The sequence below is a fragment of the Pseudomonas sp. 50_B genome (genome assembly GCF_017491625.1).
Taxonomy (GTDB): domain Bacteria; phylum Pseudomonadota; class Gammaproteobacteria; order Pseudomonadales; family Pseudomonadaceae; genus Aquipseudomonas; species Aquipseudomonas danubii.
Genome location: NZ_JAFGYX010000008.1, coordinates 224080 through 277734, shown reverse-complemented (window position 1 = coordinate 277734; position 53655 = coordinate 224080). Strand labels below are relative to the sequence as shown.

Genomic DNA, 53655 nt, shown 5'->3' with positions numbered 1-53655 from the left:
TTTCAATGTCCCGCGAGTAAAGTGCCGCGCCCGGGAAATGAATCCCGGACGCTTTTTCCATGGAGTTACGTCGTGAAGCACATCAGCAAAGTCGTTGCCTCTGCCTGCCTCGGTCTGGTTCTTGCGGGCTGCACCGGCACCCCGATGAAAACCCAGCAGTTGGACAGCAGCCAGTACACCGTGATCGGTCACAGTGAAGCGACCGCCACCGGCATCATGTTGTTCGGGGTGATCCCGATCCAGCAGAACAGCCGTTTCGTCCGCGCGCAGACTGCGGCGATCAAGGCCAAGGGCGGCGACGCCCTGATCAACACCCAGGTCCAGGAAAACTGGTTCTGGGCCTGGGTCCTGAGCGGCTACACCACCAAGGTCTCCGGTGATGTGGTCAAGCTGAAGAACCCTCAGTAAGCCTCGCCCGGATAGACAAACGGCACCTGATTCAGGTGCCGTTTTCGTTGGCGGGTCAGTGGCCCGGTGCGAGGCTGACGAAGTGGTAGGCCTGGCGGCTGACCATGAGGGTCTTGAGGATCTGCAATGGCGGCTTGGGCGTCTGGTCGCCGCCGATGACGGCGACATGCTGCGGCGACTCGGCGAGAAAGGCCAGCAACTGCGCCTCGGTCTGCAGGTCCTTGAGCAGGCTCTGGGTGTAGAACACGCTAGCGCCGGCGATGCGTTCGTTGGCCTGATACAGCGCCAACTGATGCCCGCTGGCCTGCAGCGCCATGATCTGGTCGGTCACCGGGACGAAGGACAGTTCACGGTCGGCCCGGGGCGCGGCCCATTGGGCGTTGGCCAGGTAGGCACCGATCATCAGGCTCATGACGGCGATGGCCAGGGCCCGCCGCCGGCGTCCCACGGCACTCCAAAAACCGCTGCCCGCTGCCCGCTGCGCGAGGCGCTGGTACAGCACCGCGCCGTACTCGGCCGCCAGCACCGCCGCCGCCGGGGTCAGGGACATCAGGTACACCGTGCGTTTGCTGGAGGCCAGGCACAGCAGAGTGAACTGCGCCAGCAACCAGAGGCTGAAGAACAGCAGGTAGCGGTTCTGCACCAGGGTCTTGCGAAAGTGCCACAGGCCCAGGTAGACCAGGATGTTCCACGGCAGGAAGGCCTGGGGCAGCTTGGCCAGGTAGTAATAGAAGGGCTCGTAGTGCCCGGCCTCGACAAAGGAGCCGTCGAAGCGCCCGACGCTGTTGGTCCACAGCACTTCGCCCAGGGCTTGCAGGCCGCCGCGCTGATAGAGCATGTACAGCCAGATCATCAGCGGCACCAGGCCCAGCAGGGTCAGCAATCCGGGGCGTAGCCACTGGCTGAAGCTGAAGCGCTTTTCGATCAGGCTGTCGGCCAGCAGGTAGGCGAAGATCACCACCCCCGGCATGGCCAGGCCCAGTACCCCCTTGCTCAGGGTGGCGATGGCGATGCCGACGGCGAACGCCAGCCAGGCCAGCCGCGCCGGTTGCTGTTCGGCCTGACGGCGCTGGGCCTGAAAGAACGCCAGCAGGGCCAGAGTCACCCCGAGGCTGAGCAGGGCATCCTCACCCACGCCGCGCACGTTGCTCCAGTAACTGGCCATGGTCGCCAGCATCAAGCCGGCGACTGCCGCCAGGGTGGCCGGCCGGCCAAAACGGCGCAGCATGGCGTACAGCAGCATCACGCTGAACAGCCCGGCAAAGGCCGAGGCCAGGCGCACCGCCAGGGGCGTGCCGCCGAAGGCGCGGATGGCACTGGCGTCGAGCCACAGGCTCAGGGGCGGTTTTTCCAGGAACGGCGTGCCGAACAGGCGCGGCGTGACCCAGTCGTCATCCAGGTGCATTTCCATGGCGATCCCGGCCACCCGGGCCTCGGTGGAGCCTTGCAGCTGGTGATTGCCCAAGGCGAAGAAGAACAGCAGGCAGGCCAGCAGGAACAACAGCGGAGCGGGTCGTGACATGAGTTTTGCGCCGGCAGATCGAGGGGCGCAGCCGGAAGGCCGCGGGCAAGCGCGAAAGTATACGGAGGCAACTCTTAACAAATTGTGAACAAGTAGGGGGAAAAGGTGCGGTTCGGTCTTGAGGGCTCAGGCGGACCGGCTCGGGTGGTGTTGGGGAGTTGATCAGCGCAGATGACGGCCGCTGCGCCACCAGAAAACCAGCCCCAGAAAAGCCCCCGAGCAGCCGAACAATGGCGCCAGCGGCAGGTAGCGCGGCAAACCGTCGGGTAACGGTTCATCCTCGTAGCGGTCGGTATAGAAGCTGGAGGGCGCCAGGCTGGCTACCACGGGAATGGTCGGCATCGCCGCCAGTGCACCGCAGAACAGGTAGATCAGCACATTGCGCCAAGCAAACCGTTGGGCCAGCCAGAAGAACAGGGCGCAGGGCAGGGCCGTGATAATGCCGATCAGCACGCCACTGACGACCAGGGTCAGCAGGCCCACGAACAGCGTCTGCAGAATGATGTCGCCGTTCAACGAGCCGGCGCTGGCCAGCATTGTCAGCATCAGCAGCAAGGCCAGCACCGTGGCCAGGGCCGTGACACCGATGAAGTAAGCGGCGAACCAGTCTTCCGGCTGCACGCTGCGTTGGGTTGGAGTTGTTGTGGACATGGCAAAGATCGCTGTATGGGTGGCTGCTCTGGCCCTGTTCAAGGGTGCCTTGGCGTCGGGCCGCTGGTGAATAAAGGCTCGGTTCCGCGCAAGTGACGCCCGCTGCGCCACCAGAACACTACCCCCAGAAACACCCCGCAGCCGCCGAACATCGATGCCAGCTGCAAATAGTGCAGCGCAGCGCTGACGCCGTGCGGGAGGTTGAAGAGTTCGGGGAGCAGCTGGGTCATCACGGGAATGGCGAACTGCGCCGCCAGGGCTCCGCTCACCAGGTAGATCCACAGGCGGCGCCAGGTAAAGCGCTGGGCCAGCCAGAAGAACAGGATGCACGGCAAGGCGGCGATCAGGGTAATCAGCACCAGGCTCACCATCAGCACCGCCACGCTGAACGACAGGGAGTTGAGCAGCGATTGCCACGGCGTCTGGCTGGTGCTCAGCAGGATCAGATTGACCACCAGCATCAGGGCCAAGGCCAGTCCCGCAACGCCGATGAAGTACGTGGCGATCCAGTGATAGGGGCTCAGGGTGCGAACGGAATTGGGCGTTTGGGGCATGGTGGGCACGGGCTTCAGGCTGAGGATGACCGGACCCAGGCTATCGGCAAGCAGGCGGTTTGATTGTGGAGTTTGCGTGGTTTTTTTGCGGTCAATGTTCTTTGGTGGATGACGTCGGGGCAGAAAATCCCTTATACAGGCAGCGGCCCGTCGACTGTTCACGGGCCCGGCTTGCGTCACCCACCCAGAAGGAGATGGACATGTTCAAGTTCCTGACGATTACCGAGTTGCCCCGTACCCCTGCGCATCGAGATACAGGCTCCGTTAGCGGAGCGATCAATGCCTGGGAGCTGAAAAATCGGGCTCTCAATACCAAGGGGTTTGTTACATGTCCAAAGAATTACTCGGAGTTTCTGCTGTAGGGCTGATGGTGCTGGGCGAGTTCTGCGCCATCTACAGTGAAGTGGTGGTGGCCCGGCTGGCCCATTCCGGCAACACCTCCGGTGCCGAACTGGCGTTGCCGGTGCTGATCATGTGCCTGGGCGGTATCTGCCTGCTGGCGGCCTACTGGCTGGGTTACGTGGCGGTGGGCGACATCTGGATCATTACCGTGGTCTCGGTGACCTCGCTGCTGCTTCTGGAGCCGCTGGTGATCTGGGCGCTGTTCCAGCAGGCGCCCGGGCGCGGTGCCTTGATCGGCTTCTGCCTCGGTGCGCTGGGGATGTTGTCCGCCGTGTTCCTGTAGCACGGCCTCGCTCAGGCTCGGGTCCTTCAGGCCCGGGCCCGGGCAAAGTAACGACTGGGCGCCTCGCCCAGGACCTTGCGAAACACACTGCTGAAGGCACTCGGGCTGCTGTAGCCCAGGTCGCTGGCGACCCGGGTCACGGCCTCGCCCTGGCCCAGGCGCACCACGGCCGCCAACAGGCAGGCCTGCTGGCGCCATTCGACGAAACTGATGCCGGTGTGCTGGCGAAACAGCCGGGTGAAGGTGCGACGGCTCATGCCGGCGCGCTCGGCGATGGCATCGATCCCCAACTCCAGCGATGGCTGTTCCAGCAGCTCGCGACAGACCCTGGCCAGCCGCGGCTCGTCCGGCAGCGGGGCGTTGAGGGTCAAGGCCGGCATGCTGGCGACTTCATGCAGCAGCAGGTTCATCAACTGCCCCGGCACACCGTCCCTGGCGTAGAGCGTGGGGAGGTGCATGGCCCGCAGCAGTAGCTGGCGCAGCAACTCGGACACTTCCCGCACTTCGCATTGCTCCGGCAAGCCCAGGCGCTTTGCCGCCCGGGGACGCACATAGGTGTTGAGCATGGTCACCGGCCCGCTCATGTGCATGGCATGGGTCACCCCGGCCGGCACCCAAATGGCCCGCTGTGGCGGCACCACCCAGTTGCCCTGTTCGGTGTAGACGCTGATGACCCCGGTAGCGGCGTAGGCGAACTGCCCGCGTCGATGCTGGTGTTCGGCGAAGTGCTGGCCGTGCGCGTAGTCGATGGCCGTGACCAGCGCGTCTCGGGGGATGTTTTCGTAGGGATCGATATCGATAGGGTGCATGGCCCGAATCTACTGATAGTTGACCTGATACTGCAAGCGGGCCATGGCGTGCTGCGGCGATAGTTCGGTCCCGGCCGGGGATTTGCTCGCGGCCGCCTTTCCTGGACCGCGCGACATGCAGAAAAAACACCTGTTCCTGGCCCTGCTGGTGACCGCCTTGTGGGGCCTGAACTTCCCCATCACCAAGCTTGGGCTGGCGAGTATCGATCCGTTGCTGCTCACCGCCTTGCGCTTCACCCTGGCGGCCTTGCCCTGGGTATTTCTGGTGCCGCGCCCGCCGGTAGGGTTTGGCTGGCTGGCGGCCTACGGGCTGATTTTCGGCGTGGCCATGTGGGCGCTGATCAACCTGGGGATTGAGCAGGGCGTGGCGCCGGGCACGGCTTCGCTGTTGATCCAGTTCAGCGCGTTTTTTTCCCTGGGCTGGGGCGTGTTGCTGTTCGGCGAGCGCCTGCGCTGGCAGCAGGTTCTGGCCACGGCCATTGCGCTGTGGGGGCTGTTGCGGATCATCGGCGACAGCCCCGGGCACGCCACCAGCCTGGGTTACGCCTTGCTGCTGGTGAGTGCCTTCAGCTGGAGTGTGGGCAACGTCATCATCAAGCGTTGCGGGGTTCGCGAGGTGTTCGCCTTCGTGGTCTGGGCCAGCCTGTTTGCGCCGTTGCCGCTGCTGGCGTTGACCTGGATAAGCCATGGCAGTGCGCCGTTTCTGCAATTGGCCGGGCAGGTGTCCGTCAGTGCGCTGCTGTCGCTGATGTTCCAGGTCTATGCGGCAACGCACTTCTGTTACTGGGGCTGGAACCTGTTGCTGCGCGAGTATCCGGTCTCTCGGGTGGCGCCCTTGTCGTTGCTGATCCCGGTGTTCGGCATGGCCGGGTCGGTGTTGATCCTGGGGCAGCGGGTCGGGGTCGATGAGGCTGTATCCATGGGCCTGATCCTGCTGGCGCTGGCAGTGGGGCAGTTCGACTGGCGCCGGTTTTCAGCCCTGGGGCGCCGGTCCCTGTAGCCGCTGCCGCAGGCTGCGAACGGCACCGGAGGAGACGCGGCGATCTTGAAGACGCTAGAGGTTCGTCGGTCAATCGCCAAGCAAGGCCCTGCGGTCCTTTTCGCAGCTTCGCGGGCTCAGCAGCGGCTACAGGCGGCTTTGTGTAGCCGCTGCCGCAGGCTGCGAACGGCACCGGAGGAGGCGCGGCGATCTTGAAGGCGCCGGAGGTTCGTCGGTCAATCGCCAAGCAAGGCCCTGCGGTCCTTTTCGCAGCTTCGCGGGCTCAGCAGCGGCTACAGGCGGCTTTGTGTAGCCGCTGCCGCAGGTTGCGAACGGCTCCGGAGGAGACGCGGCGATCTTGAAGGCGCCGGAGGTTCGGCCGGCAATCATCAAGTCGGTGGCGCAGGCGGGTTTCTTATCCTCGTTCAGTCACCGTTCAGGGGTATCGCGCGCACCATGTCCAGCCTTACGCCGAGCTTATGGCACGGCACTTTCTGGTGGGGCGAAGATGGTTCGAGAAACGCGTTTCGGGATTGAGTCCTGGGGTATCTACCTGGTGGCCCTGCTGCTGTTCACCTTTGGCATCTGGGACGAGCAGCCCCAGGGTTTCGACGGCCGTTGGGCGCTGTTTCTGCAGGAGATGTTCCGTCACGGGCCGAGCCTGTTCCCCACCACTTACGGCCAGCCCTATCCGGACTATCCGGCTACCGCGACCTTCTTCAGCTACCTGTTTGCCCAGGCCTTTGGCGCCCCCAATCACTTGGCCAATATCCTGCCCACCGCGCTGGCTTCGGCCGGGGTGCTGGCGTTGCTTTATCGCCTGCTGGCGCCCTCGGGGCGCACCTGGGCGCTGCTCGCGGTACTGCTGACGGCGCTGACCAGCCAGCTGTTGGACAAGTCCCGCTCGGTGTGCCTGGACCAGATGGTTTCACTGCTGTGCCTGGGGGCTTTCTACCTGCTGCACAGCGGCGAACAGCGTGGCTCGCGGCTGCGGCCATTGATGGTGCTGCCGCTGTTCGTACTGGCCTTCGCCATTCGCGGGCCCTTGGGGCTGGTGGAAGTCTGCGGCGTGGTCTGCACCTACTGGCTGCTGGGAGAGAGTCGTACCCAGGAGGCACGCCGTATCTTGTTCAAGCGCGTGCTCGGCTACGGCTTCAGCGGCCTGCTGTTGCTGGCAGGCTGTTGGTGGCTGCTGCTGAAGCTGGCTTATCTCAGCGGTGGCGAGGCCTTTGTGCAGCAGGTCTACCACATGCAGGTGGGCGGGCGTCTGGATGAGAGTGGCGAGCCGTTCTACTTCTACTTTCAGTTGGCGTTGTACCGCTACTTCCCTGTGGTGCCCCTGGCCCTGGTGACGCTGTGGATGCTGCGCCACCAAGTGTTCCGGCGCCATGCCGACCCGCAACTGCGCCTGGTGCTGCGTCTTGGCGCCTGCGGCCTGATGATCCTGTTGGGCTTGTCGGTGCCGCACTTCAAGCGCGCCTACTACATCCTGCCCATGGTGCCGATGTTCGCCGCCGTGGCCGCCTACGGTTTGCTGATGGTCCGGGGCCGGATGAGCAAGGTCCGCAACGCCTACCTGTGGCTGGTGGGCGTGCTGCCGGGGTTGTGCATCCTGGTGCTGTTCGTTCTTAAACACAGCTGGCACAAGCACGGTTACTGGCCGCCGGTGTCCATGCCGTTGCTGATTGCGATCTTTGCCCTGCTGCAACTGCTGGCTCTGTACTGCTGGCGCAAGACCCTGGGCAGTTTCGGCCGGCGGCTGGTACTGCTCAGCGGCCTGGCCCTGGCGGCGCAATGGACGCTGCTGGTGGCAGTGGTGGACCCGGCCAAGGATCTGCAATTCGATACCCAGGGTTTTGTTTCCCAGGTGGAGCAACGGCGCGCGGCCGAACACGGCCCCCTGGTGTTCTTCAACCTGGGCCAGGACACCTGGGCCGTGCGCTACATGATGAACCTGGACCACGACGAACAGCCGCTGTTTGTCGCCGGCGATGCCCCCGGACAACTGGACACCTTGCCCCACGGCTCCTGGGTGATTGTGGCGCGCAAGGATCGAGAAAAGCTCCAGGGCACCTCGCTGGAAAACCAGCAGCCGGTGTACGAGGGGCGCTTGAATGACAATCCCTGTTTGGTGTTTCAGTTGCAGTAAGTCCTTGGCAGCGAGTGGTGCGGGTCGTATTTTTGGCCCCTGCGATCCGCGTTGAAACCAGGGAGTGGTCATGGAATGCCAAGTTCGTCCGGCCCTAGAGGCCGATGCCGCGAGGGTCAGCCAAGTGATCCTCGCGGCCTTGCTCACCAGCAATGCCCAGGACTATCCCGCCCATGTGATCGAGCGGGTGCAAGACAGCTTTACCCCGGACGCTGTCCTGCAACTGATGCGGCGTCGGCAAATGTTCGTCGCCCTGGTGGACGGGAAACTGCTGGGCACCGCCAGCCTCGACGGGCGCGCGGTGCGCTCGGTGTTTGTCGATCCGGCGTACCACGGCCATGGCCTGGGCCGGCAACTGATGGCCGCGGTGGAGCAGGCGGCGCTGGACTCGGGTTTGACCTCGCTGGTGGTGCCCTCGTCGGTCACCGCCGAAGGCTTTTATGCGCGCCTGGGGTTTGTTCGGGTACGCGAGCATTACGAGGGCGAGGAGTTGACGCTGATCATGGAGCGGGGCCTGAGCCCTTGAGGAAGAACACGCGGGGCGGGCTTCTTCGGTGCTGATGCCGCTGCGAATTGAGCCCGCAGACTGGCGACCGCCGAGTGCGCTGGCGCCAGGTGATGAGCGCCACTGAGGTCTTGCAAATAGACATAACTTGCAACTCTTGCATTGTTGCGAAACCCCATGTGGCTATTTAGTTTTTTCCTCACAACGCCGGGCCCCTCTGACAGCTAATCGCTGCCATGTCGGAGTTGCAGTTTGTACAACTTCGACACTGGGAGGCGCACTCATGACAGCCCTTGAATCCTTCTTTTTTGCTGAGTTCCTCGGCACCGCTACGTGGCTTTGGTTCGCGTTTATCAGCATCGTTGTCGGCCTGCTGGTCTTCGACCTTGGGGTGTTACACCGTGAGCATCGAGAAATCGGCGTTCGTGAAAGTCTGCTGCTGTCTGCGGGCTACATCGCGGCTGGCTTGCTGTTCGGCCTTTGGGTCTGGCAGGTCAAGGGCGGTGACGCCGGGATGGATTTCTATACCGGCTTTCTGATCGAGAAATCGTTGTCGATGGACAACGTGTTCCTGATGGCGATGATCTTCAGCTTTCTGTCCATTCCGCGGCAGTATCAGCATGAGGTGCTGTTCTGGGGAATTCTCGGCGTGATAGTGCTACGCGCCATCATGATTGGCCTTGGTGCGGCGCTGATCGCCGAGTTCAGTTGGATTCTCTATGGGTTCGGCGTCTTCCTGCTGCTGACTGGGGTAAAGATGCTGTTCAGCAAGCTCGATGATCACCCCGACCTCAGCGAAAACCTGCTGGTGAAGTTCCTGCGCAAGCACATGCGGGTGACCGATCGCCTGCATGAAGGGCGCTTCTTCGTCCGCCAGGCCGATGCCAGTGGTACGTCCGTGGTCTGGGCCACGCCGTTGTTCCTGGCTCTGGTGCTGATCGAGTGCGCCGACCTGGTGTTCGCGGTGGACAGCGTCCCGGCGATCTTTGCCATCACCCAGGACCCGTTCATCGTCTACACCTCGAACATCTTCGCCATCCTCGGTCTGCGGGCGTTGTATTTCGCCCTGGCAGCGATGATTCACCGCTTCGCCTATCTCAAGTACGCCCTGGCGCTGGTGCTGGTGTTTATCGGCGGCAAGATCTTCATGGTCGGCATCATCGGCAAGATTCCAGCGGTCATTTCCTTGAGTGTGACCCTGGCTTTGCTGCTGGGCGGAGTGCTGGTATCGCTGTGGAAAACCCGCGGGCAGGTGCCTGCTGGTCCGCAGGTTTAGATCCCGATGGACAGCGGCCTTCTTGGGTCATCAGACTCCTGGACCGGGCGCGCATTCTCGACTGAGTGCGTGTCCGGTTTCATTCGACCGCTACACATCAGACTCCTCTATTTAGCGAGCATTTTCGCCTACCTAAATAAGTGTCTGGTTTCATCAGGCCACTACAGTTCTTGTGGGTAGGGGACGCTTGGCAAGGGTAGCGGAGCGCTGAGTCCAGAAACAACAAAGCCCGCACAAGGCGGGCTTTGTTGGTGCTTCGTTTGGTGGAGCCGGGGGGATTTGAACCCCCGTCCGCCAGTACTCCGCTGTCGGTACTACATGCTTAGCCGTGTCTATTGAGTTAACCCTCAGCGACCCGACGGGCAGGGTGCTTTGGGCGAGTTGTGTAAGTTTTAGCCGCTTCGTCCACAACGTACTGCACGGCGATTCTGTTCTATATGACAATCATTTTGGGTTTACAGACATCCCCTGATGATTGCTGGACCCGAAGGTACCAGGGGGGAAGGGCTAAGGCTGCTTACGCAGCGAGAGCGTAATCCCCGTAGGTTTCGTCATTGGCAACTATAGGAAGTTGCAACAGTGGATTTACGAGTTCTGTTACCAACTCGGCATGCACCTAAAGTTTCGCAACCGGCGTCGAATCCTAAACGGCCCCGAACCTGTTGTGCATTACCAACAGGTGGGCGGATTCTACGCTAAGCGAGCGCAGAAGGCCAACCCGAAGGTTGGCCGATGTATCGCCTATTGACCGCCCTTGGTGTTGTTCTGCAATTGCTGGATCGCCTGGGTGGTCAGGGAGATGCAGTTCTTGGTGCCTTCCTCGGTGCCTTTGGCCTGTTCGGCGGTGGCTTGCTGGACCTTGGCGTCGATGTCGCTGCTCAGGTCCGAGCTCATGGCCTCGGTGCTGACCTTGGCATCCTTGATCTTTTGCAGGTTGATCTGGCACAGGTCCTCTTGCCCGGCGGCAAACACCGGGGAGGCCAGCATCGCGGCGGTGATGAACAGTCCAGCCAGTGCGGAACGCTTCATGGTTATCTCCTTGATCGCAGGGGCTCGGCGTTGCCGGTCAACAGGACGGGCGGCCGAGTGGGGCTAAGCCCTTTTTGTGCGGGCCTGGAAAATGGACTACAGCGGTGCGCCGGGGTTCTGTTTTTTTTGCGATGAACTGGAACAGCCGTTATCGCGTTTAAGCAGGCACAAAAAAGGGGCGAAGCCGCCCCTTGTTGTCCTGCCCCTGAAGTCAGACCGCCTTGGCCCGTGTGACCCGGTCCACCAGGTAGACCAGCCCGTGATAGTCGATCCCACCGTGCTGGCTGAGGCCGATTTCACAGGTGCGGCTGGTGGAGATGCCTTCGCTGCAATACTGCACCGCGTCCTTGAGGCTGCGCAGGGAGTGGGCATTGAGTTCCGGGGTGGTGAAGCCCTTGTCGCCGGCGAAACCACAGCAGTGGATGCCTTCTGGGATCACCACGTTGTTGCTGCAACGCCGGGCCAGTTCGATCAGGGCCTGGCTCTCGCCCAGGTGCTGGGTGCTGCAGGTGACGTGCACCGCGATCGGTGCTTCCTGGGGAGTGAACTCCAGGCGCTCCAGCAGGTGGGTGCGGATGAAGCGCACCGGGTCGTAGAGGTCCAGGCGCACATCCCCCAGGTCCTGCACCAGACGCAGGGTGCAGGGGCTGGTGTCGCAGTAGATCGGGTCGAGGCCGCCACGGCTGGCGTGAAGCAGGGCGCCGATCAGTTCCTGGCGCTTGTCTTCGGCCTGGGTGGCGTAGCCCTTGGAGGCGAAGGGCTGGCCGCAGCAGAGGTTGTCCAGGTTGTCCGGCAGCACCACTTGATAGCCGGCCTTTTCCAGCAGGCCGCGGGTTTTTTCGTAGAGCGACGATTGTTCCTTGTCGCCTGCTGCTGGCCCCATCACTCGGGACACGCAGGCCGCCAGGTACACCACTCGCGGGCGCGCGTCGCTGACGCTCGGGCTGAAGCGAATGGCCTTTTCCGGCTGGGGCATGGCGTTGTTCCACTGCGGCACCCGGCCTTTGGACAGGCGCGTCAGGCTCGCCGACAGCTTGCTCAGCCGCGGCGCGCCCAAGAGCATGCGCGCGCCGTTGGCCACGTGCAGGGTGAAGCGCGCGCCCTGCAAGGTGCTGGCGAAATGCGAGCCGAGCCAGTCGGCGGTGCCGCTGTGGGTGGCGTGTTCGCTGCGCAGTTTTTTCACCAACTCGCCGGTGTTGATGCCCACCGGGCAGCGCTGGGCGCACAGGCCGGTGGCGGCGCAAGTGTCGATGCCCTGGTACTGATAGGCCGCCTCCAGCTCGGAGGTGTCGATGCCGGCGCGTTTGCGTGCCTGGATATCACGCCAGATGACGATGCGCTGGCGTGGGCTCAGGGTCAGGCCCTTGGATGGGCACACCGGCTCGCAGAAACCGCACTCGATGCACTTATCCACAATCTCGTCGGCCGCCGGCAGCGGCTTGAGATGCTTCAGGTGGATCTGCGGGTCTTCGCTGAGCACCACGTCCGGGTTGAGGATGGCGTTGGGGTCCAGCAGGCGCTTGAGCTGCCACATAAGCTGGTAGGCATCGCTGCCCCATTCCAGCTCGACGAAGGGCGCCATGTTGCGCCCGGTGCCGTGTTCAGCCTTCAGCGAACCGCCGAATTCCACCGCCACCAGTTGCGCCACATCGTCCATGAACGCCTGGTAGCGGTTCACTTCCTCGCTGCTGTTGAAGCCCTGGGTGAAGACGAAGTGCAGGTTGCCCTCCAGGGCATGGCCGAAGAGGATCGCTTCGTCGTAGTGGTGCTTGTCGAACAGCTCGATCAGGCGGTTGACGCCGATGGCCAGCTGCTCCACGGGGAAGGTCACGTCTTCGATGATCACTGTGGTGCCGGTCTTGCGCACCGCGCCCACCGCCGGGAAGGTGTCCTTGCGGATCGCCCAGAGCTTGGCGTTTTCCTGCGGGTCTTCGGTGAAGTCCACCTGTTTTTCCACCGGGAAGGCGGCCAGGGAATTCATGATCTGCGCCAGTTGCTCGTGCAGTAGCGACGAGGACGCGGCGCGGGACTCGATCAGCAGCGCGCAGGCGTTGGCCGAGAGTTGCTGGACGAACGCCGGCATGCCGGGCTTGTCCTGCACCGAGCGCAGGCTGCGGCGGTCCAGCAGCTCCACTGCCGACACTGGCTGGCTCTTGAGCACGGTCACGGCGTTGCAGCAGGTTTCCACATCGGGAAACACGATCAGCGCCGAGGCCTTGTTCGGGTGGTCGATCACCGTGTCGTAGGTCACCGCGCTGATAAAGCCCAGGGTGCCTTCGGAGCCCACCAGCAGGTGGCTGAGGATGTCCAGCGGTTCGTCGAAATCCACCAGGGCATTGAGGGACAGGCCGGTGGTGTTTTTCAGCCGGTACTTGTGGCGGATCTTCGCTGCCAGCTCGCTGTTGGCGCGGGTGCTGCGGCCCAGTTCGGCCAGGCGCTCCAGCAACGGACCATGGCTGGCGCGGAAGGCGCTGACGCTGGCCTCATCCTCGGTGTCCAGGCGCGTGCCATCGGCCAGCACCAGGCGGATGCCGGCCAGGGTGTGGTAGGTGTTTTGCGCGGTGCCGCAGCACATGCCGCTGGCGTTGTTGGCGACGATGCCGCCGATCTTGCAGGCGTTGATCGATGCCGGGTCGGGGCCGATCTTGCGCCCGAACGGCGCCAGCCAGGCGTTGGCCTGGGCACCGATCACACCGGGTTGCAGGCGGATCTGCGACCCCTGGTGGCGAATCTCCTTGCCGTTCCAGTTATCCCCCAGAACGATCAGCACCGAGTCGCTGATGGCCTGCCCGGACAGGCTGGTGCCGGCGGCGCGGAAGGTCACCGGCACCCGGTCGCGCTGGGCCAGCTGGAGCAGCGCGACCACTTCATCTTCGGACTCGACGCGGATCACCAGCTTGGGGATCAGCCGGTAGAAGCTGGCGTCGGTGCCAAAGGCCAGGGTCGAGAGCGGGTCGTCGAAACGCCGCTCCTGGGGAATCAGTTGCTGGGCATCACGCAGAAAAGCGGCCGGTAGGCTCATTGGTCCTCCAGGATCAGCGCCACCAGGTCTTTCGGGCCGTGGGCGCCGTAAGCCAGGACTTGTTCGATATCAGCGGTCTTCGACGGGCCGGACACCAGCAGCGCGTTGGTCGGCATGCCGGCAGCCCAGTTCATCTGTTGCTGCACCTGATAGAAGTTGTCGCGGATTTCGCTGGCCTTGAGCAGGGCGAAATGCACCGGCGGCACCAGGCTCATCAGCCGCGGTTCTTCCCGGGTCGGCCAGAGGATCAGGCTGCCGGTGGCGGCGATGGCACCCAGGGTGCCGGTGAGGCTGGCCGGGGTGTCGTTGAACAGCTCGGCTTTCCATTCTTCCACCGGGCGGTCGTAGGCCTTGAGCGCCGGCAGGTGCGGGTGCTCGGCCCAGTGCTGGGTGACCCGCTGGCCGTGGGGCGTGCTCGGGGCGATCAGCAGGCTGGGCAGTTGGCGCTCCTGCAGCAGCCGGGCCAGCAGTTCAGGCCAGTCGGCGCCGGTGCTCAGGTGGATCTCGGTGTGCACCGCTTCCATCTGTTTGCGCAGTTGCGCAATGCGTTGTTCCGCCGTGTAGCTGTAAGGCTCGGTGACCAGCGCCTCGTCGAAGTTATCCACAATCGGCGTGGTGCCGGTCAGGCTGTTGCGCAGCTTGGCGAGGATGTTGTGTTTCGCGCTCATCAGCGGTCTCCCTGCTTGTCCAGGTGCTCACGGGCCAGGTCATGTAGCGACCGGGCGGCGGGTTTGGGCGCGCTGTGGTTCTGCGTCCAGGGGCCGACCTTGCTCGGGGTGAGGGCGCGCAGGCGGGTGGCGGCCAGGGTGAACAGGCGATACAGGGTCGGCGAGCTGTTGAGGCGGGCCCAGGCGTTCCAGATGAAGCGCTCCTTGCGCGAGTACTTGCTGCCCTGACCGCGCATCACTTGATGCGGGCTGTCCGGAGCCTTGACGTTCTCTTCCCGCAGGCGTCGCAGCAGCGCCGGGATCGGGATCTTCACCGGGCACACTTCGCCACAGGCGCCGCACAGCGAGGAGGCGCTGGGGTGATCCGGCACCTTGGCCAGGCCGACCATGTGCGGGGTGATGATCTTGCCGATCGGCCCCGGGTAGACCTCGCCGTAGGTGTGGCCGCCGACCCGGGTGTAGACCGGGCAGTGGTTCATGCAGGCGCCGCAGCGGATGCAGTTCAGGGTCTGGCGCAGTTCGCTGTCGGCAAAGGCCTGGCTGCGGCCGTTGTCCAGCAGCACCAGGTGCACTTCCTGAGGGCCGTCCAGCTCATGCTCCTTGCGCGGGCCGGAGATCATGTTGACGTAGGTGGTGATGGGCTGGCCGAGGGCCGAGCGGGTCAGCAGTGAAAGCAGCGGCACCACATCGCGCAGGTTCTCGACGACTTTCTCGATCCCGGTGACGGCAATGTGCACTGGCGGCACGGTGGTGGACATGCGCCCGTTGCCTTCGTTTTCCACCAGCAGCAGGGTGCCGGTCTCGGCCACGGCGAAGTTGACGCCGGAGACGCCGATATCGGCTTCGAAGAATTTCTGCCGCAAGACCTTGCGACCGATCTGAATGAGTTGGTCAACGTCCTTGGTGTACTCCACGCCGAGTTTGTCGTGGAACAAGGACGCGACCTGACCGGCATTCTTGTGGATCGCCGGCATAATGATGTGTGAAGGCTTCTCGTGGTCGAGCTGGACGATGAACTCGCCCATGTCCGACTCAAGGCATTCAATGCCTTGTTCAGCGAGGACATGGTTCATTTCCATCTCTTCGCTGACCATCGATTTGCCCTTGATCACTTGCCGCGCCTCGTGAGCGCGGATGATCGAGAGGACGATGCCATTGGCTTCGTCCACCGTTTCCGCCCAGTGCACTGTCACACCGTTGCGGGTCAGGTTCTGTTCCAGGCGCTCGAGCAGGTCGGGCAGCTTGGATAACGCCCGGGCGCGAATCGCATTGCCCAGGGCGCGCAGGTGTTCTCTTTCATGGGCATCGCTGAACGAGGCCGCACGCTTGGCCATGAGTGAGTCCATGGCGCTGCGAAAGTTGTTTCGCAGTTGTTTGTCCCCCAGGGCTTGGTGGGCCCGGGTTCGGAAATCGTCCGCCACGTTGGTGGTCGGAATCAGCTCGGGGGTGCTCATTGTGCACCTCCGGTACGTTGCCAGAGGAAGCTCGCCAGGTGCTGGCCGCGCAAGGCCTCTTGCTGTTTCTCCAGCGCGCCGTTGATGTTCATCAAGCAGCCGCAGTCGGCACTCAGTACCTGGTGCGCGCCGGATTCCTTCAGCGCGCGGGTCTTGTCCGCGACCATGGCGCCGGAGATGTCCGGCATTCGGACGCTGAAAGTCCCGCCAAAGCCACAGCATTCGCTTTCGTGGCTGTGTTCTACCCGTTCCACATTGCTCAGCTGTGACAGCAACTCACGGCCGTGCAGGTGGGTGTTCATTTCCCGGCGTGCCGAGCACGAGGTGTGCAAGGCCACCTTGACCGGAGCGCCACTGTCCTTGAGCTGCACCTTGCACACGTGCAGGAGGAACTCGGCCAGTTCATAGGTGCGGGCTGCCAGGGCCTGCACTTGTTTCAACGTCTCGGGCTCGTCTTTGAACAAGTCCGCGTAATGCTCGCGCAGCATGCCCGCGCAGGAACCCGAGGGCACCACCACCGGATAGTCACCGGCAAACAGCGCCAGTTGCGAGCGGGCCACGGTGCGCGCCTGCTCGGTGTAACCCGAGGTGTAGGCCGGTTGTCCGCAGCAGCTTTGCCCTTGCGGGTAGTCCACGCGAATGCCTTCGCGTTCCAGCAGGTGAATCGCATCCATCCCGGCTTCGGGATAGAACAGGTCGACCACGCAGGTACCGAACAGGTAGACCCGCGCAGGTTTCGCGCTGGGGTACTGCCGGGGTGCGGCCAGCGGCGGTGCGACGCGGGTCGCATTGGGCACGGCGTTGTAGAAAAGCTCGCTCATCAGGCGTGTCTCCGGGTGGTCCCGGTTATTCGTCCGTCGCGGCGGCTGAAAGATAAACCAGCAAGCTTTCAGCAGCCTTGCAGACCGGGTGGTGAATGACTGACGCCGCGGGTAAGGGCGGCGTCGGTTCTTTCAGTGTTGCTTAGTGCACCAGCATGCCGGTGAACCAGTAGGCCTGGGCCAGGGTGATCAGGCCGACAATAGTGGCAAAGAACAGGCTGTGCTTGAGGGTGAAGCGGAACAGATCCGACTCCTTGCCCACCAGGCCGGTGGCGGCGCAGGCCACGGCGATCGATTGCGGCGAGATCATCTTGCCGGTCACGCCGCCGCTGGTGTTGGCCGCGACCATGAGGGTGTCGTTGACCCCGATCTGGTGCGCGGTGGTGGCCTGCAGCGAGCTGAACAGGGCGTTGGACGAGGTATCGGAACCGGTGAGGAACACCCCGAGCCAGCCCAGGAACGGCGAGAAGAACGGGAACGCGGCGCCGGTGCCCGCCAGGACCAGGGCCATGGTCGAAGACATGCCCGAGTAGTTGGTGACGAAGGCGAACGCCAGCACCATGCCGATGGACAGGATCGGCCAGCGCAGCTCGTAGAAGGTCTCTTTTAAAGTGGTCAGACCAGTTTTAACGTTGATCTTCAGCACCAGCATGGAGACCAGCGCGGAGAAGAAAATCGCCGTGCCGGTGGCGGAGATCGGGTCGAGCTTGAACACTGCCGGGATGGCGGTGGGGGTGGTCACGATCGGCGCCATCTTGATCACCAACTGATCCAGATGCGGGATGGCGAAGTTGAACACCCAGCCGTACATCGAGCCGCCGGCGGCGAACATCGCCTTGAAGGGCTTGAGGGTCCAGATGGTCACCAGCACGGTGAGGATCAGGAACGGCGACCAGGCCTTGAAAATCTGCCCCAGGCTGTAGGGTGAAGCGACGGTGTTGCGTGGCTGACCGAAGCCGCCGACGCTGGCGGTGACGGCCGCGCTGGAGGTGGCGCCGGCGATCTGCGCACCGGCGGTGCGCTTGGGCTGCCAGATTTTCAGGAACAGGGTCAGGGAGATCAGGCTGGCCAGGGCCGAGGTGATGTCCGGCAGTTCCGGGCCGATGAAGTTCGAGGTGAAGTACTGAGTGATGGCAAAGCTCAGACCGGCCACCAGCGCGGCGGGCCAGGTCTCTTTGACGCCGCGCATACCGTCCATCATGAACACCAGCCAGAACGGCACGAACAGCGATAGCAGCGGCAGTTGGCGGCCGGTCATGGCGCCGATCTTGAAGGCGTCGATGCCCGTCACCTGGCCGGCAACGATGATCGGAATCCCCAGGGCGCCGAAGGCCACGGGCGCGGTGTTGGCGATCAGGCACAGGCCGGCGGCGTACAGCGGGTTGAAGCCCAGGCCCACCAGCAGTGCGGCGGTGATCGCCACCGGTGCGCCGAAGCCGGCCGCACCTTCGAGGAAGGCGCCGAAACAGAAGCCGATCAGCAGCACCTGCAGGCGCTGGTCGTCGGTGATCGACAATACCGAGCTGCGGATGATTTCGAACTGGCCGCTCTTCACGGTCAGCTTGTAGAGGAACACGGCGGCGACGATGATCCAGGCGATGGGCCACAGACCGTAGGCAAATCCATAGCCAGCGGCAGCGAAGGCCATGTCGGCGGGCATCTTGAAGGCGAAGATCGCCACCAGGATCGACAAGGCCAGGGTGATACTCCCGGCGACGTGTCCTTTGAGACGGAACACGGCCAGAGCCAGGAAGAAGAACACGATCGGGATAACGGCGGCGAGGGCGGACAGGCCGAGGCTGCCAAGCGGGCTATAGAGCTGTTGCCAGGTTTGCATAATGGGGTGGCCCCTAATTGTTGTTGGTCAGGCACTGCTAGCGTCTTGGTTAATTGGTAAGACCAATTTACAATCGCTGTTGGCTAGGGTAAAAGCGTTGTGCGCGGTGTGTCAATTTGCCGCCCTAAAACTTTTGTCGAATGCGCTATGGCGCGGCCATCTGATGGGTACAAATGGCTGCGTTCTGCCAGGTGTTGGCGCGCCGTGAATAGGCCAGAATAGAGCCCCCCGGCGATGGGTCGGGAGGGTGGAGAGTGAGTCATGGGGTTTGATCAGATACGCCAGCGCCGTTTGTCCGACGATATTGTCGAGCGTCTGGAAGGGATGATTCTTGAAGGCACTTTGAAGGCTGGCGAGCGGCTGCCGGCCGAGCGTGCCTTGGCCGAGCAGTTCGGTGTCTCCCGTCCCTCACTGCGCGAGGCGATCCAGAAGCTGACGGCCAAGGGCTTGCTGATCAGCCGTCAGGGCGGCGGCAACTACGTGGTGGAATCCCTGGGCTCGACCTTCAGCGATCCTTTGCTGCACCTGTTGGAAAACAACACGGATGCCCAGCGCGATCTGCTGGAGTTCCGCCATACCCTGGAGGCGTCTTGCGCTTATTACGCGGCGTTGCGTGCGACGGCGGTGGATCGTGAGCGGCTGACTCAAGCTTTCGAGGAGTTGCAGGATTGTTATTCCCGCTCCGACGATGTCAGTCGTATCGAGGAGGGGGCGGCGGATGCCAAGTTCCACCTGGCGATTGCCGAGGCCAGCCATAACGCGGTGTTGCTGCACACCATTCGCGGCCTGTTCGACCTGCTCAAGCGCAACGTGGTGACCAACATCGGCGGCATGTACAAGCAGCGCACGGAAACCCGCGACATGCTGATCAGTCAGCACCGCGATCTGTACTTGGCGATTATTGAAGGGCGTGCGGAAGAGGCTCGGGAAGTTTCCAGTCGGCACATTCTTTATGTGCAAGAGGTGCTTGAGGAAGTGCGTCAGGAAGTGCAGCGAGTAGCCCGGGCCGAACGGCGCAAGGGCATGTAATGCAAATCGCCGGCAAGCCGGCTCCTACCTGGGTGTTGTAGGAGCCTGCTTGCCGGCGAAAGCGACCTCAAGGCAGGAAGATCAGTCTTCCTTGCCCTTGGTCCGCACCGCACGCTGCAGCTCGCGATCGGAATCGCGCTCGCGTTCGGTGTGACGCTTGTCGTATTCCTTCTTGCCCTTGCCCAGTGCGATTTCACACTTGACCAGGTGCTTGCTCCAGTAGAGCGAAAGGCACACACAGGCGTAACCCTTCTGCTGCACGGCGGCGAACAGCTTTTCCAGCTCGCGCTGGTTGAGCAGCAGCTTGCGCGAGCGCGTCGGGTCGGCAATGACGTGGGTACTTGCAGTGGTCAGCGGGGTGAAATGGCTGCCGAACAGCCAGGCCTCGCCATCCTTGAGCAGCACGTAACTGTCCACCAGTTGCGCCTTGCCCGCCCGCAGACTCTTTACTTCCCAGCCGGCCAGGACCAGTCCAGCCTCGAACCGATGTTCGATGAAGTAATCGTGACGCGCCTTTTTATTTTGCGCGATGGTCCCTGTTGGGTGTTTCTTCTGTTTAGCCATAGGGGCGGCATTATAGGGAGTTGCGCGCGCGTCGGCTACGGTGACGCAGCGTGCTTGAGCAGGTTGATTGAATCCCGGACAATGCGGCCTCTTTTTTTTCGGTTGGGCGCGTTAACGATGTCGACAGACAGGGTCTCTGTCCACGGCGGCTGGGCAAGCCGCTGGGTCTTTATACTCGCTGCAACTGGTTCGGCCGTGGGCCTGGGGAGCATCTGGAAATTCCCCTACATGGTCGGTGTCTATGGTGGTGGTGCTTTTGTCCTGGTGTTTCTGGCGTGTATTGCGCTGATCGGCTTGCCGGTGATGCTGGCGGAAACCTTGATTGGCCGTCGGGCACGGCAGAGTCCGGCCAATGCCCTGAAGGTGCTGGCTCTGGAGGCGGGGCATTCGGCCAGGTGGTCCTGGGGCGCCTTCGCCGGAATGATCACGGCGCTGCTGATTCTTTCCTTCTATAGCGTGGTGGGTGGTTGGTCCCTGGACTACATCATCGATATGGGGCGCGGCGACTTTCAGGGTGTCACGGCGGATCAGGTCAGTGTGTACTTCTCCGCGGTGACGGCCGACCCGTGGCGACTGACGCTTTGGCACACGCTGTTCATGCTGCTGTCGGCATTGGTGATTGCCAAGGGAGTGGTCGCTGGGCTTGAACGCAGTTTGCGGATCATGATGCCGCTGCTGTTCGTGATGCTGTTGGTGCTGCTGGGCTACAGCATGACCACCGGGCATTTCATGCAGGGCCTGCATTTCATGTTCGACTTCAGCCTGGACCGCTTGTTGGACGGGCTGCTGCCGGCCATGGGGCATGCGTTCTTTTCCCTCAGCGTGGGGGTTGGTTCGATCATGATCTACGGTGCCTACATGCCCAAGCATTCATCCCTGGCTGGCACCGTGGTCGGTGTGGCGCTGCTGGATACCTTCGTTTCGCTGGTGGCGGGGATGGCCCTGTTCCCCATCGTATTCGCTGCCGGGCTGAATCCCAGCGAGGGGCCGGGCCTGATGTTCATCAGCCTGCCGTTTGCCTTCGGCAATGTGGCGTTCGGCCAGCTTATGGGCGTAGTGTTCTTTATCCTGGTGGCGATTGCTGCCTGGAGTTCGGCGATTTCCTTGTTGGAACCGATGGTGGCTTATCTCGTCGAGAGGACTAAAATCCGCCGCGGCTGGGTGACATTCTGGCTGGCGTTCAGTTGCTGGTTCGTGGGATTGGGAACGGTGTTCTCTTTCAACATCTGGCAGCAGGCCAAATTCTTCGTGAACGAAGGCGGTGTTTTTCATCTCTATCGATGGGGCGCGGCCGGCGGTCTGGATTTCTTTGGCGTAATCGACTTTTTCACCTCGCGGATCATGTTGCCTCTTGGCGGTTTGTGCTTCGTGGTGTTTGCAGGTTGGGTGATGGGCCGTGAGGCTGTTCGTGATGAGTTGTCGTTGCGTAGTCCGTTGTTGTTCACCCTGGCCTTGTTTTTGATGCGCTATGTGGCGCCCGTCGGCATTCTTGTGGTGTTTGCCGCCCAGTTGTGGAAATGAAGCTCACATGACGACCCATATTCAACGTTCGGCCCTTTTGCCCTATCCGGCGCAGTTTCTGTATGACCTGGTCAATGATGTGGCCCGTTACCCGGAGTTTCTGCCCTGGTGCTCTTCGGCCGAGGTGCTGGAAAACAGCGAGGAACGGATGCGTGCCAGCTTGGCGGTGGCCAAGGGCGGCATGAGCCAGCGTTTTGTGACTTGCAATACCCTGGTGCCGGGACAGTCGATCGAGATGAACCTGGAAGAGGGGCCGTTCAACCAACTGCATGGGTTATGGGTGTTCAAGCCGTTGGGGGAGAAGGCCTGCAAGATCAGCCTCGATCTGTCGTTCGACTACGCCGGGCCGTTGGTGCGTGCCACTCTGGGGCCTCTGTTTAATCAGGCGGCCAATACTCTGGTGGATGCATTCTGCCAGCGGGCCAAGCAACTGCATGGTTGAGCCTCTGATTATCATCGAGGTGGTTCACGCTGCCGTCGACCGCCAGGTGCTGCTGAGTGTACAAGTGCCCCAGGGTTCGACCCTGCTTGCAGCGTTGGAGGCTTCTTCTATAAAGGAGCATTTTGCGGGGCTGGATCTGGCGGCGTGTCCGGTGGGAATCTTCGGAAAGCAGGTATCCGATCCTGGGCAATATGTAGTTCAGGCCGGAGATCGAATTGAAATCTATCGTCCGCTGTTGGCCGATCCGAAAGAGGTGCGGCGTCTGCGTGCCGCCAAGGCGGCCGAGGCTCGTAAGCGTGAGCAGTGATCGTTAGCGACAGCCAATAAAAAAGCCCGGGCATGCCCGGGCTTTTTTATTCGCCACAAATTATTGCGGAGAAGTGTCCAGTGGTTCAGGAGTAGGCACTGGTACGGTTTCGACGCCATCCACATCCTTCTGGATCTGGTCCAGCAGCGAACCCGGTTTGACCGGTTTCTCGGCTTTTGGCTTCTCGGCGTTCTCGGCAGGGGCGGTAACGGTGTTGCCGCTCTCCTTGCCCAACAGGGCTTCGTCGCGGCTTACGCCTGGCATGAAGTCGCCGGCCAAGCTAACCAGTTGGTCGTTGCCGTTGAAGATCAGGCTGACGCGTTCCTGTTGGCGTTCACCACCACCAGGTTGCAGGCTGTAGAGATAATCCCAGCGATCGGCATGGAACGTGTCGGTCAACAGAGGGTTGCCCATGATAAACCTTACTTGCCGTCGGGTCATTCCCGGGCGCAACTGGTCTATCATGTCCTGCGTCACGACATTGCCCTGCTGGATGTCGATTTTGTAAACCCCGGGGAATGAACAACCGGCGAGTGCGAGCAGTCCCACGAAGGTGAAACTGGTTAGCAAGAGCTTGGTGTTTTGCATCGGTGGGCGACTTCCACTATCTTGGCTGGGACAACGTAAACCCCGATCATACCCGCATTAAGAGAAGCTGCGAAGCAGCATCGGCGAGAAAGCTGACCATGGTTGAAAATAGCGAACTACGTAAAGCCGGCCTTAAAGTGACTCTGCCACGGGTCAAAATTCTACAAATGCTCGACTCCACCGAGCAGCGGCACATGAGCGCTGAAGATGTCTACAAGGCGCTGATGGAAGCTGGTGAGGATGTGGGTCTGGCCACGGTTTACCGTGTACTGACTCAATTCGAAGCAGCCGGACTGGTGGTGCGCCATAATTTTGATGGCGGTCACGCTGTATTCGAGCTGGCGGATGGCGGTCACCACGACCATATGGTCAACGTGGAGTCTGGCGAAGTGATCGAGTTCTTCGACGAAGAAATCGAAAAGCTTCAGAAGGCGATTGTCGAAAAGCACGGTTTCGAGTTGGTGGATCACAATCTTGTGCTGTATGTGCGCAAGAAGAAGTAAGCCTCTCACGCGACTGGCATAGTCGTGAAACGATCGAAGGCGACCTCAGGGTCGCCTTCGTGCTTTGTGCCTATATAAAAGAAGCGCTACAACCTCAGGCCTTGGTGGTTACTACCATTTTCTTGGCGTGGGCCAGGGACTCCTTGGTCAAATCGATACCGCCCAGCATGCGGGCAATTTCCTCGATTCTTTCGTTCTTGCCCAGTTTGGAAACGGCGGTATGGGTCGCGTTGTTGCCACGGACCTTGTGCACGAACAGATGTTGATGCCCCTGGGCGGCAACTTGTGGCAGGTGAGTAACCGTCAGCACCTGGCCGCGCTCGCCGAGACGCCGCAGCAATTGGCCGACGATCTCGGCAGTCGGGCCGCCGATCCCTACGTCGACTTCGTCGAACACCAGGGTAGGCACTCGTGAGGTTTGTGCCGTGATGACCTGGATCGCCAGGCTGATGCGTGACAACTCGCCACCCGAGGCGACCTTGGCCAGCGCCTTGAGCGGTTGTCCCGGGTTGGCGCTGACCAGGAGTTCGACCTGCTCCAGGCCGTTGGGCAGCAGCTCATCGCTGGTGTTGGCTCGCAGCTCGATCGTGAAGCGTCCGCCGGGCATGCCCAGGCGCTGAATTTCAAGTTCTACCGCGCTGGCCAGTCCGGTGGCCGCCTGCTCCCGCAAGCGACTCAGTTCCTGGGCTTTCTCCTGATAGTGGCGGGCGAAGGACTGCAGCTCTTCGCCGAGGCGCTCGATGCTCTCGTCGTTGGCGTCCAGGGTTTCGATTTCATCCAGCAGGGTTTGCTGCATGGCCGCCAGTTCGAAGGGCTGGATGCGATGCTTGCGTGCCAGGGTATAGATGGAGTCCAGGCGTTCCTCCAGCTGTTGCAGGCGTGCCGGGTCGGCATCGAAGTGATCGAGGAAGCGATTCAATTCGCCCACGGCTTCTTCCACCTGGATCTGGGCGCTGGCCAGCAGGTTGGTGGCCTCGCCTAATGCTCCTGTCGAGTTGCCGATGCTGGACAGGCGGTTGAGGCTGACGGTCAAGGCGTTGAGGACATTGCCAGAGTCGCTTTCGCTGCACTGTTCGACCACCTGGCGGCAGATGCCCAGCAGGGTTTCGGCGTTGGTCAGGTTCTTGTGTTCCTGCTCCAACTCTTCGAGTTCGTTTTCTCCCAGGCCGAGATTCTCCAGCTCTTCAAGCTGATAGCTCAGCAGTTGATGGCGGGCGCGCTGCTCATCGCCGGAATTGGACAGGCGCTCCAGCTCCTGGCGTGTCTGGCGCCAGCGCTGGGCGGCCAACTGCACCTGGCGGGCGAGATCGGTAGCGCCGGCATATTCATCCAGCAGGCGTCGATGGGTATCGGTCTTGAGCAGTGACTGGTGCTCGTGCTGGCTGTGGATGTCGATCAGCAGTTCGCCCAGGGCCTTGAGGTCTCCGAGCGGGCAGGGCGTACCGTTGATATAGCCGCGGGAGCGTCCTTCGGCGGTGATCACCCGGCGTAGTATGCACGGCCCGTCGTTATCCAGATCGCGCTCGGCCAGCCAACTGTGGGCCTCGGGAATGTCCGAGAGGTCGAAGGTGGCAAGGATGTCGGCCTTGTCGGCGCCGGGTCGTACCACGCCACTGTCGGCGCGATCGCCCAGGGTCAGGCCGAGAGCGTCGAGCATGATTGACTTGCCGGCGCCGGTTTCGCCGGTAATGACGCTCATTCCGCGATCCAGTTCCAGATCCAGGTGTTCGACGATGGCGTAATTGTGTACGGACAGGTGCACCAGCATTAAGGCCGCTCCCAAACTAGATGTCTGGTTATTTATACAGTGTTTTGTTTCGGGCTGACAATGCTTTCCCTTAGCTCGATTTGCTTGGTCATTCTGGCTTTTTAGTGCCTCGGGAGTGTCCGCGTACAGGATTTATCCGGTCGGAACAACTTTTGCTGTGGCTGCGGGCTTGAACCCTGAAAATGCGACCCCATATAGCTGTGCAGAAGAGTGAGCCTGGCTCACAGACGATATTGAAAGGAGAATTTCATGGCTGACGAACAGACGCTGGATACGCAAAATCTAGACGCCAATCAGGCCCCCGAGGCTTCGGGTGAAGACCTGGCGGCTCGTGTACAAGTGCTCGAAGAGCAACTGGCTGGTGCGCAGGATCAGGCTTTGCGTGTTGCAGCCGATCTGCAAAACGTCCGCCGCCGCGCCGAGCAGGATGTGGAAAAGGCTCACAAATTTGCTCTCGAGAAGTTTGCCGGTGACCTGTTGCCGGTGATCGATAGCCTGGAGCGTGGCCTGGAGCTGTCCAATCCGGACGACGAAAGCATCCGCCCAATGCGTGAAGGTATCGAACTGACCTTGAAGATGTTCCACGACACCCTCAAGCGTTATCAGTTGGAAGCCATCGATCCTCACGGCGAACCATTCAACGCTGAACAGCATCAGGCCATGGCCATGCAGGAAAGCGCGGATGTAGAACCCAACAGTGTTCTCAAAGTGTTCCAGAAGGGTTATCAGCTCAATGGTCGCCTCCTGCGCCCGGCCATGGTCGTGGTCAGCAAGGCGCCTGCACCGGTTTCGCCTTCGATTGACGAAAAGGCTTGAAAACGGCTGTAGAGCCCCCATCTAACAGTCAAGCGTTTAAGTGCTACCGCAGTTTGCCACCACAACTGCGGCATCCAAATCCAAAGTTTCGGGAGAGTTAACATGGGCAAAATTATCGGTATTGACTTGGGGACCACCAACTCGTGCGTCTCCATTCTTGAAAACGGCAACGTAAAAGTTATCGAAAACGCTGAAGGCGCGCGTACCACGCCGTCGATCATCGCTTACGCCAACGATGGCGAGATTCTGGTAGGTCAGTCGGCCAAGCGTCAGGCTGTTACCAACCCGCACAACACCCTGTATGCAGTTAAGCGTCTGATCGGTCGTCGTTTCGACGAAGAAGTTGTGCAGAAAGACATTCAGATGGTCCCTTACAAGATCGTCAAGGCTGACAACAACGACGCCTGGGTTGAAGTGAACGGCCAGAAAATGGCTCCGCCACAGATTTCGGCTGAAATCCTTAAAAAGATGAAGAAGACCGCCGAAGACTACCTCGGCGAAGCAGTGACCGAAGCGGTCATTACTGTTCCGGCCTACTTCAACGACAGCCAGCGTCAGGCCACCAAGGACGCCGGTCGTATCGCTGGTCTGGACGTCAAGCGCATCATCAACGAACCAACCGCAGCCGCTCTGGCTTATGGCATGGACAAGGCCAAGGGCGATCACACCGTGATCGTTTATGACCTGGGTGGCGGTACGTTTGACGTTTCCGTGATCGAGATCGCTGAAGTCGACGGTGAGCATCAGTTCGAAGTACTGGCCACCAACGGTGACACCTTCCTGGGTGGTGAGGACTTCGACATCCGTCTGATCGACTACCTGGTTGATGAGTTCAAGAAAGAAAGCGGCATGAACCTCAAGGGTGACCCGCTGGCCATGCAGCGTCTGAAAGAAGCTGCCGAAAAAGCCAAGATCGAGCTGTCCTCGAGCCAGCAGACCGACGTCAACCTGCCGTACATCACAGCAGATGCCACTGGTCCTAAGCACCTGAACGTGAAGATCTCCCGCGCCAAGCTGGAATCTCTGGTTGAAGACCTGGTTCAGCGCACCATCGAGCCATGCCGCATCGCTCTGAAGGACGCCGGTATCGACGTTGGCGCGATCAACGACGTAATCCTGGTCGGCGGCCAGACTCGTATGCCGCTGGTACAGAAAGCCGTAACCGACTTCTTCGGTAAAGAAGCTCGTAAGGACGTCAACCCGGACGAAGCGGTTGCCATGGGTGCTGCGATCCAGGGTGCGGTTCTGGCCGGTGACGTGAAAGACGTACTGCTGCTGGACGTTAGCCCGCTGACCCTGGGTATCGAAACCATGGGTGGCGTGATGACCGCGCTGATCGAGAAAAACACCACGATTCCTACCAAGAAATCCCAGGTGTTCTCGACTGCCGATGACAACCAGGGCGCCGTGACCATTCACGTGCTGCAGGGCGAGCGTAAGCAAGCCGCGCAGAACAAGTCTCTGGGCAAGTTCGACCTGACCGACATTCCACCTGCTCCACGTGGCGTGCCGCAGATCGAAGTGACCTTCGACATCGACGCCAACGGCATCCTGCACGTAGGTGCGAAGGACAAGGCTACCGGTAAGACTCAGTCGATCGTGATCAAGGCCAACTCCGGCCTGTCGGATGAAGAAATCCAGCAGATGATCCGTGACGCTGAAGCCAACTCGGAAGAGGATCGCAAGTTCGAAGAGCTGGCCACTGCCCGTAACCAGGGTGACGCGCTGGTGCACTCGACTCGCAAGATGGTGGCTGACGCCGGCGACAAAGTGACTGCGGAAGAGAAGACCGCGATTGAAGCTGCCGTGGTTGCTCTGGAAGCCGCTGTCAAAGGTGACGACAAGGCTGCCATCGACGCCAAGGTCGAAGAGCTGTCGAAAGTCTCGGCCCCGGTTGCCCAGAAGATGTACGCCGAACAGGCTCAGCCTGCTGAGGGTGCAGCACCGCACGCTGAGTCTGCTGAAAAAGCCGACGACGTCGTCGATGCCGAGTTCGAAGAAGTAAAAGACCACAAGTAATGGCTTGTTGGTCGGCCGGTTGACTGCCTTTGGGCGGTGACTGGTAGGATGTCGCCGCGCGGGAGCTTGCTCCCGCGTTGGCGTGTCTGGAGTCAGCGAATTTTGATGGTGTGCAACTTCCGTTTGTGCACTGGCGGTCGGGTCGGAGAAGCTCCTGCTTTCCGGCTGCGATGACCGCAATGATCGACCTGCAACCGGGTCGTCTATCCAAGACCAGGATCGTTGAATTGACGTGAGTTGGGTCCGGGCCTTATTGGGGCTCAGCGAGTTTGGCAGAGCTCAGGAGGGTTTGCCGGGCGTCCTTAAGAGTGCAAAGACTTATGGCAAAGCGTGACTATTACGAAGTATTGGGTGTGGAGCGTGGCTCCAGCGAAGCGGAGCTGAAAAAGGCTTACCGTCGCCTGGCGATGAAGCATCACCCGGATCGTAATCCCGGCGACAAAGCGTCGGAAGACATGTTCAAGGAGGCCAACGAGGCCTACGAAGTGCTGTCCGACTCCAGTAAGCGCGCAGCTTATGACCAGTATGGTCATGCCGGTGTCGATCCGAGCATGGGTGGTGGTGGCGCCGGTTTTGGCGGTCAGAACTTCTCCGATATCTTCGGTGATGTGTTCAGTGATTTCTTCGGTGGCGGTCGCGGCGGCTCTCGCGGTGGCGCGCAGCGCGGTAGCGATCTGCGTTACACCCTGGAACTGAATCTGGAAGAGGCGGTGCGGGGCACCACGGTTAACATCCGTGTGCCAACACTGGTCAATTGCAAGCCGTGCGATGGTTCGGGTGCCAAGAAGGGCTCGTCGCCTGTCACTTGCCCGACTTGCGGTGGTATTGGTCAGGTGCGCATGCAGCAGGGCTTCTTCTCGGTGCAGCAGACCTGCCCGCGTTGCCATGGTCAGGGCAAGATCATTTCCGATCCGTGCGATTCGTGCCACGGCGAAGGCCGCGTCGAAGAGTACAAGACGCTGTCGGTAAAAGTGCCGGCAGGTGTCGATACGGGTGACCGTATCCGTCTGTCCGGTGAGGGTGAGGCGGGGACCCAGGGTGGTCCGACTGGTGACTTGTATGTGGTGATCAATGTGCGCGAGCACTCGATCTTCCAGCGTGACGGCAAGCATCTGTTCTGCGAAGTGCCTATCAGCTTTGTTGATGCGGCCTTGGGCGGCGAGCTGGAGATTCCGACTCTGGATGGTCGGGTCAAGCTGAAGATTCCTGAGGGGACTCAGACCGGCAAGCAGTTCCGGATTCGCGGCAAGGGCGTTGCTCCGGTGCGTGGCGGCGGTGCTGGCGATCTGATGTGTCGGGTTGCGGTGGAAACGCCAGTGAACCTGAGTCGTCGTCAGCGCGAGCTGCTGGAAGAGTTGCGCGGTTCGCTGGATGGCGACAATTCGCACTCGCCGAAAACCACGGGTTGGTTCGAGGGCGTCAAACGCTTCTTCGGCGATCTGTAAGGAGTAATGCATGCGACGTATAGCAGTCATGGGCGCCGCGGGGCGCATGGGCAAGACTTTGGTCGAGGCTGTGCAGCTGCGCTCGCCGCTCTCTGGGTTGACGGCGGCGATCGTTCGTCCTGGCAGTTCGCTGGTGGGTGCGGATGCAGGTGAGCTGGCGTCCCTGGGGCGTCTTGGCGTGTCGATGTCCGATAGCCTGGAGAAGGTTGTCGATGAGTTTGATGTGCTGATCGATTTCACCTTGCCTGAAGTGATGCTCAAGAACCTGGCCTTCTGCCGTAAGGCGGGCAAGGCCATGGTGATTGGTACTACGGGTTTGGGCGCCAAGGAAAAGCAATTGCTGGCTGAGGCGGGCAAGGAGATTCCCATCGTCTTCGCTGCCAACTTCAGTGTCGGGGTGAACCTTTCGCTGAAGCTGCTGGATATGGCAGCTCGGGTGCTGGGCGATGATGCGGACATCGAAATCATCGAGGCTCATCACCGTCACAAGATCGATGCGCCTTCGGGCACTGCCCTGCGCATGGGTGAGGTGATTGCCAATGCCTTGGGGCGCGACCTGCAACAGGTTGCGGTCTATGGTCGCGAGGGGCATACCGGTGCGCGTGAGCGCGAAACCATCGGTTTCGCCACTGTGCGTGGTGGTGATGTGGTGGGGGATCACACTGTGCTGTTTGCCACTGAGGGCGAGCGCCTGGAAATCACCCACAAGGCCTCCAGTCGCATGACCTTCGCCAAAGGTGCGGTACGTGCTGCCCTATGGCTGGATGGTCGCGAGGCCGGTCTTTACGACATGCAGGATGTGCTGGATTTGCGTTGAGATGCATCTGAAGTGGGGTTGAGGCTGTCCTTCAGCCCCGCTTCGCACCGCTAGGCGATGTTCTGTCGCATTCCTCTGCCTTTAAGGCTCATTAGCGGTGGACCGAAAAAGCCTTTTTCTGTAAGCTACAGCTTTAGTGTGTCCACTAAAAGCGCGCAGATAATTCGACGAAGAAGCGGGGTGACGTGTCTATACGTCATTCCGCTTTTTTGCAACCTGCGATCGCCCTTTCAGGCTCTATTTACGGGAGGTCTTCTTGACTAAGCCAGCCATACTCGCCCTTGCTGATGGCAGCATTTTTCGTGGCGAAGCCATTGGAGCCGACGGTCAAACCGTTGGTGAGGTGGTGTTCAACACCGCAATGACCGGCTATCAGGAAATCCTTACCGATCCTTCCTACGCCCAACAGATCGTTACCCTGACCTATCCCCACATTGGCAACACCGGCACCACGCCGGAAGACGCCGAGTCCGACCGCGTCTGGTCGGCTGGCCTGGTTATCCGTGACTTGCCGCTGGTGGCCAGCAACTGGCGTAACACCCTGTCCCTGTCCGATTACCTGAAAGCCAACAACGTTGTGGCGATCGCCGGTATCGACACCCGTCGCCTGACCCGCATCCTGCGTGAAAAAGGTGCTCAGAACGGCTGCATCATGGCCGGCGACAACATCTCCGAAGAAGCGGCGATTGCAGCAGCGCGCGGCTTCCCGGGCCTGAAAGGCATGGACCTGGCGAAAGTCGTCAGCACCAAGCAAAGCTACGAATGGCGTTCGACTGTCTGGGATCTGAAAACCGACAGCCACGCCACCATCGAAGCCGCCGATCTGCCGTACCACGTGGTTGCCTATGACTTCGGGGTCAAGCTGAACATCCTGCGCATGCTAGTGGAGCGCGGCTGCCGCGTGACCGTTGTGCCTGCTCAGACCCCGGCGAGCGACGTCCTGGCCCTCAATCCAGATGGCGTGTTCCTGTCCAACGGTCCTGGTGACCCCGAGCCTTGCGACTACGCGATCAAGGCCATCAAGGAAATCCTCGAGACCGAGATTCCGGTGTTCGGCATCTGCCTGGGTCACCAACTGCTGGCCCTGGCTTCCGGTGCCAAGACCCTGAAAATGGGCCACGGCCATCACGGTGCCAACCACCCGGTCCAGGACCTGGACACCGGCGTGGTCATGATCACCAGCCAGAACCACGGTTTTGCGGTGGATGAAGCCACGCTGCCGGGCAACGTCCGGGCGATCCACAAGTCGCTGTTCGACGGCACCCTGCAGGGTATCGAGCGTACCGACAAGAGCGCGTTCAGCTTCCAGGGCCACCCTGAAGCCAGCCCGGGCCCGAACGATGTGGCGCCGCTGTTCGACCGCTTCATCAACGAGATGGCCAAGCGACGCTAAGCGCTCGCCTTGAAAATGTAGCGAGCAGCGCCTGAGGGCGGCCCCGGCGAGTCCGGCGGAATAATCCCCTCAGGTGCCTCAGAGAATGTTCAAGACGGCTTGCCGACTGACCTGCGGATTTGAGTGACAACCCATGCCAAAACGTACAGACATTAAAAGCATCCTGATTCTTGGCGCTGGCCCGATCGTGATCGGCCAGGCCTGCGAATTCGACTACTCCGGCGCCCAGGCCTGCAAGGCCCTGCGCGAAGAGGGTTACCGGGTCATCCTGGTGAACTCCAACCCGGCCACCATCATGACCGACCCGGCCATGGCCGACGCCACCTACATCGAGCCGATCAAGTGGCAGACCGTTGCCAAGATCATCGAGAAAGAGCGTCCGGATGCGCTGCTGCCAACCATGGGCGGCCAGACGGCTCTGAACTGCGCTCTGGACCTGGAGCGCGAAGGCGTTCTGGAGAAGTTCGGCGTAGAGATGATCGGTGCCAATGCCGACACCATCGACAAGGCTGAGGACCGTTCGCGCTTCGACGCTGCCATGAAGTCCATCGGCCTGGCGTGCCCACGTTCCGGTATCGCTCACAGCATGGAAGAGGCCAATGCAGTCCTCGACAAGCTGGGTTTCCCTTGCATCATCCGTCCGTCCTTCACCATGGGCGGCACCGGTGGCGGTATTGCTTACAACCGTGAAGAGTTCGAAGAGATCTGTGCCCGCGGTCTGGACCTGTCGCCGACCAAGGAACTGCTGATCGACGAATCGCTGATCGGCTGGAAAGAGTACGAGATGGAGGTGGTCCGCGATAAGAAGGACAACTGCATCATCGTCTGCTCCATCGAAAACTTCGACCCGATGGGTGTGCACACCGGTGACTCGATCACCGTAGCTCCGGCACAGACCCTGACCGACAAGGAATACCAGATCCTGCGTAACGCCTCCCTGGCGGTACTGCGTGAGATCGGCGTGGAAACCGGCGGTTCCAACGTGCAGTTCGGCATCTGCCCGAACACTGGCCGCATGGTCGTGATCGAGATGAACCCGCGGGTGTCCCGTTCTTCGGCGCTGGCCTCGAAAGCCACGGGTTTCCCGATCGCCAAGGTCGCTGCCAAGCTGGCGGTGGGTTACACCCTGGACGAGCTGTCCAACGACATCACCGGCGGCAAGACTCCAGCCTCCTTCGAGCCGTCCATCGACTACGTCGTGACCAAGCTGCCGCGCTTCGCCTTCGAGAAATTCTCCAAGGCTGACGCGCGCCTGACCACCCAGATGAAGTCGGTGGGTGAAGTCATGGCCATCGGCCGGACCTTCCAGGAATCCCTGCAGAAAGCTCTGCGCGGTCTGGAGGTCGGTGTTTGCGGCCTGGATCCGAAGCTCGACCTGAGCAATCCGGAAAGCATGAACGTCCTCAAGCGCGAGCTGACCGTGCCAGGCGCCGAGCGTATCTGGTACGTGGCTGACGCCTTCCGTGCCGGCATGACCGTCGAGCAGATCTTCGGCATGAACATGATCGATCCTTGGTTCCTGGTGCAGATCGAAGATCTGATCAAGGAAGAAGAGAAGGTCAAGACCTTGGGTCTGTCGGCTATCGGTCGCGACCTGATGTTCCGCTTGAAGCGCAAAGGCTTCTCCGACCAGCGTCTGGCCAAGCTGCTGGGTGTGACTGAGAAGAACCTGCGCACTCACCGTCATAAGCTGGAAGTGTTCCCGGTCTACAAGCGCGTCGACACCTGCGCCGCCGAGTTCGCTACTGACACCGCTTACCTGTACTCGACTTATGAAGAAGAGTGCGAAGCCGCACCATCGACCCGCGACAAGATCATGATCCTGGGCGGCGGTCCAAACCGTATCGGCCAGGGTATCGAGTTCGACTACTGCTGCGTACACGCTGCACTGGCACTGCGCGACGATGGTTACGAAACCATCATGGTCAACTGCAACCCGGAAACCGTTTCCACCGACTACGACACCTCCGATCGCCTGTACTTCGAACCGGTAACCCTGGAAGACGTGCTGGAAATCGTCCGCGTCGAGAAGCCAAAAGGCGTGATCGTTCAGTACGGCGGCCAGACTCCGCTGAAGCTGGCCCGTGCCCTGGAAGCGGCCGGTGTGCCGATCATTGGCACCAGTCCTGACGCCATCGACCGTGCCGAAGACCGTGAGCGCTTCCAGCAAATGGTTGAGCGCCTGAACCTGCGTCAGCCGCCAAACGCCACCGTGCGCAGCGAAGACGAAGCGATTCGTGCCGCGACCAAGATCGGTTATCCGCTGGTGGTGCGTCCGTCCTATGTTCTGGGCGGCCGTGCAATGGAAATCGTCTACGAGGAAGAAGAGCTCAAGCGCTACCTGCGTGAAGCGGTGCAAGTGTCCAACGACAGTCCGGTGCTGCTGGATCACTTCCTCAACTGCGCCATCGAGATGGACGTGGATGCGGTCTGCGACGGCACCGACGTGGTGATCGGCGCAATCATGCAGCATATCGAGCAGGCCGGTGTTCACTCCGGCGACTCCGCGTGCTCTCTGCCGCCGTACTCGCTGCCGGCGCACATCCAGGATGAGATGCGTGAGCAGGTCAAGAAAATGGCCCTGGAACTGGGGGTGGTCGGCCTGATGAACGTACAGCTGGCCCTTCAGGGTGAGCAGATCTATGTGATCGAGGTTAACCCGCGTGCTTCCCGCACCGTGCCTTTCGTGTCCAAGTGCATCGGCGTCTCCCTGGCGATGATCGCGGCTCGTGTGATGGCTGGTAAGACCCTGAAAGAGCTGGGCTTTACCAAGGAAATCATCCCGAACTTCTACAGCGTCAAGGAAGCGGTGTTCCCGTTCGCCAAGTTCCCGGGTGTTGACCCGATCCTCGGCCCAGAGATGAAGTCCACCGGTGAAGTCATGGGTGTGGGCGATACTTTCGGTGAGGCTTTCGCCAAGGCCCAGATGGGCGCCAGCGAAGTGCTGCCGACTGGCGGTACTGCATTTATCAGTGTTCGTGACGATGACAAACCTCTGGTTGCAGGCGTGGCCCGTGATCTGATCAACTTGGGCTTCGAAGTGGTCGCTACTGCGGGCACCGCCAAGCTGATCGAAGCGGCCGGCCTGAAAGTGCGTCGTGTGAACAAGGTGACTGAAGGCCGTCCGCATGTGGTCGATATGATCAAGAACGACGAAGTCACCCTGATCATCAACACCACTGAAGGTCGTCAGTCGATTGCTGACTCTTACTCCATTCGTCGTAACGCCTTGCAGCACAAGATCTACTGCACCACCACCATTGCTGCTGGCGAAGCTATCTGCGAAGCGTTGAAGTTCGGTCCGGAAAAAACCGTGCGTCGCTTGCAGGATCTACACGCAGGATTGAAGGCATGAATAAATACCCAATGACCGTCCAGGGCGCTCGCGCCCTGGAAGAAGAGCATGCTCACCTGACCAAGGTCGTTCGTCCTAAGCTCAGCCAGGACATCGGTACGGCCCGCGAGTTGGGTGACTTGAAGGAAAACGCTGAATACCATGCTGCGCGTGAACAGCAAGGCATGGTCGAGGCTCGGATCCGTGATATCGAAGGTCGCCTGCAGAACTCGGTGGTCATCGATGTCACGACCATTCCTCATACCGGCAAGGTGATCTTTGGCACCACGGTCGAGATCGCCAACGTCGAGACTGACGAAAGCGTGACCTACCAGATCGTTGGTGAGGACGAGGCTGATATCAAGCTCGGTAAAATCTCCGTCGGCTCGCCGATTGCTCGTGCCTTGATTGCCAAGGAAGAGGGTGATGTGGTGGCGGTCAAAACGCCTGGCGGTGTAATCGAGTATGAGATTGTCGAAGTCCGTCACATCTGAAAGAAGGCGCCCGCTGCATGCGGGCGCCATGCTTTGGCAGCTGACCCAGATGCTGTGGGTCGGCGGCTTATGGCTGTTGCATTTCGGTTTGTTTCCCGTCCTGGGCCAGATTGGCCTTGCTCCCTTGCTGATCGAAGAGATTTCTACCCTGCTCAGTGCTTTGTTGGTGGGCTTTTCGGGGGCGTGCCTGGTTCTGCAGACGCTGGTGCTGATTCAGTCCGAAGGATTGAGAAGTCTTTGGCGGGATATTCGGGGGCAACTGCTGTTGATGGCAATGTATGCGTGCGGCATGTATTTCGCTGTGCGTATTCTGTTGCCTGAAGCTCAACGCTGGCAGTTGTTCAGCTATCTGGTTCTGGGATTTTCCGGCTTGATACTGGTATTGCAGCCGGTGCCAGGATGGGGTGGAAGGGTGCGCCAGGCACACCCTTGACCCGAGTCGACGTCAGTTGAAACGATGGACGTTCGACAATTGCTTGTTTACCTTGGCGTTCTTGCGGTAGATCAGCGCCATCTTGCCGATGACCTGCACCAGATCCGCTTTGCCGGCCTTGCACAGTTCGGCAATGGCTTCCAGGCGCGATTCGCGCTCGAGGATGTTGAGCTTGATCTTGATCAGCTCGTGATCGCTCAAGGCGCGTTCAAGTTCGGCTAGCACACCTTCGGTCAAACCGTTGTCAGCCACAGTCAATACTGGTTTCAGATGGTGGCCAATGGATTTGTACTGTTTCTTCTGCTCTTGAGTGAGCGGCATAATCTGACCCCTGCGTCTGATCTTGTAAAAAGCGGCGGCCAGTTTACCCGAGCGAGTCCGGGACCGCCCAGTTAATCACGACCCGTTTTATTTTGAGGTGGCCCGTGGCCCGTTCCAAAACTAGCCATAACTGGCTGAAAGAGCACTTCAACGACCCATTCGTCAAAATGGCGCAAAAAGATGGGTACCGTTCCCGTGCCAGCTACAAACTGCTGGAGATCCAGGAAAAGGACCGCCTTATCCGTCCTGGCATGAGTGTTATCGACCTGGGGGCTGCCCCGGGGGGCTGGTCGCAGGTGACCAGTCGTCTGATTGGTGGTCAGGGGCGATTGATCGCCTCGGATATCCTGGAAATGGACAGCATCCCCGATGTGACCTTCATTCAAGGGGACTTCACCGAGGATGCGGTGCTGGCGCAGATTCTCGAAGCTGTCGGAAATTCAGAGGTTGACCTTGTGATTTCCGATATGGCCCCCAATATGAGTGGGTTAGCAGCCGTGGACATGCCTCGGGCGATGTTCCTGTGCGAATTGGCGCTGGATCTTGCGGGTAGGGTACTACGGCCAGGTGGTGATTTTCTGATCAAGATTTTCCAAGGTGAAGGTTTTGATGAGTACCACAAGAGCGTTCGGCAGATGTTCGAGAAAGTGCAGATGCGCAAACCGACATCTTCCCGTGACCGTTCTCGGGAGCAATATCTGCTGGGGCGGGGCTTTCGTGGTCGCAGCGAGTAAGTAAGGTTTTTGACTGGGGTGATAGGATTTTCGTATTTCGCCCCGTCAGATTAAACGCATATTGTGTAGTCTAAGTTTCACATAGGGTTACAGACAGCGCCTGCCAGAGCTGTAGGTAATGTAGTAAGTTAGGCCGGTGAATATCATGCGAAGCGCGCGCCAGTAGCGGCGCTTGCTTCAGAGGGTAGTTAATTGAACGACATGGCAAAGAATCTGATCCTTTGGTTGATCATCGCTGCCGTCCTTGTGACGGTGATGAACAACTTCTCCAGCCCTAACGAGCCGCAAACCCTCAACTACTCCGACTTCATCCAGCAAGTTAAGGATGGCAAGGTCGAGCGCGTAGCTGTTGATGGCTACGTTATTACCGGCAAGCGCAGCGATGGCGATACCTTCAAAACCATCCGTCCTGCCATTCAGGACAATGGTCTGATCGGCGATTTGGTGGACAACCATGTCGTGGTCGAGGGCAAGCAGCCCGAGCAACAAAGTATCTGGACCCAACTGCTTGTAGCCAGTTTCCCGATCCTGGTGATCATTGCCGTCTTCATGTTCTTCATGCGGCAAATGCAGGGTGGCGCAGGTGGCAAGGGCGGGCCGATGAGCTTTGGCAAGAGCAAGGCGCGTCTGCTCTCTGAAGATCAGGTGAAAACCACTCTCGCTGACGTTGCTGGTTGTGACGAGGCCAAAGAGGAAGTTGGCGAGCTGGTTGAATTCCTGCGTGACCCAGGCAAGTTCCAGCGCCTTGGTGGCCGTATTCCTCGCGGCGTGCTGATGGTGGGGCCACCGGGCACCGGTAAGACCTTGCTGGCCAAGGCCATTGCGGGCGAAGCCAAGGTGCCGTTCTTCACTATCTCCGGTTCCGATTTCGTCGAGATGTTCGTTGGTGTTGGTGCCAGCCGTGTTCGCGACATGTTCGAACAGGCCAAGAAACATGCTCCATGCATCATTTTCATCGATGAGATCGACGCTGTCGGTCGTCACCGTGGTGCCGGCATGGGCGGCGGTCATGATGAGCGTGAGCAGACCCTCAACCAATTGCTGGTTGAGATGGACGGCTTTGAAATGAACGACGGCATCATTGTTATCGCCGCCACCAACCGTCCTGACGTGCTTGACCCAGCGCTGCTGCGGCCCGGTCGTTTCGACCGCCAGGTAGTGGTTGGCCTGCCGGATATTCGCGGTCGTGAGCAGATTCTCAAGGTCCACATGCGCAAAGTGCCAATGGGCGAAGATGTTGCTCCGGCGGTGATTGCGCGTGGTACGCCGGGCTTCTCCGGTGCCGACTTGGCAAACCTGGTGAACGAGGCCTCGCTGTTCGCGGCTCGTACCGGTAAGCGCATTGTCGAAATGAAGGAGTTTGAACTGGCCAAGGACAAGATCATGATGGGCGCAGAGCGCAAATCCATGGTCATGTCCGAGAAAGAGAAGCAGAACACCGCTTATCACGAAGCTGGCCACGCCATTGTTGGTCGAGTTGTGCCTGAGCATGACCCAGTCTACAAAGTCTCGATCATTCCTCGCGGTCGGGCATTGGGCGTCACCATGTTCTTGCCGGAGGAGGATCGCTATAGCTTGTCCAAGCGAGCCCTGATCAGCCAGATCTGCTCGCTCTATGGCGGTCGTATTGCAGAAGAGATGACGCTGGGTTTTGACGGTGTGACCACTGGCGCATCCAACGACATCATGCGCGCCAGCCAGATTGCTCGGAACATGGTCACCAAGTGGGGGCTCTCCGAAAAACTCGGCCCGCTGATGTATGCGGAAGAAGAGGGCGAAGTGTTCCTGGGGCGCAGTGCAGGCAGTCAGCATGCCAGTTTGTCCGCTGAAACAGCGAAACTGATCGACTCCGAAGTACGCAGCATCATTGATCAGTGCTATGGCACCGCCAAGCAGATCCTCACAGATAACCGCGACAAACTGGACGCCATGGCAGATGCCTTGATGAAGTACGAAACCATCGATGCTGATCAGATTGACGACATCATGGCTGGGCGTACTCCGCGTGAACCTCGTGATTGGGAGGGCGGTTCGGGTACTACTCCTCCAGTAGTGCAAAACGAACGTCCGGAAACACCCATTGGCGGCCCTGCTGCCGACCACTAAGGTTTTAAATGACTTCTGTTCCTTCCTCTACCCGGTTGCCTTGCGGCAACCGGGTTCTTGATTTGGCCCGTGCGCATGTCATGGGCATTCTCAATGTAACCCCCGATTCCTTCTCCGATGGCGGTCGCTTCAGTCAACTGGATGTCGCCTTGCGGCATGCCGAGGCCATGGTTCTTGCTGGTGCTACGCTGATCGATATCGGTGGCGAGTCGACGCGGCCGGGTGCTCGTGCGGTATCGCCCCTGGAAGAGTTGGAGCGTGTGGCCCCGGTCGTGGAGCGAATTAATCGCGAGCTGGATGTGGTTATTTCCGTTGATACCTCGACGCCGGCCGTCATGCGTGAAACCGCTCGCCTGGGAGCGGGGTTGATCAATGATGTGCGCGCACTGCGCCGTGATGGTGCCCTGGATGCGGCGGCCGCTACTGGTTTGCCTGTATGCCTGATGCATATGCTCGGTGAGCCTGGCGATATGCAAGACAACCCGCATTACCAGGACGTCACTCGGGAAGTGAGTGAGTTTTTGGTTGAGCGGATGGCGGCGTGTGCGTCGGTGGGGATCGAGGCTGGGCGGATTGTTCTTGACCCGGGCTTTGGTTTTGCCAAGACCCTGCAGCACAACTTGAGTCTGTTCAAGCATATGGAGACCTTGCATGCCCTTGGGCGTCCCCTGCTGGTCGGGGTGTCGCGAAAAAGCATGATTGGCCAGTCCCTGAATCGGCCTGTGGCCGAGCGATTGCACGGTAGCCTGGCACTGGCGGCACTGGCGGTGACCAAGGGCGCGAAGATTATCCGCGTCCATGATGTCGCCGAAACGGTGGATGTGGTGCGAATGATTGCGGCAGTGGAATCCGCTGAATAAGAACGATGGAGTACTTATGACTAAGAAATATTTTGGCACCGACGGCATTCGTGGTCGTGTGGGCGAATACCCTATTACTCCAGACTTTATGCTCAAGCTCGGCTGGGCGGCGGGCATGGCTTTCCGCAGCATGGGGGCTTGCCGTGTGCTGGTAGGTAAGGACACGCGTATCTCTGGGTACATGTTCGAATCGGCTCTCGAGGCAGGGCTATCTGCTGCCGGTGCAGATGTCATGCTGTTGGGGCCGATGCCAACTCCGGCTATCGCCTATCTGACGCGCACCTTCCATGCGGAGGCCGGGATTGTCATCAGTGCTTCGCACAATCCCCATGATGACAACGGCATCAAGTTCTTCTCGGGTGAGGGCACCAAGTTGCCTGACGAGGTGGAGTTGATGATCGAGGAGTTACTGGATGCGCCCATGACCGTGGTGGAGTCGAGCAAGCTCGGCAAGGTGTCGCGGATCAACGATGCATCGGGGCGCTATATCGAATTCTGCAAGAGCAGCGTGCCATCGAGCACCAGTTTTGCAGGCTTGAAGATCGTCCTGGACTGCGCTCATGGCGCCACCTACAAGGTCGCGCCGAGTGTATTCCGCGAGTTGGGTGCGCAAGTCACGGTTCTATCTGCGCAGCCTAATGGCTTGAACATCAACGAGAACTGCGGTTCGACTCATATGTCGCAATTGCAGGCAGCGGTCTTGGCTGAGCACGCGGATCTGGGTATTGCCTTTGATGGCGACGGTGACCGGGTGCTGATGGTCGACCAGACCGGTGCAATTGTTGACGGTGATGAGCTGCTGTTCATCATCGCCCGGGACCTGCATGAGCGTGACAAGTTGCAAGGCGGTGTGGTCGGGACGCTTATGAGCAATCTGGGGCTGGAGCTGGCTCTGGCGGATCTGGGTATTCCTTTTGTCCGGGCCAACGTAGGTGATCGTTATGTGATTGCTGAGCTGCTTGAGCGCAACTGGTTGGTGGGTGGAGAGAATTCCGGCCATATCGTGTGCTTCCGTCACGCGACCACTGGTGATGCGATCATCGCCGCGCTTCAGGTGCTGATGGCGCTCAAGGCGCGTGGTGAAAGTCTGGCGCAATCACGCCAAGGGCTGCGCAAATGCCCTCAAGTGCTGGTCAATGTCCGTTTTGGTGGTGGCGAGAGCCCGGTTGAGCATCCTGCTGTGAAAGAGGCTTGCGAGCGCGTTACGACTGCTATGGCGGGGCGTGGTCGGGTTCTGCTGCGCAAGTCCGGTACTGAGCCGCTGGTGCGTGTCATGGTCGAAGGTGACGATGAAGCTCAGGTTCGAGCCTACGCCGATGAGCTGGCAAAACTGGTTGCTGAAGTTTCTGCCTGATTTCGGCTTGCCAGTGTTGTTTTGGTTGGGTAACATCTGCGCCCACTTTGACCGACGAGGTACAGCATGCGTCGCCCTATGGTAGCTGGTAACTGGAAGATGCACGGTACCCGCGCCAGCGTCGCTGAGCTGATCAACGGCCTTCGTCATCTGGCCTTGCCAAGCGGTGTTGATGTCGCGGTATTCCCGCCTTGCTTGTATATCAATCAAGTGATTGATGGCTTGAAAGGCAAGTCGATTCAGGTCGGCGCGCAGAACTCTGCGGTGGAATCCATGCAAGGTGCGTTGACGGGCGAAATCGCCCCGAGTCAATTGGTGGACGCAGGTTGTTCCCTGGTGCTGGTTGGGCACTCTGAGCGCCGCATGATCATGGGCGAGCGGGACGCGACGCTTAACCGCAAGTTCGCTGCGGCACAGGCTTGTGGCCTTAAGCCGATTCTGTGTGTGGGGGAGACCCTCGAGCAGCGCGAAGCGGGGAAGACTCTGGAGGTTGTCGGGCGTCAGCTGGGCAGCATCATTGAGGAGTTGGGTGTTGGCGCATTCGCCAGTGCTGTTATCGCTTACGAGCCGGTCTGGGCCATTGGTACCGGACTGACTGCAACACCGCAACAGGCGCAGGATGTGCACGCAGCCATTCGCGCGCAGTTGGCGGCAGAGAATTCTGAAGTGGCACGAGGAGTGCGGCTTCTATACGGCGGCAGCGTGAAGGCGGCCAATGCGGTCGAACTGTTCGGCATGCCGGATATCGATGGGGGGCTCATTGGTGGAGCTTCCCTGAATGCAGATGAGTTCGGTGCGATCTGTCGCGCCGCGGGAAACTGAAAAAATGCTGGAAACAGTCGTAGTCGTTTTTCATCTGCTGGGTGCCCTGGGCGTAGTTGCTCTGGTTTTGCTGCAGCAGGGTAAAGGTGCGGATGCTGGCGCGTCTTTCGGTGCAGGTGCTTCAAATACTGTGTTCGGAAGCCAAGGTTCCTCTACCTTTCTTAGTAAGTTTACTGCTATACTTGCCGCCGGTTTCTTCATAACCAGCTTGGGGTTAGGTTACTTTGCTAAAGAGAAAGCTCATCAGCTGACTCAAGTAGGTTTGCCAGATCCAGCAGTACTTGAAGTACCAAAGCAAAAACCGGCTTCTGATGATGTCCCGGTGCTCCAAGAGCAAAAGTCGGCCAATAGTGCGACTGACGTACCTCCAGCTCCAGAGCAGAAGTAAGAAGAGTTTCGCGCAGTAACGTAGTCTATGCCGAGGTGGTGGAATTGGTAGACACGCAACCTTGAGGTGGTTGTGCCCATAGGGTGTAGGGGTTCGAGTCCCCTTCTCGGTACCAATTGTCAGGAGAGCCCGCGGTTGCGGGCTTTCTTGTAGGTGGAAGGTTACATTGACCCAAAAAGGGATCAGTCGTATACTTCCGCCCCAGCTTTGTCGCGGGGTGGAGCAGTCTGGTAGCTCGTCGGGCTCATAACCCGAAGGTCGTCGGTTCAAATCCGGCCCCCGCAACCAGTTTTAGCGGAGCCCCTTTTCAGGGGCTTTTTGTTAGCTGGACACTTTATAACGCCGCTATTCAACGGCGTTTCCGGGATGGGCGCTTCGCCCATTTTTTATTTGCACAAGCATGCACGAGGGGGTTCAGGTGTCGAGCAAGCTAGAACAGTTGCAGGCCTTGTTGGCCCCGGTGGTCGTGGCCCTTGGCTATGAATGCTGGGGTATTGAGTTTTCGGCTCAGGGTCGCCACTCATTGTTGCGCGTTTATATCGATAAAGAAGGCGGCGTGCTGGTGGACGATTGCGCCATCGTCAGCCGTCAGATCAGCGGTGTTCTCGACGTAGAAGATCCGATTTCCGTTGAATACACCCTTGAGGTTTCCTCTCCTGGCATGGAACGCCCACTGTTCACCCTTGAACAGTTCGCCAAGTATGTCGGTGAGCAAGTGAAGATCAAGCTGCGCTCGCCTTTCGAAGGTCGGCGTAATTTTCAGGGCCTTCTCCGCGGGGTGGAGGAGCAGGACGTCGTGGTGCAGGTGGATGATCACGAGTTTCTGTTGCCGATCGATATGATCGACAAGGCCAACATTATTCCCAGTTTTGACTGAGACGCGGATCCCGCGGATCCAATGGCTTGCGAAAGGCGAGGCGTACGATGAGCAAAGAAGTACTGCTGGTTGTTGAGTCGGTATCCAATGAAAAGGGTGTACCGGCAAGCGTGATTTTTGAAGCGCTGGAGCTGGCCCTGGCCACTGCTACCAAAAAGCGTTTTGAAGACGAAGTGGACCTGCGTGTGGAAATCAATCGCCACACCGGTTCCTATGAAACTTTCCGTCGCTGGACGGTGGTTGAAGAAGCCGATCTGGATGATCCAGCGGTCGAGACCTGGTTGAGCAAGGCGCGTGAAACCCATCCCGACGCTAAAGTCGGTGATGTGATCGAAGAGAAAATCGAATCCATCGAGTTCGGCCGCATCGCTGCCCAGACCGCCAAGCAGGTCATTGTGCAGAAAGTTCGCGAAGCCGAGCGCGCACAGGTGGTTGATGCCTATCGCGAGCGCCTGGGAGAAATCATCTCCGGCACCGTGAAAAAAGTGACACGTGACAACGTGATCGTCGATCTGGGCAACAACGCCGAAGCGTTGCTGGCCCGTGAAGACATCATCTCCCGTGAGACTTTCCGGGTTGGCGTGCGTCTGCGCGCGCTGCTCAAGGAAATCCGCACCGAGAACCGCGGCCCGCAGCTGATCCTGTCGCGTACCGCTCCGGAAATGCTGATCGAGCTGTTCCGTATCGAAGTGCCGGAAATTGCCGAAGGCCTGATCGAAGTTATGGCCGCCTCCCGTGATCCGGGTTCGCGCGCCAAGATCGCAGTCCGCTCCAAAGACAAACGCATCGACCCGCAGGGCGCGTGCATTGGTATGCGCGGTTCGCGCGTCCAGGCCGTTTCCGGCGAGTTGGGCGGTGAGCGTGTGGACATCGTCCTGTGGGACGAGAACCCGGCGCAGTTCGTGATCAATGCCATGTCGCCGGCTGAGGTCGCGGCAATTATCGTTGACGAAGATGCCCATGCCATGGACATCGCCGTTGGCGCAGACAATCTGGCTCAGGCCATCGGTCGCGGTGGTCAGAACGTGCGTCTGGCCAGCCAATTGACTGGCTGGACCCTGAACGTGATGACCGAATCGGACATCCAGGCCAAGCAGCAAGCAGAAACCGGCGACATACTGCGCAACTTCATCGACGAGCTGGAAGTTGATGAAGAACTGGCACAGGTTCTGGTTGATGAAGGCTTCACCAGCCTGGAAGAGATTGCCTACGTACCGCTGGAAGAAATGCTCAACATCGACGGCTTTGACGAAGACATCGTCAACGAGCTTCGCGCTCGGGCCAAGGATCGCTTGTTGACTAAAGCCATCGCTACTGAGGAAAAGCTGGCAGACGCCCATCCGGCCGAAGACCTGCTCTCGCTTGAGGGTATGGACAAGGATTTGGCGATGGAACTGGCGGTGCGCGGCGTAATTACCCGCGAAGACCTGGCCGAGCAGTCTATTGACGACCTGCTCGACATCGACGGCATTGACGATGATCGTGCCGGCAAGTTGATCATGGCCGCCCGAGCCCACTGGTTCGAGTAATTAGGCGCGGCCTGAGGAGAGAAGTGCATGACGCAAGTCACGGTGAAACAACTGGCCGATGAGGTCAAAACACCGGTAGAGCGCCTGCTGCAGCAGATGCGTGAGGCAGGTCTGCCGCACACCGCCGCCGAGGAACATGTGAGCGACAGTGAGAAGCAGTCGTTGCTGACTCATCTGAAAAGCAGCCACAAGGCGAAAGTGGAAGAACCACGCAAGATCACTTTGCAGCGCAAGACCACCAGCACCCTGCGTGTTGCTGGCAGCAAGAGCATCAGCGTTGAAGTGCGCAAGAAGAAAGTCTTCGTGCAGCGCAGCCCGGAAGAAATCGAAGCCGAGCGTCAACGCGAACTGGAAGAACGCCGCGCAGTAGAAAATGCTGCTCGTCAAAAGGCTGAAGAAGAAGCCAAGCGTCGCGCCGAAGAAGAAGCGCGTCGCCAGCCTGCTCCGGTTGCCGAGCCTGTTGCCGCGCAAGCTGCTGCAGCCCCTGCACCTGCGCCTGTGGTCGAAGCTGTGCAAGAAGCACCAGTGGCCGCTCCGGCGCCGGTTGCCGAGCGCAAGAAAGACGAGCAGCGCCGTCCGGACAAGTCCCGCAACGACGACAACCGTCGCAGCGGCGATGGCGAGCGCAAAAACGCTCCGCATCGTGCTTCGGTCAAGGAAAAGGCACCAGCGCCGCGCGTTGCTCCACGTACCACCGACGAAGAAAGCGATGGCTTCCGTCGTGGTGGTCGCGGCAAGGCCAAGCTGAAGAAGCGCAATGCTCACGGTTTCCAGAGTCCAACCGGGCCAGTGGTACGTGACGTGCAGATCGGCGAGACCATCACTGTGGGCGAACTGGCCCAGCAGATGTCGGTCAAGGCTGCCGAAGTCATCAAGTTCATGTTCAAGCTGGGCACTCCAGCCACCATCAACCAGGTTCTGGATCAGGAAACTGCCCAGCTGGTTGCTGAAGAACTGGGCCACAAAGTGACCCTGGTCAGCGACACTGCCCTGGAAGATTCCCTGGCCGAGTCCCTGAAGTTCGAAGGTGAAGCGGTTGCCCGTGCGCCGGTCGTGACCGTAATGGGCCACGTTGACCACGGTAAGACCTCGTTGCTGGACTACATCCGTCGCGCCAAAGTGGCCGCGGGCGAAGCCGGTGGCATTACCCAGCACATCGGTGCCTACCACGTAGAAACCGAGCGCGGCATGGTCACCTTCCTCGACACCCCAGGTCACGCCGCGTTTACCGCCATGCGTGCCCGTGGTGCCAAGGCCACCGACATTGTGATCCTGGTGGTTGCAGCGGACGACGGCGTGATGCCGCAGACCGTTGAAGCTGTTCAGCACGCTCAAGCTGCCGGCGTTCCGCTGGTGGTTGCGGTGAACAAGATCGACAAGCCGGGCGCCGACCTGGACCGTATCCGCAGTGAACTCTCGGTTCACGGCGTGACGTCGGAAGATTGGGGTGGCGATACGCCGTTCGTACCGGTTTCCGCGAAAATGGGTACCGGTGTCGACGACCTGCTCGAAGCCGTTCTGCTGCAAGCCGAAGTACTGGAACTCAAGGCGACTCCTTCGGCTCCTGGCCGTGGTGTCGTGGTTGAATCCCGTCTCGACAAGGGCCGCGGCCCGGTAGCCACCGTACTGGTTCAGGACGGTACGCTGCGTCAAGGCGACATGGTGCTGGTCGGTTCGAACTACGGCCGCGTGCGCGCCATGCTCGACGAGAACGGCAAGCCAATCAAGGAAGCCGGTCCTTCCATTCCGGTCGAGATCCTCGGCCTGGACGGTACCCCGGACGCTGGCGACGAGATGAGCGTAGTGGCCGACGAGAAGAAAGCCCGTGAAGTGGCTCTGTTCCGTCAAGGCAAGTTCCGCGAAGTCAAACTGGCTCGTGCTCACGCCGGCAAGCTGGAAAACATCTTCGAAAGCATGGGCCAGGAAGAGAAGAAGACGCTCAACATCGTCCTCAAATCCGACGTCCGTGGTTCGTTGGAAGCTCTGCAAGGCGCTCTGAACGGCCTGGGCAACGACGAAGTGCAAGTGCGTGTAGTGGGCGGCGGCGTCGGTGGTATTACCGAAAGCGACGCCAACCTGGCACTGGCCTCCAACGCTGTACTGTTCGGCTTCAACGTGCGTGCCGATGCCGGCGCCCGGAAGATCGTCGAGCAGGAAGGTCTGGATATGCGTTACTACAACGTGATCTACGACATCATCGAAGACGTCAAGAAAGCCCTGACCGGTATGTTGGGCAGCGACGTTCGGGAGAACATCCTGGGTGTTGCCGAAGTTCGCGACGTGTTCCGCTCGCCGAAGTTTGGCGCGATCGCCGGTTGCATGGTCATCGAAGGTGTCGTGCACCGTAACCGTCCAATCCGTGTACTGCGTGAAGACATCGTTATCTTCGAAGGCGAGCTGGAATCCCTGCGCCGCTTCAAGGATGACGCCTCCGAAGTGCGTGCCGGCATGGAATGCGGTATCGGCGTGAAGAGCTACAACGACGTCAAAGTCGGTGACAAGATCGAAGTCTTCGAGAAGGTCCAGGTTGCTCGCAGCCTCTAACTCGCGCACTTCAAGAGCCCTGGTGGCCCGCCGCATGCAAGTGCCCGGCGCCTCCTGCGGCCTCTAAATGCAACGCCCGGTCTGGCTCCTGCCAGGCCGGGCGTTTGCCGCTTTCAGACCACACGGGTTTCACCGTGAGGCAGTAACAGGTAACAAGACATGGCAAAAGAATACAGCCGTACCCAACGCATCGGTGATCAGATGCAGCGCGAACTGGCGCAACTGATCCGTCGCGAAGTCAAGGATCCACGCGTCGGCCTGGTGACCATCACCGCCGTGGAAGTCAGCCGTGATGTCGGTCACGCGAAGATTTTCATCACCGTGATGGGCCAGGAAAACGCCGAAGAGATCGCCCAGAGCATCAAGGTGCTGAACTCGGCGGCAGGTTTCCTGCGCATGCAACTGGCCAAGGAAATGAAGCTGCGCAGCGTGCCGCAACTGCACTTCCATTACGACGAAAGCGTGGCCCGCGGGGCACACCTGTCGGCCCTGATCGAGCGTGCCGTGGCTGAAGACAGCCAGCATGGCGACGCGCCTGCCCCTGAAGACGCCAAGGAGTAAGCGGTGGCTCAGGTCAAGCGTATCCGTCGTAACGTCAGCGGCATCATCCTCCTGGACAAGCCGCTGGGCTTCACCTCCAATGCGGCGCTGCAGAAAGTCCGCTGGTTGCTCAATGCCGAGAAGGCCGGTCACACCGGCAGCCTCGATCCCCTGGCCACCGGTGTGCTGCCGCTGTGCTTCGGTGAGGCCACCAAGTTCTCGCAATACCTGCTCGATTCCGACAAGGGTTACGAAACCCTGGCGCAGTTGGGCAAGACCACCACCACCGCGGATGCTGAAGGCGAAGTTTTGCAGACCCGCGAAGTGACCGTTGGTCGTGCCGATATCGAAGCGGTATTGCCGGAATTTCGCGGCGAAATCAAACAGATACCGCCGATGTACTCCGCCCTCAAGCGTGATGGCCAGCCACTCTACAAACTGGCTCGTGCAGGGGAAGTGGTGGAGCGCGAACCGCGTTCTGTTACTATTGCGCGCTTGGAATTACTCGCCTTTGAAGGCGACACTGCGCGCCTGGCGGTGGACTGCAGCAAAGGCACCTATATCCGCACCCTGGTGGAAGATATTGGTGAAAAGCTCGGCTGCGGTGCTTACGTTGCAGAACTGCGACGGACCCAGGCCGGACCTTTCAGCTTGGCCCAGACGGTCACCCTGGAAGAGCTTGAAGCCGTGCACGCCGAAGGCGGCAATGAAGCGGTAGATCGCTTCCTGATGCCATCGGACAGCGGCCTGCTGGATTGGCCACTGCTGCAGTTCTCGGAGCACAGCGCGTTCTACTGGCTCAATGGCCAGCCGGTACGTGCCCCGGATGCACCGAAGTTCGGCATGGTGCGGGTACAGGATCACAACGGTCGCTTCATCGGTATCGGTGAAGTGAGCGAAGACGGGCGCATCGCGCCGCGTCGACTGATTCGGTCAGAATGACCGGACGAGGGTGGCTGTTAACAGGCACGGTCACTACTCATTTATAGATACAGGGATTTGTCCCTGGCCTGTTGAAACTGTTCTTGAACAGTTTCCTGATATAAGGATTGCCCACATGGCACTCAGCGTTGAAGAAAAAGCTCAGATCGTAACCGACTACCAGCAAGCTGTTGGTGACACTGGTTCGCCAGAAGTGCAAGTTGCACTGCTGACCGCCAACATCAACAAACTGCAAGGTCACTTCAAAGCCAACGGTAAAGACCACCACTCCCGTCGTGGCCTGATCCGCATGGTAAACCAGCGTCGTAAGCTGCTGGACTACCTGAAAGGCAAAGACCTGAGCCGTTACAGCACCCTGATCGGTCGTCTGGGTCTGCGTCGCTAATCAGCGATTGCGCTATGAGGTTGGTTGTTTGCCATGCGTCAGCGGTTTTTCCGCCGGCGTATGGCAGGCTCCCAGCCTCAAGTTTTATCTGCTGCACCGTTTTACCTGGACAATAAAGGCTGGGCCGATTCCCCGCATTGCCCAAGAATTTCGCAAGAATCAAGTTTCCCCAAGAGCCACAAAGAAGGTAGGACACCGTGAACCCGGTAATCAAAAAATTCCAGTTCGGTCAGTCGACCGTAACCCTCGAGACTGGCCGTATCGCCCGTCAAGCTTCCGGCGCAGTATTGGTCACCGTTGACGACGACGTCAGCGTATTGGTGACCGTGGTTGGCGCCAAGCAAGCCGATCCAGGCAAGGGCTTCTTCCCTCTGTCTGTTCACTACCAGGAAAAGACTTACGCTGCCGGTAAGATCCCTGGCGGTTTCTTCAAGCGTGAAGGCCGTCCTTCCGAGAAAGAAACCCTGACCTCGCGTCTGATCGACCGTCCGATCCGCCCTCTGTTCCCAGAAGGCTTCATGAACGAAGTGCAGGTTGTCTGCACCGTGGTTTCCACCAGCAAGAAGACCGATCCGGACATCGCTGCGATGATCGGTACCTCGGCTGCCCTGGCGATCTCCGGCATTCCTTTCGACGGTCCGATCGGCGCCGCTCGCGTGGCTTTCCACGAAAGCACCGGCTACCTGCTGAACCCAACCTACGAACAACTGGCTGCTTCGAGCCTGGACATGGTTGTGGCCGGTACCGAAGAAGCCGTGCTGATGGTTGAGTCGGAAGCCAAAGAGCTGACCGAAGACCAGATGCTGGGCGCTGTACTGTTCGCCCACGACGAATTCCAGTCGGTGATCAAGGCTGTCAAAGAGCTGGCCGCCGAAGCTGCCAAGCCTACCTGGGACTGGGCTGCTGCCCCAGAAGCCACCGAACTGCTGGGCGCTATCCGTGCCGAGTTCGGCGAAGCCATCTCCCAGGCTTACACCATCACCGTCAAGGCCGATCGTTACGCTCGCCTGGGCGAGCTGAAAGACCAGGTGGTCGCCAAGCTCTCCGGTGAAGAAGGCCAGCCTTCGGCTGCCGACGTCAAAGCCGCTTTCGGCGAGATCGAATACCGCACCGTTCGCGAAAACATCGTTAACGGCAAGCCACGTATCGACGGCCGCGACACTCGCACTGTACGTCCGCTGAACATCGAAGTCGGCGTCCTGCCGAAGACTCACGGTTCGGCCCTGTTCACCCGTGGCGAAACCCAGGCCCTGGTGGTTGCGACCCTGGGTACTGCCCGTGACGCACAGCTGCTGGACACCCTGGAAGGCGAGAAGAAAGACCCCTTCATGCTGCACTACAACTTCCCTCCGTTCTCGGTGGGCGAGTGTGGTCGCATGGGCGGCGCTGGTCGTCGTGAAATCGGTCACGGCCGTCTGGCCCGTCGTTCGGTCCAGGCCATGCTGCCAGCCGCTGACGTGTTCCCTTACACCATCCGCGTAGTATCGGAAATCACCGAATCCAACGGTTCCAGCTCCATGGCTTCCGTGTGCGGTGCTTCCCTGGCGCTGATGGACGCTGGTGTACCAATGAAGGCGCCGGTTGCCGGTATCGCCATGGGCCTGGTTAAAGAAGGCGAGAAGTTCGCCGTCCTGACCGACATCCTGGGTGACGAAGACCACCTGGGCGACATGGACTTCAAGGTAGCCGGTACCGCCAAAGGCGTCACCGCGCTGCAGATGGACATCAAGATCAAGGGCATCACCGAAGAAATCATGGAGATCGCCCTGGGCCAGGCCCTGGAAGCTCGCCTGAACATCCTCGGCCAGATGAACCAGATCATCGGTCAGTCCCGTAGCGAGCTGTCGGCCAACGCACCGACCATGATCGCGATGAAGATCGACACCGACAAGATCCGTGACGTCATCGGTAAAGGTGGCGCCACCATCCGTGCGATCTGCGAAGAAACCAAGGCGTCGATCGATATCGAAGACGACGGTTCGATCAAGATCTTCGGCGAAACCAAGGAAGCTGCAGAGGCCGCGCGTCAGCGCGTTCTGGGCATCACCGCGGAAGCCGAGATCGGCAAGATCTACGTCGGCAAGGTTGAGCGCATCGTCGACTTCGGCGCTTTCGTCAACATCCTGCCGGGCAAGGATGGTCTGGTGCACATCTCCATGCTGAGCGACGCTCGCGTTGAGAAAGTCACCGACATCCTGAAGGAAGGCCAGGAAGTGGAAGTGCTGGTACTGGACGTGGACAACCGCGGCCGTATCAAGCTGTCCATCAAAGACGTGGCAGCAGCCAAAGCTTCGGGCGTTTAATCGCCTTTTAGCCTTACGCTGAACAAGCAAACGCCCCGACTGGTTCGGGGCGTTTTGCTATGTGCGGCAAGGCTTCTTGGTTGCTGGTCCAGGGTGCGGGTGCTAGGTCTTAGTCCACGCCGGTGTAGCTCAGTCGGTAGAGCAGCGCACTCGTAACGCGAAGGTCGCAGGTTCGATTCCTGTCACCGGCACCAGATATCGAGTTTGGAGCGGTTTGCAAGTGTATGGCCCCTCCAGCAAAGTCCATCTTGTGCTGAATGAGCGCCCTCGAAAGATACGTTTTTAAGAGTGCCGTCGGGTAGGTTTAATCTATGTTGAGTTCACGGGTAGTATCCATAACTCATTATTGATAGTCGTCATGGCTTATTCTGCGGGTTACTGGATGTGCTTTTCTATTTAATTGGCTACCCCCTGTAGTTGATTGTTGAATGGCGCTTTTTAAAGACTGCTTACAGCAGGTAGGTAGTAAGCCGAACCGAAACTTCGTTTCTTTGTATTCGCTAGTGCCTATCGTGCCTCTGGCAGTTTTGCCGTTGGCATCTGAGGTCAATACTTTCGTGGTGGGATGGAAGTCGTACTTAGTTGCTTATGCGGCTACTTGATGCCGCTCATGAATCAGGTGGTGCCAGCGAACGGCATTGCCCATAATGGCGCCCCGGAATCATGGAGTGTTCAGTGTGAAGAAGTGGAAGTTGGCGTTGATCGGCGCGGTGTCGCTGGCCCTTGCAGCCTGCGAGAAGGCGCCTACGTATAAGTTTGAGGGGCAGTATTTTGCAATGGAGGGTGAAGAGTGCACGACTCCGGCGAATGTGAAAGATACTGAACAATATTATCTGGAAATAACCAAAGAGGTACGAGGCACAAATGTGTTGTTCTCGGCTAATTTTCCAACTGCTTCGAAGGCTGGACTGCCTGTTGTCAGTGCGCAAAGCGTCTCACCCGATGGCGATAACCAGCTGACTTTCAATTTTTATGAACCTAAGTCAGCCGGGACCCCTCCTGAGGCTACAAAGTTCAATATCGTGCTCTCCGTTATTCCTAATCAAAGCAAGGAAGGGCACTTGTGGGTGACCAAGGCTGAAATGAATATTGCCCGCGATGGGACAGTTCAGCAGTACGACATCCTGGAAAATCTCAGAAGATTTTTCGAACTGGGCAAGGCAGGCGTTTGCTTGAGAAAAGGAACAGCGACCGGCTGATCAACCTGGTTTCCTGAGGTTTCTGGCGAGTCTGTGTCTGGTGACGGCCCGGAAATCCGCCGATTTCTCGCTCATCGGTGCATCAGGTCATATAAATCGTTGCCCAAAGGTCCTATATTCGGTTGCTGTCTGAGTACCAGCATGCTGTTTTCAGATGATCCCGAATGGTTCTGAAGGCCAGATAAATCGACGGTTGTAACGGTTTTTTGCGGCAGAGAGATCCCAACGATCCAGATCCATCTTCCATTCCCATGATCAGAGAGAACGAGATGATTCCTAAAGAGGCAAGAATCGACGTAGCGCTTGAACGGTACCTGGCTGCCACGCCTTCCTTGCAAGAGGAAATCAGCGCCCTGAGCCCCGAAGAACAGAAGCAGCAAGCGCAATGGGCGTTTGAGGACGAGGCAGAGTCTCGCGGCATCGAGCCGTGGGAACTGGTGCTCGATCTGGTGGCCGAGACACCGGAGGAACTGAAGGCTATGCGCCTGGAGGTGCATCAGGAGGTTGCTGAAGCGCTGGGCATGGACCTTGAGGATTATCTGCAGCTCAACGAGATCGACAGTTGAGCCCGACGCCAGCCTTAATCAGGCTGGCGTTTTTCATGGATCAGATGCTCAGCCGCATGGACAGGTCCAGGGCTTTCACATCCTTGGTCATGGCACCGATGGAAATGTAGTCCACCCCGGTTTCGGCAATCGGGCGCAAGGTGCTTTCGTTGATTCCCCCGCTGGCTTCCAGCTTGGCCTTGCCGGCATTCAGGCGCACGGCTTCGCGCATGTCGTCCAGGCTCAGTTCATCGAGCATGATGATGTCGGCTCCGGCTGCCAGGGCCTCCTTCAACTCCCCAAGACTTTCCACTTCCACTTCCACCGGCTTGCCCGGGGCGATCTTGTGGGCGGCGCTGATGGC

At 59.8% G+C, this 53655-nt stretch carries 49 protein-coding genes, 3 tRNA genes and 1 other RNA gene (1 of these 53 only partly in view); 37 read left to right on the top strand and 16 right to left on the bottom strand.

What is annotated here, in order from left to right:
• Positions 1 to 72 precede the first annotated feature (72 nt).
• Positions 73 to 408, top strand: a complete 336-nt coding sequence (locus J5M73_RS14365; RefSeq protein ID WP_041115848.1) for a lipoprotein — start codon at positions 73 to 75, stop codon at positions 406 to 408.
• 55 nt (positions 409 to 463) lie between these two features.
• Here J5M73_RS14365 and J5M73_RS14360 read toward each other — a convergent pair whose 3' ends face one another.
• The 3 genes from J5M73_RS14360 to J5M73_RS14350 all read right to left on the bottom strand — a co-directional run bounded on the left by J5M73_RS14360 (position 464) and on the right by J5M73_RS14350 (position 3135).
• Positions 464 to 1930: a phospholipid carrier-dependent glycosyltransferase gene (locus J5M73_RS14360; RefSeq protein WP_207815830.1), complete on the bottom strand. Its 1467-nt coding sequence runs from the start codon at positions 1928 to 1930 to the stop codon at positions 464 to 466.
• A 162-nt stretch (positions 1931 to 2092) separates the two neighbouring features.
• Positions 2093 to 2581, bottom strand: a complete 489-nt coding sequence (locus J5M73_RS14355; protein WP_180988519.1) for a hypothetical protein — start codon at positions 2579 to 2581, stop codon at positions 2093 to 2095.
• A gap of 38 nt (positions 2582 to 2619) precedes the next feature.
• Positions 2620 to 3135: a hypothetical protein gene (locus J5M73_RS14350; RefSeq protein WP_243433795.1), complete on the bottom strand. Its 516-nt coding sequence runs from the start codon at positions 3133 to 3135 to the stop codon at positions 2620 to 2622.
• A 367-nt stretch (positions 3136 to 3502) separates the two neighbouring features.
• Here J5M73_RS14350 and J5M73_RS14345 point away from each other — a divergent pair, with 367 nt between their 5' ends.
• A complete protein-coding gene (locus tag J5M73_RS14345) occupies positions 3503 to 3820 on the top strand; it encodes a hypothetical protein (protein ID WP_011059155.1) in 318 nt (105 codons plus the stop codon).
• Positions 3821 to 3846: 26 nt separating this feature from the next.
• Here the strand turns inward: J5M73_RS14345 and J5M73_RS14340 are convergent, their stop codons facing one another.
• A complete protein-coding gene (locus tag J5M73_RS14340) occupies positions 3847 to 4629 on the bottom strand; it encodes a helix-turn-helix transcriptional regulator (RefSeq protein WP_102861059.1) in 783 nt (260 codons plus the stop codon).
• Between the two features lie 115 nt (positions 4630 to 4744).
• On the opposite strand from J5M73_RS14340, the gene J5M73_RS14335 reads away from it, so the two are divergent.
• The 4 genes from J5M73_RS14335 (at position 4745) to J5M73_RS14320 (ending at position 9538) form a co-directional block, all read left to right on the top strand.
• Positions 4745 to 5629: an EamA family transporter gene (locus J5M73_RS14335; RefSeq protein ID WP_102861060.1), complete on the top strand. Its 885-nt coding sequence runs from the start codon at positions 4745 to 4747 to the stop codon at positions 5627 to 5629.
• 487 nt (positions 5630 to 6116) lie between these two features.
• On the top strand, positions 6117 to 7757 hold the full coding sequence (locus J5M73_RS14330; protein WP_102861061.1) for a glycosyltransferase family 39 protein: 1641 nt from the start codon (positions 6117 to 6119) through the stop codon (positions 7755 to 7757).
• A 70-nt stretch (positions 7758 to 7827) separates the two neighbouring features.
• Entirely contained in the window at positions 7828 to 8283 is a 456-nt protein-coding gene (locus J5M73_RS14325) for a GNAT family N-acetyltransferase (protein WP_102861062.1), read from the top strand.
• Positions 8284 to 8545: 262 nt separating this feature from the next.
• Positions 8546 to 9538, top strand: a complete 993-nt coding sequence (locus tag J5M73_RS14320; RefSeq protein ID WP_102861063.1) for a TerC family protein — start codon at positions 8546 to 8548, stop codon at positions 9536 to 9538.
• 261 nt (positions 9539 to 9799) lie between these two features.
• Here the strand turns inward: J5M73_RS14320 and ssrA are convergent.
• The 7 genes from ssrA to J5M73_RS14285 form a co-directional block, all read right to left on the bottom strand.
• Positions 9800 to 10193: a transfer-messenger RNA gene (gene ssrA / locus J5M73_RS14315) on the bottom strand.
• 86 nt (positions 10194 to 10279) lie between these two features.
• A complete protein-coding gene (locus tag J5M73_RS14310; protein ID WP_102861064.1) occupies positions 10280 to 10567 on the bottom strand; it encodes a hypothetical protein in 288 nt (95 codons plus the stop codon).
• A gap of 211 nt (positions 10568 to 10778) precedes the next feature.
• A complete protein-coding gene (locus tag J5M73_RS14305; RefSeq protein WP_102861065.1) occupies positions 10779 to 13589 on the bottom strand; it encodes an FAD-binding and (Fe-S)-binding domain-containing protein in 2811 nt (936 codons plus the stop codon).
• Complete coding sequence (locus J5M73_RS14300) at positions 13586 to 14257, bottom strand: lactate utilization protein (RefSeq protein ID WP_102861066.1); 672 nt, start codon at positions 14255 to 14257, stop codon at positions 13586 to 13588. Before J5M73_RS14300 ends, J5M73_RS14305 begins: the two co-directional genes overlap by 4 nt.
• Complete coding sequence (locus tag J5M73_RS14295; protein ID WP_102861067.1) at positions 14257 to 15711, bottom strand: LutB/LldF family L-lactate oxidation iron-sulfur protein; 1455 nt, start codon at positions 15709 to 15711, stop codon at positions 14257 to 14259. Before J5M73_RS14295 ends, J5M73_RS14300 begins: the two co-directional genes overlap by 1 nt.
• Entirely contained in the window at positions 15708 to 16532 is an 825-nt protein-coding gene (locus tag J5M73_RS14290; RefSeq protein WP_102861068.1) for a (Fe-S)-binding protein, read from the bottom strand. The genes J5M73_RS14295 and J5M73_RS14290 overlap by 4 nt, the downstream gene beginning before the upstream one ends.
• Before the next feature lie 142 nt (positions 16533 to 16674).
• Positions 16675 to 18369: a lactate permease LctP family transporter gene (locus J5M73_RS14285; protein ID WP_102861069.1), complete on the bottom strand. Its 1695-nt coding sequence runs from the start codon at positions 18367 to 18369 to the stop codon at positions 16675 to 16677.
• A gap of 261 nt (positions 18370 to 18630) precedes the next feature.
• Here J5M73_RS14285 and J5M73_RS14280 point away from each other — a divergent pair, with 261 nt between their 5' ends.
• Positions 18631 to 19398: a GntR family transcriptional regulator gene (locus J5M73_RS14280; protein ID WP_102861070.1), complete on the top strand. Its 768-nt coding sequence runs from the start codon at positions 18631 to 18633 to the stop codon at positions 19396 to 19398.
• An 81-nt stretch (positions 19399 to 19479) separates the two neighbouring features.
• Here the strand turns inward: J5M73_RS14280 and smpB are convergent, their stop codons facing one another.
• Entirely contained in the window at positions 19480 to 19962 is a 483-nt protein-coding gene (gene smpB, locus J5M73_RS14275; protein WP_047283878.1) for an SsrA-binding protein SmpB, read from the bottom strand.
• 117 nt (positions 19963 to 20079) lie between these two features.
• Between smpB and J5M73_RS14270 the strand changes: the two genes are divergently transcribed.
• Genes J5M73_RS14270 through J5M73_RS14260 form a run of 3 tightly spaced genes read left to right on the top strand, consistent with a single transcriptional unit; the run spans position 20080 to position 22232 of the window.
• Positions 20080 to 21483 (top strand): sodium-dependent transporter, encoded by a 1404-nt coding sequence (locus J5M73_RS14270; protein WP_102861071.1) that lies wholly within the window; start codon positions 20080 to 20082, stop codon positions 21481 to 21483.
• 7 nt (positions 21484 to 21490) lie between these two features.
• Positions 21491 to 21925, top strand: a complete 435-nt coding sequence (locus J5M73_RS14265; RefSeq protein WP_016967218.1) for a type II toxin-antitoxin system RatA family toxin — start codon at positions 21491 to 21493, stop codon at positions 21923 to 21925.
• Entirely contained in the window at positions 21918 to 22232 is a 315-nt protein-coding gene (locus J5M73_RS14260) for an RnfH family protein (RefSeq protein WP_102861072.1), read from the top strand. The genes J5M73_RS14265 and J5M73_RS14260 overlap by 8 nt, the downstream gene beginning before the upstream one ends.
• Before the next feature lie 60 nt (positions 22233 to 22292).
• Here J5M73_RS14260 and J5M73_RS14255 read toward each other — a convergent pair whose 3' ends face one another.
• Positions 22293 to 22820, bottom strand: a complete 528-nt coding sequence (locus tag J5M73_RS14255) for an outer membrane protein assembly factor BamE (RefSeq protein ID WP_102861073.1) — start codon at positions 22818 to 22820, stop codon at positions 22293 to 22295.
• Between the two features lie 98 nt (positions 22821 to 22918).
• Between J5M73_RS14255 and fur the strand changes: the two genes are divergently transcribed.
• A complete protein-coding gene (gene fur, locus J5M73_RS14250) occupies positions 22919 to 23323 on the top strand; it encodes a ferric iron uptake transcriptional regulator (protein WP_011059185.1) in 405 nt (134 codons plus the stop codon).
• A gap of 94 nt (positions 23324 to 23417) precedes the next feature.
• Here the strand turns inward: fur and recN are convergent, their stop codons facing one another.
• Positions 23418 to 25091, bottom strand: a complete 1674-nt coding sequence (gene recN, locus J5M73_RS14245) for a DNA repair protein RecN (RefSeq protein WP_102861074.1) — start codon at positions 25089 to 25091, stop codon at positions 23418 to 23420.
• A gap of 249 nt (positions 25092 to 25340) precedes the next feature.
• Here recN and grpE point away from each other — a divergent pair, with 249 nt between their 5' ends.
• From grpE to J5M73_RS14205, 8 genes are all read left to right on the top strand, one after another.
• The gene (gene grpE / locus J5M73_RS14240) at positions 25341 to 25907 is read left to right on the top strand and encodes a nucleotide exchange factor GrpE (protein ID WP_102861075.1); all 567 of its coding nucleotides are present in this window, start codon (positions 25341 to 25343) and stop codon (positions 25905 to 25907) included.
• A gap of 102 nt (positions 25908 to 26009) precedes the next feature.
• Positions 26010 to 27926, top strand: a complete 1917-nt coding sequence (gene dnaK / locus J5M73_RS14235) for a molecular chaperone DnaK (RefSeq protein ID WP_102861076.1) — start codon at positions 26010 to 26012, stop codon at positions 27924 to 27926.
• 320 nt (positions 27927 to 28246) lie between these two features.
• The gene (dnaJ, locus tag J5M73_RS14230; RefSeq protein WP_102861077.1) at positions 28247 to 29371 is read left to right on the top strand and encodes a molecular chaperone DnaJ; all 1125 of its coding nucleotides are present in this window, start codon (positions 28247 to 28249) and stop codon (positions 29369 to 29371) included.
• A gap of 10 nt (positions 29372 to 29381) precedes the next feature.
• Complete coding sequence (dapB, locus tag J5M73_RS14225) at positions 29382 to 30188, top strand: 4-hydroxy-tetrahydrodipicolinate reductase (protein WP_102861078.1); 807 nt, start codon at positions 29382 to 29384, stop codon at positions 30186 to 30188.
• A gap of 256 nt (positions 30189 to 30444) precedes the next feature.
• The gene (gene carA, locus J5M73_RS14220) at positions 30445 to 31581 is read left to right on the top strand and encodes a glutamine-hydrolyzing carbamoyl-phosphate synthase small subunit (protein WP_102861079.1); all 1137 of its coding nucleotides are present in this window, start codon (positions 30445 to 30447) and stop codon (positions 31579 to 31581) included.
• A 133-nt stretch (positions 31582 to 31714) separates the two neighbouring features.
• On the top strand, positions 31715 to 34936 hold the full coding sequence (gene carB, locus J5M73_RS14215; RefSeq protein ID WP_102861080.1) for a carbamoyl-phosphate synthase large subunit: 3222 nt from the start codon (positions 31715 to 31717) through the stop codon (positions 34934 to 34936).
• Positions 34933 to 35409, top strand: coding sequence for a transcription elongation factor GreA (gene greA, locus J5M73_RS14210; protein ID WP_011059193.1), 477 nt, complete (start codon positions 34933 to 34935; stop codon positions 35407 to 35409). The genes carB and greA overlap by 4 nt, the downstream gene beginning before the upstream one ends.
• A gap of 28 nt (positions 35410 to 35437) precedes the next feature.
• Positions 35438 to 35842 carry an MFS transporter gene (locus tag J5M73_RS14205; protein WP_102861081.1) on the top strand — a complete coding sequence of 135 codons (405 nt, stop codon included), beginning with the start codon at positions 35438 to 35440 and terminating at the stop codon, positions 35840 to 35842.
• 12 nt (positions 35843 to 35854) lie between these two features.
• Here J5M73_RS14205 and J5M73_RS14200 read toward each other — a convergent pair whose 3' ends face one another.
• Complete coding sequence (locus J5M73_RS14200; protein ID WP_102861082.1) at positions 35855 to 36163, bottom strand: YhbY family RNA-binding protein; 309 nt, start codon at positions 36161 to 36163, stop codon at positions 35855 to 35857.
• 104 nt (positions 36164 to 36267) lie between these two features.
• On the opposite strand from J5M73_RS14200, the gene rlmE reads away from it, so the two are divergent.
• From rlmE to J5M73_RS14110, 18 genes are all read left to right on the top strand, one after another.
• Positions 36268 to 36897, top strand: a complete 630-nt coding sequence (rlmE, locus tag J5M73_RS14195; RefSeq protein WP_047283886.1) for a 23S rRNA (uridine(2552)-2'-O)-methyltransferase RlmE — start codon at positions 36268 to 36270, stop codon at positions 36895 to 36897.
• 201 nt (positions 36898 to 37098) lie between these two features.
• Positions 37099 to 39003 (top strand): ATP-dependent zinc metalloprotease FtsH, encoded by a 1905-nt coding sequence (ftsH, locus tag J5M73_RS14190; RefSeq protein ID WP_102861083.1) that lies wholly within the window; start codon positions 37099 to 37101, stop codon positions 39001 to 39003.
• A gap of 8 nt (positions 39004 to 39011) precedes the next feature.
• Positions 39012 to 39863, top strand: a complete 852-nt coding sequence (gene folP / locus J5M73_RS14185; RefSeq protein WP_102861084.1) for a dihydropteroate synthase — start codon at positions 39012 to 39014, stop codon at positions 39861 to 39863.
• Positions 39864 to 39879: 16 nt separating this feature from the next.
• Entirely contained in the window at positions 39880 to 41217 is a 1338-nt protein-coding gene (glmM, locus tag J5M73_RS14180) for a phosphoglucosamine mutase (protein ID WP_102861085.1), read from the top strand.
• A 66-nt stretch (positions 41218 to 41283) separates the two neighbouring features.
• Positions 41284 to 42039, top strand: a complete 756-nt coding sequence (gene tpiA / locus J5M73_RS14175; RefSeq protein ID WP_102861086.1) for a triose-phosphate isomerase — start codon at positions 41284 to 41286, stop codon at positions 42037 to 42039.
• Positions 42040 to 42043: 4 nt separating this feature from the next.
• The gene (gene secG, locus J5M73_RS14170) at positions 42044 to 42427 is read left to right on the top strand and encodes a preprotein translocase subunit SecG (RefSeq protein ID WP_015634120.1); all 384 of its coding nucleotides are present in this window, start codon (positions 42044 to 42046) and stop codon (positions 42425 to 42427) included.
• A 29-nt stretch (positions 42428 to 42456) separates the two neighbouring features.
• Positions 42457 to 42542, top strand: a tRNA-Leu gene (locus J5M73_RS14165).
• Between the two features lie 96 nt (positions 42543 to 42638).
• Positions 42639 to 42715 (top strand) — tRNA-Met (locus J5M73_RS14160).
• Positions 42716 to 42845: 130 nt separating this feature from the next.
• Positions 42846 to 43304 carry a ribosome maturation factor RimP gene (gene rimP / locus J5M73_RS14155; protein ID WP_041120545.1) on the top strand — a complete coding sequence of 153 codons (459 nt, stop codon included), beginning with the start codon at positions 42846 to 42848 and terminating at the stop codon, positions 43302 to 43304.
• A gap of 47 nt (positions 43305 to 43351) precedes the next feature.
• Positions 43352 to 44833, top strand: coding sequence for a transcription termination factor NusA (gene nusA, locus J5M73_RS14150; RefSeq protein WP_011059201.1), 1482 nt, complete (start codon positions 43352 to 43354; stop codon positions 44831 to 44833).
• A 27-nt stretch (positions 44834 to 44860) separates the two neighbouring features.
• Entirely contained in the window at positions 44861 to 47377 is a 2517-nt protein-coding gene (gene infB / locus J5M73_RS14145; protein ID WP_102861087.1) for a translation initiation factor IF-2, read from the top strand.
• Between the two features lie 159 nt (positions 47378 to 47536).
• A complete protein-coding gene (gene rbfA, locus J5M73_RS14140) occupies positions 47537 to 47938 on the top strand; it encodes a 30S ribosome-binding factor RbfA (protein ID WP_016967778.1) in 402 nt (133 codons plus the stop codon).
• A 3-nt stretch (positions 47939 to 47941) separates the two neighbouring features.
• The gene (gene truB / locus J5M73_RS14135) at positions 47942 to 48859 is read left to right on the top strand and encodes a tRNA pseudouridine(55) synthase TruB (RefSeq protein WP_011059204.1); all 918 of its coding nucleotides are present in this window, start codon (positions 47942 to 47944) and stop codon (positions 48857 to 48859) included.
• A 115-nt stretch (positions 48860 to 48974) separates the two neighbouring features.
• The gene (gene rpsO, locus J5M73_RS14130; RefSeq protein ID WP_011059205.1) at positions 48975 to 49244 is read left to right on the top strand and encodes a 30S ribosomal protein S15; all 270 of its coding nucleotides are present in this window, start codon (positions 48975 to 48977) and stop codon (positions 49242 to 49244) included.
• A gap of 197 nt (positions 49245 to 49441) precedes the next feature.
• Positions 49442 to 51547, top strand: coding sequence for a polyribonucleotide nucleotidyltransferase (gene pnp / locus J5M73_RS14125; protein ID WP_102861088.1), 2106 nt, complete (start codon positions 49442 to 49444; stop codon positions 51545 to 51547).
• Between the two features lie 118 nt (positions 51548 to 51665).
• A tRNA-Thr gene (locus J5M73_RS14120) sits at positions 51666 to 51741 on the top strand.
• 483 nt (positions 51742 to 52224) lie between these two features.
• The gene (locus tag J5M73_RS14115) at positions 52225 to 52746 is read left to right on the top strand and encodes a hypothetical protein (RefSeq protein ID WP_102861089.1); all 522 of its coding nucleotides are present in this window, start codon (positions 52225 to 52227) and stop codon (positions 52744 to 52746) included.
• Between the two features lie 269 nt (positions 52747 to 53015).
• Entirely contained in the window at positions 53016 to 53312 is a 297-nt protein-coding gene (locus J5M73_RS14110) for a DUF6388 family protein (RefSeq protein ID WP_047283892.1), read from the top strand.
• A gap of 40 nt (positions 53313 to 53352) precedes the next feature.
• On the opposite strand, the gene nadC is transcribed toward J5M73_RS14110, so the two are convergent.
• Positions 53353 to 53655 carry the final stretch of a carboxylating nicotinate-nucleotide diphosphorylase gene (nadC, locus tag J5M73_RS14105; protein ID WP_102861091.1) on the bottom strand. Its footprint extends 546 nt past the window's final position, so 303 of the gene's 849 nt are visible here — the last part of the coding sequence; its start codon lies beyond the right edge, outside the window; it ends in the stop codon at positions 53353 to 53355.

What these genes read in the sequence shown, in the direction of transcription:
- J5M73_RS14350 (WP_243433795.1), bottom strand. Translation starts at nt 3,135, where the DNA reads ATGCCCCAAACGCCCAATTCCGTTCGCACCCTGAGCCCCTATCACTGG.
- J5M73_RS14345 (WP_011059155.1), top strand. Translation starts at nt 3,503, where the DNA reads ATGGTGCTGGGCGAGTTCTGCGCCATCTACAGTGAAGTGGTGGTGGCC.
- secG (WP_015634120.1), top strand. Translation starts at nt 42,044, where the DNA reads ATGCTGGAAACAGTCGTAGTCGTTTTTCATCTGCTGGGTGCCCTGGGC.
- J5M73_RS14310 (WP_102861064.1), bottom strand. Translation starts at nt 10,567, where the DNA reads ATGAAGCGTTCCGCACTGGCTGGACTGTTCATCACCGCCGCGATGCTG.
- greA (WP_011059193.1), top strand. Translation starts at nt 34,933, where the DNA reads ATGAATAAATACCCAATGACCGTCCAGGGCGCTCGCGCCCTGGAAGAA.
- J5M73_RS14290 (WP_102861068.1), bottom strand. Translation starts at nt 16,532, where the DNA reads ATGAGCGAGCTTTTCTACAACGCCGTGCCCAATGCGACCCGCGTCGCA.
- J5M73_RS14285 (WP_102861069.1), bottom strand. Translation starts at nt 18,369, where the DNA reads ATGCAAACCTGGCAACAGCTCTATAGCCCGCTTGGCAGCCTCGGCCTG.
- carB (WP_102861080.1), top strand. Translation starts at nt 31,715, where the DNA reads ATGCCAAAACGTACAGACATTAAAAGCATCCTGATTCTTGGCGCTGGC.
- J5M73_RS14200 (WP_102861082.1), bottom strand. Translation starts at nt 36,163, where the DNA reads ATGCCGCTCACTCAAGAGCAGAAGAAACAGTACAAATCCATTGGCCAC.
- glmM (WP_102861085.1), top strand. Translation starts at nt 39,880, where the DNA reads ATGACTAAGAAATATTTTGGCACCGACGGCATTCGTGGTCGTGTGGGC.
- infB (WP_102861087.1), top strand. Translation starts at nt 44,861, where the DNA reads ATGACGCAAGTCACGGTGAAACAACTGGCCGATGAGGTCAAAACACCG.
- recN (WP_102861074.1), bottom strand. Translation starts at nt 25,091, where the DNA reads ATGCTGGTGCACCTGTCCGTACACAATTACGCCATCGTCGAACACCTG.
- J5M73_RS14320 (WP_102861063.1), top strand. Translation starts at nt 8,546, where the DNA reads ATGACAGCCCTTGAATCCTTCTTTTTTGCTGAGTTCCTCGGCACCGCT.
- tpiA (WP_102861086.1), top strand. Translation starts at nt 41,284, where the DNA reads ATGCGTCGCCCTATGGTAGCTGGTAACTGGAAGATGCACGGTACCCGC.
- J5M73_RS14330 (WP_102861061.1), top strand. Translation starts at nt 6,117, where the DNA reads ATGGTTCGAGAAACGCGTTTCGGGATTGAGTCCTGGGGTATCTACCTG.
- nusA (WP_011059201.1), top strand. Translation starts at nt 43,352, where the DNA reads ATGAGCAAAGAAGTACTGCTGGTTGTTGAGTCGGTATCCAATGAAAAG.
- J5M73_RS14305 (WP_102861065.1), bottom strand. Translation starts at nt 13,589, where the DNA reads ATGAGCCTACCGGCCGCTTTTCTGCGTGATGCCCAGCAACTGATTCCC.
- J5M73_RS14300 (WP_102861066.1), bottom strand. Translation starts at nt 14,257, where the DNA reads ATGAGCGCGAAACACAACATCCTCGCCAAGCTGCGCAACAGCCTGACC.
- rpsO (WP_011059205.1), top strand. Translation starts at nt 48,975, where the DNA reads ATGGCACTCAGCGTTGAAGAAAAAGCTCAGATCGTAACCGACTACCAG.
- J5M73_RS14110 (WP_047283892.1), top strand. Translation starts at nt 53,016, where the DNA reads ATGATTCCTAAAGAGGCAAGAATCGACGTAGCGCTTGAACGGTACCTG.
- J5M73_RS14265 (WP_016967218.1), top strand. Translation starts at nt 21,491, where the DNA reads ATGACGACCCATATTCAACGTTCGGCCCTTTTGCCCTATCCGGCGCAG.
- rbfA (WP_016967778.1), top strand. Translation starts at nt 47,537, where the DNA reads ATGGCAAAAGAATACAGCCGTACCCAACGCATCGGTGATCAGATGCAG.
- J5M73_RS14260 (WP_102861072.1), top strand. Translation starts at nt 21,918, where the DNA reads ATGGTTGAGCCTCTGATTATCATCGAGGTGGTTCACGCTGCCGTCGAC.
- smpB (WP_047283878.1), bottom strand. Translation starts at nt 19,962, where the DNA reads ATGGCTAAACAGAAGAAACACCCAACAGGGACCATCGCGCAAAATAAA.
- dnaK (WP_102861076.1), top strand. Translation starts at nt 26,010, where the DNA reads ATGGGCAAAATTATCGGTATTGACTTGGGGACCACCAACTCGTGCGTC.
- J5M73_RS14355 (WP_180988519.1), bottom strand. Translation starts at nt 2,581, where the DNA reads ATGTCCACAACAACTCCAACCCAACGCAGCGTGCAGCCGGAAGACTGG.
- J5M73_RS14205 (WP_102861081.1), top strand. Translation starts at nt 35,438, where the DNA reads ATGCTTTGGCAGCTGACCCAGATGCTGTGGGTCGGCGGCTTATGGCTG.
- J5M73_RS14325 (WP_102861062.1), top strand. Translation starts at nt 7,828, where the DNA reads ATGGAATGCCAAGTTCGTCCGGCCCTAGAGGCCGATGCCGCGAGGGTC.
- J5M73_RS14255 (WP_102861073.1), bottom strand. Translation starts at nt 22,820, where the DNA reads ATGCAAAACACCAAGCTCTTGCTAACCAGTTTCACCTTCGTGGGACTG.
- ftsH (WP_102861083.1), top strand. Translation starts at nt 37,099, where the DNA reads ATGGCAAAGAATCTGATCCTTTGGTTGATCATCGCTGCCGTCCTTGTG.
- J5M73_RS14335 (WP_102861060.1), top strand. Translation starts at nt 4,745, where the DNA reads ATGCAGAAAAAACACCTGTTCCTGGCCCTGCTGGTGACCGCCTTGTGG.
- J5M73_RS14360 (WP_207815830.1), bottom strand. Translation starts at nt 1,930, where the DNA reads ATGTCACGACCCGCTCCGCTGTTGTTCCTGCTGGCCTGCCTGCTGTTC.
- J5M73_RS14280 (WP_102861070.1), top strand. Translation starts at nt 18,631, where the DNA reads ATGGGGTTTGATCAGATACGCCAGCGCCGTTTGTCCGACGATATTGTC.
- dnaJ (WP_102861077.1), top strand. Translation starts at nt 28,247, where the DNA reads ATGGCAAAGCGTGACTATTACGAAGTATTGGGTGTGGAGCGTGGCTCC.
- fur (WP_011059185.1), top strand. Translation starts at nt 22,919, where the DNA reads ATGGTTGAAAATAGCGAACTACGTAAAGCCGGCCTTAAAGTGACTCTG.
- J5M73_RS14270 (WP_102861071.1), top strand. Translation starts at nt 20,080, where the DNA reads ATGTCGACAGACAGGGTCTCTGTCCACGGCGGCTGGGCAAGCCGCTGG.
- grpE (WP_102861075.1), top strand. Translation starts at nt 25,341, where the DNA reads ATGGCTGACGAACAGACGCTGGATACGCAAAATCTAGACGCCAATCAG.
- dapB (WP_102861078.1), top strand. Translation starts at nt 29,382, where the DNA reads ATGCGACGTATAGCAGTCATGGGCGCCGCGGGGCGCATGGGCAAGACT.
- J5M73_RS14295 (WP_102861067.1), bottom strand. Translation starts at nt 15,711, where the DNA reads ATGAGCACCCCCGAGCTGATTCCGACCACCAACGTGGCGGACGATTTC.
- J5M73_RS14340 (WP_102861059.1), bottom strand. Translation starts at nt 4,629, where the DNA reads ATGCACCCTATCGATATCGATCCCTACGAAAACATCCCCCGAGACGCG.
- folP (WP_102861084.1), top strand. Translation starts at nt 39,012, where the DNA reads ATGACTTCTGTTCCTTCCTCTACCCGGTTGCCTTGCGGCAACCGGGTT.